Below are 57,671 nucleotides of genomic sequence, written 5' to 3' on the forward strand. Positions count from 1 at the left end.
CTGCTTGAAGTTGCTCAATGCCTCTGCCGCCCTGCCACGAACATTTGAGTCAACCTTTTCATCTTTGAGGATGTTGGCAACTTTCTGTGCTATGTCCTCCGGTTTCTTAATCACGGTTTTCAAGTCTTTTAGCTCATATGTAGCTAATTGGTCAAAAGCATATCCCTTCACTTTGGGGTAGCTGTCGTCAAGGGCTGCTACTATACCGTTAATCTGCCAATCTTGCGGTTTGGGTTTGGGGGTTTCTTTGGCGTTTACCCAAGGTAGACAAAAAAGAAAAGAAAGGATAAAGGCTAAAGCATAAAGGATAAAGCGAGAAGGCTTGCTGCGGTGGTGGAGAGTTGTAACCATGTTTGGAGCAAGGTGGCAGATTAGACCCGATTATGAGTATAATAACAACCTTGCAATCCGTAATTCCTGATTGAGAATGCAATTTGGTATCAACAAGTAGTAGACGATCTGCATTTACAAGTATAAAAGACTCGCTCACGAGTATAAAAGACTCGCCCGCGAGTATAAAAGACTCGCCCGCGAGTATCAAACACTCGTCCACGAGTATAAAAGACTCTCCCGCGAGTATAAAAGACTCGCTCACGTGTATCAAAGACTCGTCCACGAGTATCGAACACTCTCGCACGAGTATAAAAGACTCGTCCACGAGTATCGAACACTCTCGCACGAGTATCAAACACTCGCTCACGAGTATCAAAGACTCTCCCGCGAGTATTAAAGAACTTTCAAATAAAAAAGGACTCAAATAATTCTTGTAGGGTGGGCGTCTCGCCCGCCCATAGCTAAAGGCGGGCAAGATGCCCGCCCCACAAGATTGAATAATTTATTGGTTGGAAATCCCTAAAGACTCTCCCGCGAGGTTTAAAGCCTATGAACCAGAAGCAGCTTTAGCAGGTTTACTTTTAATAGCTTTAAAACGATCGCCTAACTGTTCGGCAAGACTTTTTAACCCTGGAGTTTTCTTAGCAGCAGTCTTGACGTAATCATAAACTGTCAAACTACTGCCCATTGCTTCGCTGCCGACTGCCATTAAGGTATCATCTACTTGTTCTGTCAGTTGTCGCAATCCAATCAAAAGCTCAGTAAGTGTGATTGCTAATTGATAATCCCGCACAAATTCATCGACATCAAAGCTGGCTGGGAGAATATCTCGGTTAGACTGGGCCGCAGTCAGGCTGGTATTGACGAAAGCTAGGCTTTTATCGCCCATCTTAAATAACTTGCGTCGTTCTTCCACACTCAGGGTTACGAGAAAAGGCATCTTCGCTTGGATAGTCGCAAACGCTGCTTTAATTTCTTGAATATCTGCTGGGGAAAGGGAGCCTGTAATATTTTGGTAAGCCATTGGTTATTTACTGTGGTAAATCTGTTTGTTATGATTCCCACTGGTAAATGCGATCGCACAGTATTTAAGGAATGGGGAGTGGGGAAAATAACCTCTCTGGTTTACACACAAGTCGAATTACCCCCCTTAATCCCCCCTTGTAAAGGTGGGAAACAAGAAAAATCCGGTTCCCTCCCCTTTGCAAGGGGAGGGTTAGGGAGGGGTAAAACTTACGCTTCAAGTCAGTTTACCGAATAATTTCTTTAACAACGCCAACAAAGCGTTCCATGTCGGCTTGGGTAATAGCTCCCATTGTCGAGACTCGAAAGATTGATTGAGCTAAATTCCCCTGTCCAGAATAAATTATATAATCTCGTGCTTTCAGTTGGTCGTGAAATTCTTCATAGCTGAAACCGTCTGGTAAGTAGTAGGCATTCAAGACAACGGATGAACTGCCAAGAGGAAGTAAGGGTTTAATTCCGAGTGAGGCTAACCCGTCTCTAACTAAGCTGGCAAGTTGGTTGTAATGGTTGTGTCTGGCACGCCAACCTCCTGCTTCTGCCATTTCTTGCAAAGCTTCTGTTAAAGCATAAAATGTCTGTACTGATTGCGTAAAAGGTGTGCCGCCTCGTTCTTGCTGCTGGTAATAAGTTCCTAAATCTAAATATAAGGTGCGGGGGATTGTGTCTACTGAAGGCAGTGCATCCCGTTGCAGGATGACAAAGGACGTTCCGGGAACGCCATGCAGACATTTATTCGCTGTCGCAGCGCAAGCAGTGATTCCCCAATCTGCAAAATTTAATTCCTCAGCACCAAAGCTGCTGACTGCATCTACTAATAGTTTGATACGGCGTTCTTGGCAAATTGGGGCAAGTTCTGCCAAATTATTTAAGCGGCCGGTAGTAGTTTCGTGATAGACAACAGCAAGGTGGGTGATGTCGGTGTTTTCATCTAGGAGTTTGACTAAAGCTTTGATATCGATTTCGGCATCCCAAGGATGGGAAAGTGTGATGTAATCAATGCCGTGAATTTTGGCGATTTTGGATAGTCGTTCGCCATATACACCGTTTTCAATGACTAGTAATTTTCCGTTTGTGGGTACTAAACTACTAATCATTGCTTCCATCGCGGCGGTTCCAGAACCGGTCAGGAGAACTGCTGCCCAGCGATCTTTTCCAAGCCCATAAACTTGAAGTAGCTGTTCGCGGATTCTGCTTTGAAGTTGAGAAAATTCTACTTCACGGTGGCATAAATCGGGACGTAATAAGGCGTTTCGGACGCGATCGCTCAAATTAACGGGGCCGGGATTTAGTAAAATCATTTTGTCATTTGTCATTTGTCATTGGTCATTGGTCATTTGTCATTGGTCATTAATAAATAAAGAGTTTGTACTTTGAATTTATTAATTACGAATTACGAATTACGAATTACGAATTACCAATGTGTTTCATGAAGCGTTGTAAAACTGCTTCTGGGGTGATGTTGGGTCTGGGTAGTTTTTCTAAAGTTCCGGGACGGATTTTTAAATGAGCGAATTTAGGTCTGGTGTTAGCATCTGCGGTAAATAAAGTATCTAAAAGGGCGGGGTCATCTCCGGCTAATGTCACGCCGTAACCGCACGCTTCGGCAATTTTGGCAAAGGAAATACCCGCCGAAACAGTGGCTTGTGCGCCTGTGGAATCGTGGACTTCATTATCTAACAGAATATGGGTCAAGTTAGCACCGCCATAAGTGCCGATGGTCGCAAAATTACCCATTCGCATTAATGCTGCCCCATCACCATCAATTACTATTACCTTCAGGTCTTTCCGCGCTAAGGATAATCCCAATCCCATTGAGGAAGCGCAGCCCATCGAGCCGACCATATAAAGATGATTGGCACTGTCTTTACTAGCAAAGAGTTCGCGTCCCGTGTATCCGGTGGTGGCAATTATTACAGTGTTTTCTGGATCGGTAAGTTCCACAATCCGAGCTAATGCTTCACTGCGAGATATGCGTTGTTCTTTGTTATCCCGAAAAAAGCTTTGCTGAATATGAGCGCTACTAGTATTTTCTCGTTCGGGGATAGAAGAACGGGTGAGGGCATGGGGGGCGATCGCTCCTTTACGCATAATTAAAGCATAAGGACAGCGTTCTTGTTGCATATAGGCTGTGGCTCTTTGCAGAACTGGTTCTATTTCTGCTGCATCTGTAGGAAAATATTCCCAAGGTATAGTCATTGTTTGCAGCAATTTCTCTGTGATTTGCCCCATTAATTGATGTTGCGGTTCATCTTGCAACACGCGATCGCCTCTTAAAGTACAAATCAGCAGCAGTGGAATCCGAAAGATATAAGTTAGGGAGGTTAGCGGGTTAACTGCATTTCCCAAACCAGAGTTTTGCATCATTACTACAGCTGGTTTTCCAGCAATTGCGGCTCCAGCTGCGATCGCTACTGCATCTCCCTCATTGGCTGCGGAGATATATTTAAGTTGAACGTCATTGATGACGTAGTTAATAAAAGGCGTGAGAAAAGAACAGGGTACGCCTGTGTACCAGCCAAAGCCAAGATTACGCGCAGCTTCTACAAATTCTTCTGCCTGAATCATAATTATAAATTTACAGCTATTTTCAGGTATTTAAACGATTGAAATGGGGAGTGGGAAGTTGGGAGTGGGGAGGAAAGATTATTAGTTCGACCTCTGAACTCGGAACTTCAGCCTTTGAACTCGGAACCTCGACCTCTGAACTCGGAACCTCGACCTCTGAACTCGAAACTCCGACTTCTGAACTCGGAACTTCGACCTCTGAACTTGGAACTTCGACCTCTGAACTCGAAACTCCGACTTCTGAACTCGAAACTCCGACTTCTGAACTCGAAACTTCGACCTTTGAAGTCGGAACTTCAGCCTTTGAACTCGAAACTTCAGCCTTTGCACTCAAAACTCCGACCTCACAATGCCCAATGCCCCATGCCCCATGCCCCATTTCTATTGTTTCAATTGAAAAGCAAGGTCAAGATCGTCTAAAGAATTAACATCTAACCAGTTACCGCGAATATAAAGCACCTTGATCGGTTTGCCTTGCTCGATTAAATAATTGCATAATTCTGGCAAACCCAGACTATTGAATTCCGGTCGTTTTTGCAACTCATTGAGTGCTTCACTAACCCATTGTCTACCTTGACTCCGCAAGCGCAACATCCCAATCCAGCGACCGCTAGACTTTCCTAATTGCGTTTGTGTCGTTTTAGAAACGTTCAACAGGTTGACATCCTGTCCAAACAGAGAAAGATCGTCTGGAATTGAGCAATAGGCGTAGTCAGGTGAACCGCTAACAGACTTGCTGTTGGCTACAGAATCAACTACAGCCACAATTTCTCCGGGACATTCTAATAAATCTCGCAAGATGTAGCTTCTAAATAGTAAATCGCCGTAAAGCACCAGCATTTCTTCGCCAAAACTAGCTTGAGCTACGGCTAAGGATGCTAATTCTCCCGTTGTTTCATAATCTGGGTTGCGGATGACTTTAGTCCCCGGAACATTGATGGTTTCTGCTTTGTAACCGGCGACAACGGTAATATCATTGATGGCAAGTTTCTTGAATTTGTCTACTAACAACCTGAGTAGAGGTTTACCTCCAAGAGGTAACATTACTTTTGGTTTATCTTGCGTCAATCCTGCTAATTCTTGGCCTCTGCTAGCAGCCAAAACGATCGCTTGGGTATTTTGTCGTCCGTTGTTAAAGTAGCGTTTTTCAGCTTCTTGGAGTTCATCTGCCCCTTGTAGCCGGAAGATTTCTTTTACGGGAGCAATATCATCTTCAATGTTGATTAAAGTTTCGCTGGCTTTCACTTCGCGGGCGATCGCTTGCATACTAGCAACAGCAGCTCGAATCAGATGGTTTGCCCAAATGACCAAATTCACTTCCGCTTTGCGAAAAACATCAGTAGGTGTGCTGTAATATTTAGTCGGTATAAACACTAACGGAGAACGACCCGCCCATTCTTTAGCAAAGGCTAGCACTTGATCGGGGCGCGATGATTTACTGTGAATCAAAATCGCGTTTGCTCCTGCGGCGTGGTAAGCTTCACCTCGGCGCAGCGCCTCCGAAAGATCCCAGCCGGCAATCAAAGCTTCGAGTCGGGCGACGATGCAAAAATCTGCATCTGTCTGACTATCTTTACCCGCCTTAATTTTGCCGCAGAATTCATCAATATCAGCTAAAGCTTGGCGACTACCATTGATAAAGCTGTTGGTTTTGGGAAAAAGCTTATCTTCAATACAGACTCCAGCAATTCCTCGCTGTTCTAACTTTTTGACCAGGCGACGCATATTATTAAAGTTGCCATAACCTGTATCGCCGTCTAATAAAATCGGGATGCTGGTGACATCAGACATAAACTCAAGCATTTCTACAACTTGAGTCCAACTGGCTTCATTATTATCTCGAACGCCATACTGAGCCGAAAGGGCTAGTCCACTCGCCCAAATTCCTTTAAATCCAGCCTCTTCCACAATCCGGGCGCTAATCCCATTGTGAGCTTCCATAATGAAGTCGAGTTGAGGCGATTCTAGTAATAACCGTAATTGGGCACATTTATTTAATTTTGCAGCGGTGTCAATGGGTGCAAATATTTGATGCATTTATTCTGCTTTTCTCAACCTATATAATATGGCTAGCGATTTTCAATTGCATGGAATACAGACCTAACCCCCAGCCCCTTCCCTTGTAGGGAAGGGGGTAAGAATTCAAAGCCTCTCTCCTTTTAGGAGAGAGGTTTGGAGAGAGGTCAAACTGTAATGCATCCAAACCAAAACCGCTATAAATGAAGATATTTTCAGACATGTTCTGCGACTTCTATCTGAGGTAAAATCTCGTTTTGGGCGCGTTGAATATCTTGGGGAAAATCGATTTCGAGCCAAGGTAAACCAGTAATGTCTTCGTAGCCAAATGTTTCTGGAGTTTCTAAGAGCAGATCCCGAATTACTTCTTCATAAGGTTCATTATCCCGTCCGTCTGCAACATATTGTTCTGTGCGAATCGCAAGACGGCGAGCAACAGCACTTTCAAAATGAAAGAATCCTACTGACTCACCCGCAAAATCATAAGCTAAACCAGGAGCTAGTTGTTTACGAAACTCCACGAGATAATTATCTCTAACACAAAGCTTTACGGGTTCATCTCCCGGTTCAAAATCCCGATCTAATAAAAAGCTGTTGAGGATATTTGTCTTTACCAATCGTTCGATGATGCGGCGATCGCACAATACATCTGCATCCATTAATAATATGTCATCGCCAGCAACTAAATGCTGACGTACAGTCCAAAGGCTGATCGTACTGCCTTTGGTGTAGTCAGGATTATAAACTGTACTGACCCAACTTTCGGCTCCTAATGCTTTGATTTCATCCTGAATTCTTTCTGCTTGATAACCCACAGCAATCACTACTTCATCAATTTGGTAATGACGGAGATTGTTAAAATGGCGCTCTAGTAAAGATTTGCCATTAAAATTCAGTAAGCATTTGGGTTGGATTTGCCCATCTTTACCTAAGCGTCGTCCAACGCCAGCAGCTAAGATAATTGCCTTCATCGTCAAATCACCAACAGTAGCTTAGACACCAGTAAATCTGGAAATTTTCCCAGTATTTTATAATGACTGTTTTTTGCTCAAGACAATATTTGTTAATTAATTCTTAACATAGAGCAGGCAGGAGGCAGGTGGTCACTGAGCGTAGTCGAAGTGAGGCAGAAGGGAAAATGGTAGTGCTAAGAGCGAAACACTTGGCGAAAACCAAAATAGGCGATCGCATCTTTCATATTTGAGACAAAACGTTTTAGCATACCCATGCGGGTGTCGGTAACGTATTCCAAAGTCAAAACAATGCGCTTTTCGTTGTCACCCAAAGGGGTAACTCTGTGGTAAAGTTTGTCACCATTGAATAATACTAGAGTACCAGGGGTTAAAGAGAGCGATCGCCTTTGTGTCTCCCCTTCTGGAATATCTTTGTAGAGTTGATATTCCAGCTTACTGGATGAATTATCAACCAAACCAAGCAACACTGTATAGCGTTTTCCGCGATAGTAAGAAGTATCGTAATGATACTGGATATGGTCTCCAGGCTCAGTGTAATAGTACAGCGCGTAAGTATGGGGATCGGTATCAGGACAGGGAAGGAGCTTTTCTGCCGTAATTTTGTTCAGGAACTCGAAAAAGGCACTGAGTTGATAAAACTCTCCGAAAATCGGAGCAAGGCTATCTAAGCTATAGCGGCTGATACTACCGCCCTTTTTATGATTGGGAATATAGTTGCGGTTAATAGCAGGTTGCAAAGACGGCAACAGTGCCAAAAACTGCTCAATAATGGAGTTAGGGACAAAGTTTTCAACCACCAAAAATTCATTTTGAGCTTGAAACTCAGCTTGAAGTTTCTGGTAATCAACGGCTGCTATAGCTTTATCAATTTCAGTTTGAAGCTCCATTGATAATTATTTATTCTCTCACTGCTTCCTTATCTAGTTTGATTCCGGCTGCGGGAGTGTCCAAAATTGCCAAATTACCCATACTGCAAAGGTTGGCGCGCCAATTGTCGCTGCCATTAATAACGGCTCTAGTCCATTCAGTAAGGGAACTATGGGAAACAAATATAGCACGTCTTCAATGTCAAAGCCGGCGAAATTTGGTTGACGGCTGGCATCTTTACCTAAACGTTGTTCCATTTGGTTTCGCAAATGAAAGATGCAAGCAACAGACACGCCAGATATTATCCCCATCACCAACGCCCACCAACCAAATTTTCCCTCCCTAAGACCATATCCCATACACACAAACAATAGAATATGGATGATAGCGTCACTAGTAAGGTCATATTGATGTCCCCATTTGCTACTTTTCCCACTCAAACGAGCTAATTCACCGTCTGTATGATCGAGAAAGTTAGATAAAGCAAATAACCATGCTCCAACATTAACCCAAATGGTATTACCAACTGCGAGGGCGACAGCCGCCGCCAACCCTGTCAAAAGTCGCACTGTAGTAAGATGATTGGGATTTACCCAACTGTCTTTTAGAGGTTTAATTAGCCAGTAAGCAAGTTGAGCATCCCAAGGCTTTGCGATCATAGATGAACTTAAATTTGATCTAGTCTTGGAATATATATATAGCGGTTCTCATTTGGATGCAACATCCATTAGAGTAAGTAAGTGGGTGGGAAATAAAGATTTCCAACTTCTGAATACTTAATATCTGGAACATTTGTCATTAAAAATAGTCTTACAAAATTCAATTCTGAATTTTGACCGGAGGCGGAGCGTCTCCGGCTCCGCTCCTGAGTTCTAAATTCTTCTTATCTACATTAGGCATTCCCATGCTCTGCATGGGAACGAGAAAAAAGCACATCACAGTGATTTAAAATTCACAATCCGAGCGAAACTCTCAGGTTCTAGACTTGCTCCTCCCACGAGGACACCATCAATTTCTGGTTGAGCCATAATCTCATCAATATTATTCGGCTTGACTGAGCCGCCATATTGAATTGATACATTCGGATTAGTCAACTGGCTACGAATTAAGCCAATTATTCGATTAGCTTCCTCTACTTCACAAGTGTCGCCAGTGCCAATCGCCCAAATCGGTTCGTAAGCAATCACCAAATTATCTTGATCGATATCTACCAAGGCTTTGTCGAGTTGGAGAGCAATCAGTGATTCAGTTTCTCCCGCATCTCGTTGTTGTTTACTTTCGCCAACACAAAGAATTGGAGTCAAACCAAACCTTTGAGCAGTTCGGAGGCGCAGATTAACGGTGGCGTCCGTTTCTCCAAAATATTGCCGTCGTTCGCTATGACCGACAATCACAAAGCGCACACCACTTTCTGCCAGCATTGGGCCAGAAATCTCACCCGTATAGGCTCCATATTCTTCCCAATGGATATTTTGTGCCCCCAGTTGGATGAGGCTACCGTGCAAAGTCTTGGACAAAACGTTTAAATCAGTGAAAGGAGGACACAATATCACTTCTCGCCCTTGGGGGGTTTCCTCTAAATGAGGCAGAAATCCTTGTAAAAACTCTTGGGTTTCTGCCTGGGTTTTGAACATTTTCCAGTTGCCGGCAATAACGATTTTCCGCACAGGTAATTTAGTCAAGATCCTAACGCGTTATATTAGATGCATTTTTCAGTTTATGACGTTTTGTTAGCCATTGGTCATTAGTCATTAGTCATTAGTCATTGGGCATTGGGCATTGGGCATTGGTCATTGGGCATTGGGCATTGGGCATATTTATTCCCCTTGCCCCTTGTCTCCTTTGTCTGCATCGTCTCGCCAAACGCCTCATAAAAATAACTAGGATAGTAAATGAACTGTATCTAAAATTTAAAATCTAAAATTTAAAATCTAAAATCTAAAATCTAAAATCTAAAATTAATATGACTTCGACATTGCCCGTGCCTGAACCTCATCAAAGCGATTCCGCTAACACTGACGCAAATTCTCTCAGCTGGGAGGAAGAATTGGATAGTGCTATTTTCAGTTTTGAAGACATTCAGACGGAACTGAACTATAAACAAGCACAAACAGCGTTGCGAAACTTGGTAGCCAATCTCGATCTTACTCCCCAGGAAAAAACCGGATTGGAGGCAGAAATTGCTGATTTGGAAATTATGCTAGGGAAGTTAGACCGCATGGTGGTGCAGATTGCGGCTTTTGGCATGGTGGGACGTGGTAAGTCTTCGCTACTAAATGCTTTGGTTGGGCAAACGGTATTTGAAACTGGGCCGCTGCACGGTGTCACCCGTACTGCACAAACAGTTAATTGGAGTATTAGCGAGGAGATGATTGGGGAAACTGAACGTGCTTTGCGTGTGACTCTTCCTGGTGTAGGTCAATCCCAGGTGGAATTAATTGATACTCCTGGGTTAGATGAAGTAGATGGTGCAACTCGTGCCGCCTTAGCTGAACAGATTGCAAAACAAGCAGATTTGATTCTGTTTGTGATCTCTGGCGATATGACAAAACTGGAATACATAGCCCTTTCTCAGTTGCGGGAAGCAGGTAAACCGATTGTTTTGGTGTTTAACAAAGTAGACCAGTATCCAGAAGCAGACCGGATGGCAATTTATCACAAAATCCGGGATGAAAGGGTGCGGGAATTACTCACACCTTTGGAAATTGTTATGGCTGCGGCATCGCCATTGGTGAAGACGGCGATTCGTCGCCCTGATGGTACGAGGGGCATACAGTTGCGTACAGGGAATGCCCAAGTCGAGGAACTGAAGCTGAAAATATTGGAAATTCTGCATCGTGAAGGTAAAGCCTTGGTTGCCCTTAATACCATGCTTTATGCCGACATTGTAAATGAGCAATTGGTTGAACGAAAACTGATGATTCGGGAACAGAATGCCAATCAGTTGATTTGGAAAGCTGTGATGACTAAGGCATTAGCGATCGCACTCAATCCTCTAACTGTGGTAGATATTCTCAGTAGTGTGGTAATTGATATTGCTCTGATTTTGGGTTTATCTAAACTCTATGGCTTCTCTATGACCGAAGCTGGGGCTGTACAGTTGCTACAAAAAATCGCCCTGAGTATGGGCGGTATCGGTGCTAGTGAATTGTTAGCAAATTTAGGCTTGAGTGGATTAAAAACTTTACTGGGAATTTCTGCAACAGCTACGGGTGGCATTGCACTAGGCCCTTATATATCGGTGGCGATTACCCAAGGAGGAGTAGCTGGTGTTTCTTCTTACGGTATTGGACAAGTTACCAAAGTTTATTTAGCCAATGGCGCAACTTGGGGGCCTGATGGCCCGAAAGCAGTGATTAATCGAATTTTGACAAATTTGGATGAGACTTCAATTCTTAACCGGATTAAAGATGAATTACTCCAGAAAGTAAAACTCAAAAAGTGATGTATAAATTAGGTTTGGTCAGCTATATTTATCCTTGCACTTACTTATTCCAGAAGGCAAAAATTATACTTTCGGATACTTTTAAAATATCCTCTTAAAATCAGCTATATATAATTGCTTAGTTATTATTACTTTGTCAAGCTTTCTGGAAACTAAATTTTAAATATCCCCTCTAGCAGTCAGCACTCTCTAGGATACTTGCAACAAATAGGTCATACAATGCCCCATCAAAAAGTAAACTACTAACATGGCAGCAGCAGCAAGAGCAACCAAGGTACCAGCTAGCATTAGAGAAAATTCTTTACTCTCGTAGGCTTTTTCCATTAAGTGCAGCGACCACGCTACCAGGGCGACATCAAAAAGTAAAATAGGAAGCAACATATTTCTTAATATTTGTTAATACTTGTAAAATAATATTAACACCCTTTTCAGGAAGTGTGTCTAACCTTAGATAGATGTCATTAAATGAGTAATGGTGGATCAACAGAATGTTCTGACTGGCACGTTGCGATCGCGCAAGTAACTTTTAATTTCTGCTACGCTTAATTGTCCGTAATGTAACAGTGACGCGAGTAATGCGGCTTCAGCCTTGCCTTCAGTAAGGGCAGTGTAGATATGTTCACAATTACCTGCACCACCAGAAGCAATAACTGGAATTTCTACAGCATTGGCAATCGCCCGTGTAATCTCAATGTCATACCCAGCTTGGGTTCCATCAGCATCCATACTTGTGACTAGCAGTTCTCCGGCCCCCCGTTTTTCAACTTCCTGTGCCCACAATAGGGCATCTAAGCCTGTATTTTCTCTGCCACCCCGCACATACACATCCCAACCTGGATTCTCCGGGTTATTTCTGCGTCTGGCATCAATAGCAACAACTATGCACTGATTACCAAAGCGATCGCTTGCCCGATTAATCAAGTCTGGTTCCCGCACTGCCGCAGAATTAATACTAACCTTATCTGCGCCCGCCCGTAACAAAGCTTTAACATTTTCTAAGGATTGAATGCCACCACCTACAGTCAATGGAATAAAGACCTGTTCAGCAGTGCGGTAGACCACATCTAAAATTGTAGCTCGGTCTTCATGAGTAGCTGTAATATCCAGAAATACTAACTCATCAGCACCGGCTTCGTTGTAAACCTTGGCCAGCTCTACCGGATCGCCTGCATCTTGGAGATTAACAAAGTTAACTCCTTTTACAACCCGTCCCGCCTTCACATCTAAGCACGGTAAGATTCTTTTAGATAACATAATAACTTTTGTACTTCTGGGTAATTAGCCGGAATTTAAATTTTAAATTGGCGCGGGTATTCTCAAACGAAAATTTTCACAAGTATGAGGAATGAGGCATTGGAATTAGGAAAGAGGTGACAGGTGACAGGTTATAGATGAATAATCTGTACCCTATAACCTGTAACCTATTCCCTTCCCCAGTCCCCAGTTCCCAGTCCCCAGTCCCCAGTCCCCAGTCCCCAGTCCCTTAAACATAGATAGCTGAATTATGGCGATAATCTCATCGAAAAAACAGCCTCCAGAACCCAACGGCGAACCAAAGCAGCGTCGAGAGTCCGCGAAAGCAACATCCACAGAAAATATTTTGCAGCCTGAAGCTGCTATTGATGAGCAAGAACAGCAAGAAGAAGGTATTCGACCACACCGCTTTGCTGATTACATTGGGCAAAAAGATTTAAAGGATGTGCTAGATATTGCCATTAAAGCAGCTAAGTCTCGTGGTGAGGTGTTGGATCACTTGCTGCTGTATGGGCCGCCGGGATTGGGCAAAACCACAATGGCAATGATTTTAGCATCGGAAATGGGGGTAAATTACAAAATTACTAGTGCGCCAGCCCTAGAACGTCCACGAGATATTGTTGGGCTACTGGTGAACCTCAAGCCTGGAGATATTTTATTTGTAGATGAAATTCATCGTCTCTCGCGGATGACAGAGGAAATTCTCTATCCAGCGATGGAAGATTATCGCTTAGATATTACTATTGGTAAGGGTTCCAGCGCTCGGATCAGAAGTTTGCCGCTATCAAAGTTTACTCTAGTAGGGGCTACAACCCGTGTTGGTGCTTTAACTTCACCACTGCGCGATCGCTTCGGTTTGATTCAAAAACTCCGATTTTACGAAGTTGACGAACTGACTCAAATTGTACTGCGAACCGCTCAATTACTCAAAACCCCTATTACAGAAGATGGTGCCACAGAAATTGCCCGTCGTTCACGCGGAACACCACGTATTGCTAATAGATTACTAAAGCGTGTGCGTGATTATGCGGAAGTAAAAGAATCTGGGGATATTGATGAAAACATTGCATCTGAAGCATTGCAACTATTCCAAGTAGATCCTTGCGGTTTAGATTGGACAGACCGCCAAATGCTGAGTGTAATAATTGAACAATTTAATGGCGGGCCAGTGGGGTTAGAAACAATGGCAGCAGCCACGGGTGAAGATACCCAAACAATTGAAGAGGTGTACGAACCTTACCTGATGCAAATTGGGTATTTAACTCGGACTCATCGCGGCAGAATGGCGACAAAGGCAGCATATAAGCATTTGGGATTTACGCCGCCTAATGAACAGTTGTCATTATTGTAATTATGGGAAATTGGGCATTGGGCATTGGGCAATGGGAATAGGGGATGAGTCTTTGATACTCGTGAATGAGTCTTTGATACTCGGCGACGAGTCTTTGATACTTGTGAATGAGTTTTTGATACTCGGCGACGAGTCTTTAATACTCGTGAATGAGTCTTTGATACTCGGCGACGAGTCTTTAATACTCGTGAATGAGTCTTTGATACTCGACGACGAGTCTTTGATACTCGTGAATGAGTCTTTGATACTCGTGAATGAGTCTTTGAACTCCATTCCCCACTCCCCACTCCCCATCTTCAAGATAAACAGGTAAACCTAGATGATTAAGTTGATTAGTATTTTTCTCAGTTTGTTAATTCTGTTTGGCTGGGGTGCGCCAGTCATGGCACAATCTCAAGCGCCTATTACTGAAGAACAGTTAAAACAAGGCGATGAGTGGGCCAATCAAGCGTTTATAGCAACGAATCAAGGTGATTTTGCTACAGCTGAAACTTACTGGACAAAGATTATTGAGCAATTTCCCACTAATGCAGGGGCGTGGAGTAACCGGGGAAATTCGCGGGTGAGTCAGAATAAATTGCAAGAGGCGCTGGCAGATTATAACAAAGCGATAGAACTAGCGCCAAATGTTACCGATCCATATTTAAATCGGGGCGCGGCGTTGGAAGGGATGGGAAAATGGGAAGATGCGATCGCAGATTATAATCATGTCTTAGAACTCGATCCTAATGATGCGATGGCGTATAACAATCGCGGAAATGCCAAAACAGGTTTAGGAAAATGGGATTCGGCGATCGCAGACTATAAAAAATCTAATGAGATAGCCCCAAATTTTGCCTTCGCCCGTGCTAACTACGCCTTGGCTTTGTATGAAATCGGTCAAAAAGAGCAAGCAATCCGTGAAATGCGAAATATCGCCCGTAAATACTCCAAATTTGCTGATGTGCGTGCCGCCCTCACAGCTGCATATTGGGTAAATGGAGAACAAGGTGAAGCCGAAAGCAACTGGGTAGCAGCTTATGGACTTGATAGCCGCTACAAGGATATCGACTGGGTAAAAAATATCCGCCGTTGGCCTCCCAGCCTAGTTACTGCTTTGGATAAGTTCTTGAAAATCCAGTAATTAGCAGGTAAATAACAGGGGAAGCGAAACGATCGCTCCTACCTAATTGTGCAAGTTTTTACACTGAGTTAGTCTCAAGAACTCGCTGATTTTGCTGACGCTTTCCAGTTACCACCATTGGTACACCACCGCCTGGTGCTAACAGGAAGCTTTTCCGAACTGGCAGTACTGGCTTTGTATCAGCTAGTTTCATTTGCCAATCAGATAGTATAGTTGCCAATACCAGTTTCATTTCAAACAGGGCAAATGCCATGCCAATACAGCGACGATTCCCGCCACCAAAGGGCAAAAATTCAGCTGGAGTAAATTGTCTTTCTAGAAAACGATCTGGCCTAAACTGCTTGGAATTGGGGTATAAATCTTCTCGATGATGGCTCAAATAAATACAAGGAACTAATATAGTCCCAGAGTCAAATTTGTAGCCTGCAATTTCTAGAGGCGATTTAACCAATCGATTTAATCCCAACATCGCCACCGGATACAGGCGCATTGTTTCCGAACAAACTGCATTCAAATAGGGTAATCGGAAAATGGCGTTCGGGTCTTTTTTCTCACCCAGGCTATCCAATTCTTGCACCAGTTTTTCACGGACTTCAGGTTGATGATGAATCCAATACAGTGCCCATGCTAAGGAACTAGCGGTAGTTTCATGACCTGCAATCAACAAAGTCATCAATTCATCACGTAATTCTATGTCTGTCATCGGCTCACCTGCTTCATCACGAGCCGCCATCATTAAAGACAGAATATCACTTCGAGACTGGTCAGCAAGCGATCGCCTTTCTTGAATTTCAGCATAGATGAGATCGTCCATTTCCTGCCGCAAACGTAGATAACTTCCCCAAGGACTGCGAGGCCCGAAATCTTGTCGTAATAATGGGAAAAACAGCATTATTGCCCGTACAACAGGTCTTTTTGGATTCAGGATAGCAATCAGTGTTTCTTTGAGTTTTTCATAACGAAGTCCGTCCTTTAGACCAAATACAGCCTTCAAAATCACCTGAAAGGAGATTTCTTGCATGGATGACAAGACTGTAAAGGTTTCCCCGACTGGCCAGTGGCTAGTTACTTGCTTGGTGATTTCACAGATTAAATCACCATAAGCCTGCATTCTTTCCCCATGTAGAGGAGGTGTCAGCAGTTTACGCTGGCGCTGGTGAGGTTTTCCTTCTAAGGATAGTAGAGAATTTGGCCCCAATAAAGGCGTTCCTGAACCTGCTGCTGCACCAGAATCTAACTGTTTGGGATCTGTCGTAAAAATCTGCTGAATCGCTTGAGGATTGCTAATGAATACTTGAGGCGTAAAAACTGGGCCAATTCGGAGAGTGAAGATATCACCATAGCTTTTAGCACAGTCTTCCATGTATTCTAAGGGATTAGTCAGCCACTGATACGTTTGTACCCAAGGGTGAGTTTGAGGGCCGTTAGGAAGTTTAAGTGCAGACATTTTTATTAATCTCCCAATGATTAAAGCAAGATTGTTATCAGCCAGTTATTCATGCACCCCTAGCTTGATTAATCTTAGACCACAGATCAAGCAGATGAACTCACCAATTCTTGAATCTGCCTTGGAGTCAATTCTTGGACATTACGCAAAACTACTGCTGCTCCTGCTGCTATTAGTGTCTCACCATAAGCATGACTACGCGCTGCTGTTTCCTGTACGTGGGGAGGTAAAACTCCTACACCAATCCAAGTATGAGAAGAATCTAGACCCCGCGCTTTCTCGACGGTATACATATCTGCTACCGTATCTCCCACATACACGATCGCTAATTTTTGCTCAATTCCATTATCTAATTCACGAACTGTAGCGAAAAGCCCCGTAGGGTCTGGTTTACCTGGTGCATCTTCCATCGCAATCAACACCGGAGATTCCAAACCCAGGCGTTTTTCTAATACATAGTTCGCAGAAGCACGAGTTGCACCGCTAAAAAATCCCCAAGCAATCCCAGCTTGAGTAAGTTGTTCTAAATAGCTAGGTTGTAATAATAAAGGTTCATTACAGATATACCCTGTAAAATTGTTTGGATCTAGGCCGCGGTAACGCGATTGAAAAAAAGCAACGATCGCACTGTAATCTGATTGCAGTTGTTCGCGGCTCTGTCCTTGGCTTTCAAAATAACGGTAAATTAATTCCTGCGATGCTTCCCAATCGTTATTCCACACGCCTTCAGACTTCAGTTGGTCAATATCTAGCGGGGTTGGACGATATGCTTGGGTGGTAAAATATTCTACGGTATCTGCGATCGCACGACGATAGGAACCGCTAACATCGCGTACAACGCCATCAATATCGAAAATAGCGATCGCCTTTGTAGAAGTTTGTGGAGTCATGGGGTAGGAAGCAAAAGAGTTTTAAATCATCATAAAACGTGAGATCATAACTCAGGTAAAAAATTGGGGTCGAGGGCTTGCTCTGGCGTGAAAGGAGATTGTTCGGGGAAGATAGCGATCGCTAATCCAGTTTCAATCACAGCCAGTCGTCTAGCGGTTTGATAGCTTTCATCGAAAACTTGCTCAAAGTAAGGTTTCAAACTCGGACTTTCCTGAAGTGCTTTTTGGACTCGCCTGCGGTGTTCCAGAATTGTGTACTGCCAACTTTTTGACCGTCTTTCAGTTTGAATTTGATATTTGAGCAGATGCATCAGCAAGACTTCCAGATTGCTCTCCAATGACCGCTTTTCATTTCTGCCCATCGTTTCAATTTCTTCAATTAAATTCTCTAAATCCAGTTCTGTGAGCCGACCTTGTTTGAGCAGTTCTGCTGTGGTTTGAATCCACAGGTAAAAGTCTTGCTCATATAAATCTGAACCAGATGTTGTTTGAGATTGGGGCAATTGGGCAGTCACGTCGCTTCGCTCCGAATTCAAAATTAACAGCAAAATTTTCTAAATCAGGGTGTGATTATGGCTCAGGTAAAAAATCGGGGTTAAGGGCTTGCTCTGGCGTGAAGGGAGAGTGTTCCGGGAAGGTAGCCAAATGCAATTCCGTTTCATCAGCAGCCAAGAGTCTAGCATCGTCATAACACAGCCCGAAAACTTCATCAAAATAGGGTTTAAGGCTAGGACTTTCTTCTAGAGCTTGTCTGAGGCGTTTGCGATGCTCACGAATTGTTGCTCGCCAACTACCAGAGCGCTTCTCGGCTTGATATTTGTACTTCAATAGATGCATCAGCACCACTTCCAAATTGCTTCTGAGTGCTTTCTTTTCACTCCTGCCCATCGTTTCAATTTCATCAATCAAATTCTCCAAATCCAGTTCTGTGAGCCGACCTTGTTTGAGCAGTTCTGCCGTGGTTTGAATCCACAGGTAAAAGTCTTGCTCATACAAATCTGAACCAGATGTTGTTTGAGATTGGGGCAGTTGGGCAGTCATAAGCCTCTTTAGTTAGCGCCGACTATACCTTATGCTAGCCCAATCTAATTACAGTTTGGTCATTTGATAGGGTATTGCGTTAAAATAAGCGATCGCTATCCTAGTTAAATAATGCCCGGAAATTCCCGGAGGTGTGATTGACCAAGTTTATTTTGAAAATTTTGTGGTTAGACGAGAACGTTGCTCTCGCAGTCGACCAAGTTGTAGGCAAAGGCACCAGTCCCTTGACTAAGTACTTTTTTTGGCCCAGAAATGATGCCTGGGAAGAGTTAAAAAAGGAATTAGAGTCCAAACATTGGATTACCGATCTGGATCGTGTTGAGTTGCTTAACAAAGCAACAGAAGTGATTAACTACTGGCAAGAGGAAGGCAGAAACCGTCCAATGGCAGAAGCTCAGTTGAAATTTCCAGAAGTTGCCTTTACAGGTAGCGCTTGATATTACAAAATTAGCTATTGTCCTGTTCTACAAGCTGCCACAGTTTGATAGTCTTGTCCCGGCTGCCGCTTGCAATTAATTGTGTAACTTTGCTCACAGCAACAGCAGATACTGAGTCTACATGACCAGAGAGAGTAACAATCTCTTCTGCTGTGCTTACCCTCCAAAGTTTAACTGTTTTGTCGCAACTTGCACTTAGGAGCGTTTCGCCATCGCCAGTAAAAGCCACAGCCACCACAGACCAAGAATGGCCTACAAGTGTGCAAATTAGCCGACCAGTGTTTACCTCCCACAACTTAATAGTGTTATCATCACTACCCGTCGCTAAAATTTGACCATCAGGACTAAAAGCGACTGTCAAAACCGCCCATGCATGACCTGAAAGGGTGCCTAACAAGCTATAGCATGGGCGGTTTTCAAATTTTTCCTCAAAGCCTCCAAATGCTCTCAATTGCCACAGGCGAATCGTTCTGTCATAACTAGCGCTGGCTAAAAGCTGTCCTTGGGGACTAAATGCTACTGAATTTATCTTTAATTGGTGTCCAGCTATGGTGCAAATTTCTCTGCCAGTATTGACATCCCAGAGTTTGATTGTCTTATCCCAGCTACCACTAGCGAGAATCTGCCCATCTGGACTGAAAGCAACTGATTTTACAGCCTGTGCGTGTCCCAAGAGAGTGCAGATTTCCTCTAATGTTTCAACCTGCCACAATTTGATAGTTTTATCATTGCTAGCAGTTGCCAGAATTTTCCCATTTGGACTGAAGGTAACTGATTTTACAGCTTGGGAATGTCCTGACAAGCTAGCTAGGACTTTTTTAGTATTTAAATCCCACAATTTGATGTTTTTGTCATCACTAGTGCTGGCTAAAGTGTAACCGTCAGGACTAATGGCAAGGGCATTCACACTACTAAATGTCCCAGAATGCTCAGTTAAGGTATGTAAGCATCGCCAAGGAGGATTTGGTAATTTAAAATTTTGAGTTTTACATTCCATACCCATTGCTTGCATAACTTCATCAGCTGATTGAAAGCGACGGTTAACAGCATTTTGCAGCAGCTTGTCGAGGATTTGCGCCAAGCGTAGACTCTTTGAGTCTTGTCGCCAGATATCGCTAACTTTGGTCGTAAGATATTGTTGCCAAACCCAACAATCATTAGCAATATCAAATAAATCAAAGGGAGGAATCTGGGTAAGTAAGTAAATACAAGTTACACCCAAGCTATATAAATCACTAGCAAAAACCGCTTTTCCTTTTGTCTGCTCTGGTGCAGCGTATTCTGCACTGCCAATACTGGTTTCAGATGTTAGCCGATCGATTTCTGTGACGATTTTCGCAGTGGTAAAATCGACTATGACGAAATCTCCCTTCTTGGTAATTGAGGATCTACGGATGATATTTTGGGGTTTAATATCGCGGTGGATGATGTGGCGATCGCTAATAAACTGCAAAACTGGCAACAAATCTTCTAACAGTTGCCAAATCTGAGTTTCATTAAAAGCACCTTCTTCTTTAACCACCTCAGCTAAATTAGTGCCTGCAATAAACTCTTGCACTAAATAAAAATGCCTGTTCTGCTGAAAATAAGCCAATAAAGCGGGAATTTGCGGATGCTTTCCTAATTCATCTAGCTTTTGCGCCATTTGCTGAAAATTTTTAGATATTTCGTATTCCAGCGATAATTCTTGAACGACGCAAGGAACTGGCGGAAACTTACCTTCGTCTATTGCGAGGAAGGTTTTACAGAATCCACCTTTATCAATCTGCTTGAGTAAACGATAACGTTCTTGTAAAAGCAAAATTTATTTGCCTACACAGCATCCACAATAAAATATAGCTGTTTTTAGTTACTTATAACTCGGAACTGCTTACGATCGAGTATAAAAATTTCTAAAAAATACTAGTAAAAATAGCTTGTTATCAAGATGCAGAAATTCTTAGGTCTAACCGTTTGCTTATCTATTGTTATCTCATTTGTGCCTACAGTAGCCTTTAGCCTTCCGCTCTCAGGACAAACATTAAACAATTTAGCTGAAAAAGCTAAGTTAGAGGTTTCTAAGACTATAGGTATCGCGGCTGAACACCTCACTGTAGTTAACAAAGCAACTCTAGCTGATACTGGAATCATGCAGTTTAAGCTAAGAGATACCCAAGGCAATATCTATGGTGTATCCCTTGATGCTGCTGGCAATCAAATTAGTCAGGAAGTGTTAGAGCAGGCTATTCAAGCAATCAACAATAAGGGCTTCGTTGGCAAATTGGAAACCGAATTAGTTAATCGCATTGCTCAAGGCGGTAATACCCCTATCAAGGTCATTTTTCATCTAAAAGGAGAAACAGTTCAGCCTTATCAAGGATCGAACCGTACTGAGCATCAAAATCACTTAAATACTCTTAAATCTCACTATCAGGTAATTCAGCAACCTCTTGTAAACCAACTTAAAGAAAGTAACCAACGGGTCATTTATCAATCTCTTTATACACCAATTGTGGTGGCGGAAGTTACCCCTTTGTTAATCCAAACGATCGCTGCTCGTTCTGATGTAGAGCGAATCTATCTTTCGCGACGGACAATTAGAAGGTAAAACGATTGAATTTTAGTTTGCCAGAAGAGGCTGAACGTATCTCGTTGTAACTATTTCCTGCCCTGCCTCCCCTGCTTATCCAAACCGTATTGGGGGCGCACATATCTACGCCCCTACCAGATGTTGCTAATGTTACTTATCTACAGGAAAATTCACAACTATCGGTGGATGACCGTTTTCTGGGGTTGGTTGTGCTTTGGTTACTGGTTGTGGATGCAAAGGTGTTGGTGTCAATTCACCTTTACCAGTTTGATTCCATAAAATCATGGATAGTAGCCCATCCACTAAGCCGTTATTGCTGCCATTACTGCCAACTAAGACATCTGGAATCAAGCGGACATTGCGATCGCCGATAATCTGCATTAGTTGCATTGCTGTATAACCTTGTGAACCCAAGGCTTCCACACCAGCGCGGTAGGTTTCAGCTTTGGCGTTACCTGTGGCCCGTATACCTTCAGCCTCAGCAATTGCCCGGAGTTTTGTCCCCTCAGCTTCACCGTTCGCCTCTTTGATTTGGGCTTGGGCTTTTAATTCAGCAATATGCACGCTCTGCTCTGATTTCACCATTTCTTGCTGGATATTAGCCAGTGCCGTTTCTCGGACAAGCTGCTGCCGTTGGGTTTGTGCCATCTGCTGGACTTCATAAGTCTTGCGTTCTTCTTCAGCAATTTTCCGGTCTGTCTGCGTCTGCATTAACGACGCTGGTGGCTGAATATCACCAATCAGGGTGTCGATCGCTTGCACGTCATAAGCCCGCAATGCTGTTTTAATATACTCAGCAGCCTCAGATTGTCGTTCGCTGCGAGCGGTAAGAAAGTCTAGTACAGTATAGTCTTGGGCTGAGTTGCGGAAATAATTACCGATAGTTGGTTCTAATACATGGTCTACCAAATTTTGCATTGCACCAACGCGAGAAATTACCTTGGGAGCATCTAAAGCACCCACATGGATAATTTGCGCTACTTCCAAATCAAAAGCAAACCCATCTCGCGATCGCACTGTCAAGGAAGCCAGTTGAGCATCATAGCTGTGGCGTTCGGTGCGATCTGACCAATTTAATACAATGTTGGTCGTTGGCACCAGTTCCATCTTCATGATCCGGGAATTAATCGGGTGCTTGCCAGGATATAGCGGTTCGACCCACACGCCCTTATGTCCAGGATTCACCAAGTTACCGTGGGTGAAAGCTGCACCACTGACATCTTGATGTGCCTTACCCACAAAAGAAATTACCACACCCACATACCCAATGGGAATTTCCGTCATCGGCACTTGTTCAACCTGGACAAACCAAGGGTTTAAGTTCCAAGAACCAGAAAGCAAGGTTTGCTCTTGTAAGCCCCGCCGCCCACCGCCATTAATAAATTTCTGACCATTTTGGAAGTTGTCGTGTCCCTCAATTATGGGGCCTGCAAGTTCGCCGGCAGAAATTGGCACACCATCTAAGGTAGTAACGATGCCAACTTTGTCCGATGCCAGACTGTACACTCGCAACTGTTCTGGAGCCATGCCATGAGCGCTGGCATTTGCTGCCACGATCGCTTTAAACAGAGCGGTATTGATCCGGTACGTACCTGCGGTGAGAAAACCCATTTGCCGCCCTTTTTCACCGCCTTCGGTGAGGAATTTTCGAGCATCTTGGAAGTTGTCGCAACTGACAATTTTACCCAAAATCCGCTCTGGTGGGTTGGGTTGACCATCTGCTGCCACAATCAAAGCGATTTCTCCTTGGGGGACGACAACCACTGGCTCTTTTTTTACAGAATACTGCCAAGGCCAATAACCCCAATGCCAACCAGGAGCTAAAGTATCTGCCTGCAAGCCAGCTTCGCCGTTGAGGGCAATCAAACTGCCGGCAGGGAGTCCGCGCCCGGAAAGGGTAAATTTTCTAACTACAATACCGACTTCACGTTCGCCAATTACTACAAGTCCGCCAAAGAATAAGGGTACAAATATAACTAAACCGCCCACAAGTAGAATTGGAACCACTACAACAGGATTAATTCCAGCAGCTTGATATTGAGTCCTGCTAATTTGTAACTGAGCAATATTTGGTTTGGTCTGATTTAGCTGGACTGATGCAGTAGTTGTTTTTACAGGCGTGGCATTGGCAGAGTGAATACTTTCAGCGATCGTCAAAGACGTTGGCGAAGCCATCGCTAAGGTTGCTACGATCGATGCTGCAAAACGAGCTACCTTATTTTGTTTACGAGTACCAAGCAAAGATGAAAGGCTTTTCATAATCTGTGCCCATCTGGGCAACTAATTAGCTAAGTTAACACTTCACTAAGGCTTGCCTCGATTTCTTAAACTTGACGTAATTTTTTTAAAATTTAATAAACAAGGATTCAGAATTCAGAATTCAGGATTCAGAATACTCCATCCATTTACGGAGAAAGTTTTAGCACCCATACAGAATTAATACTGATTTCTGACTCCTGACTCCTGAGTTATTCATAAATAATTTGTAGGTTGGACATTACCCAACCTACAAAGTTGAAATAGAAAGTTAAATTAGACCGAACCGCCAGCCGCTTGAAACCGAGCGCGGGCGCGTTTGAAGGCTTGATTTGCCTGGATTTGGGCTTGGCGATCGTCTGCTGACACTTGACTTAGACGAGCTTCTGCTTGGTTGTAAGCAGTACGAGCTTCATCAAGGTTAATTTTGTCGCCACGTTCAGCGCCGTTAACCAGAATTGTCACTTCATTTTCTTCGACTTCGGCAAAGCCACCCAAAAGGGCGATCGCTTCCCAATTCTGATTTTTAGCAGCGCGAACTCGCATTACACCAGTATCCAGGGCGGTCAAAAGCGGTGCGTGTCCAGTGAGGATACCTAGTTGACCAGTGGTGCTAGGCAAAACTACTTCTTCAGCCGGGGCATCCCAGACTGTTTTATCTGGGGAAATTACACGAACGGTTAATGTCATTTGTCTTTTGTCCTTTGTCCTTTGTCTTTTGTCCTTTGTCTTTTGTCTTTTGTCCTCTCTTACAAAGTTCTGATGCTTACGGCGGGCTGCGCCAACGCCGGAAGCCGGCGCTCAGACTTTGCGCTTTGTCATTTGTAATTGCCATTAGTCATTAGCCTTGAACTAATGACTAATGACCAATGACTAATGACCAGTGACCAATGACCAATGACCAATGACTAATGACTAACCTTTGATTTTGTCAGCTTTGGCGATCGCTTCGTTAATATCGCCAACCAAGTAGAAAGCCTGTTCTGGCAGAGCATCTAACTCACCAGACAGAATTTTTTGGAACCCTTTGATGGTATCTTCCAACTTCACATACTTACCAGGAGAACCGGTGAATACTTCTGCTACAAAGAACGGCTGAGACAAGAAACGCTCAACTTTCCGCGCCCGCGCTACGATCAGACGGTCTTCTTCAGACAATTCATCTAGACCGAGAATGGCGATAATGTCTTGGAGTTCTTTATAACGTTGCAGAGTTGATTGCACCGCCCGCGCCGTATTGTAGTGTTCGTCACCGACAATATTTGGTTGAAGCATGGTGGAAGTTGAGCCAAGGGGGTCAACTGCGGGGTAAATTCCCTTAGCAGCCAAACCGCGAGACAGTACTGTAGTTCCGTCCAAGTGGGCGAAGGTGGTAGCAGGTGCGGGGTCGGTGAGGTCATCCGCTGGTACGTACACTGCTTGAATGGAGGTAATCGAACCCTCGGTAGTCGAGGTAATCCGCTCTTGCAGTTCACCTACGTCGGTTCCCAATGTGGGCTGATATCCCACCGCTGACGGCATCCGACCTAGTAACGCCGATACTTCAGAACCTGCTTGTACAAACCGGAAAATGTTGTCAATAAACAACAGCACATCCTGCTTGTTCACATCGCGGAAGTATTCTGCTACTGTCAATCCTGAAAGACCAACCCGCATTCTAGCTCCGGGTGGCTCGTTCATTTGACCGTAAACTAGAGCAATTTTGGATTCGTTGAGGTTGTCTTTGTTGATAACCCCAGATTCAATCATTTCATTGTAGAGGTCATTACCTTCACGGGTGCGTTCACCCACCCCAGCAAAAACGGATACTCCACCATGCTGAGTAGCGATGTTGTTGATCAACTCCATCATGATCACGGTTTTACCAACACCAGCACCGCCGAATAGACCAATCTTACCGCCGCGTCGATAGGGAGTCAGAAGGTCAACAACTTTAATCCCAGTCTCAAACACGGAAGGCTTTGTTTCCAGGTCAGTGAATTTGGGAGCAGAGCGGTGGATGGGTAAACTTGCCTCAGCATTTACAGGGCCTCTGTTGTCCACAGGTTCGCCAAGGACGTTGAAAATCCGACCCAAAGTGGCTTTCCCAACTGGTACGTTGATGGGAGCGCCTGTATCGGACACCTCAAAACCGCGCACTAAGCCTTCGGTGGAACTCATCGCAACAGTCCGCACCTGGTTGTCGCCCAGCAGTTGCTGTACTTCAACGGTGATGTTGATTTCCTGTCCAGCTTCGTTGGTGCCAACGATTTTCAAGGCGTTGTAGATTTGTGGCAATTTCCCGCCGGGAAATTTAACGTCTACAACTGGGCCAATGATTTGGGTAATGTAACCAATGTTTGTTTTTTCTGCGGTTGTTACCATGCTGCGCCTAATGAGTGAAGCTAGATTTCAGATAAGGTCGGAGAAGACATAAGAATAAGAAATGTCACCTTTCACTCTAGCATCGGACGGGGACATAACTCTCTTAGTAATTCCTTAAAAAGGAGTTTGGTGGTTGGGGTTGTAGTCCCGATCCTGACCAGATTGACAGAATACGCTCAAGTTTATCTTAATTTCATTTTTCAAATGCGATCGCCCTAATTTTCCTATACTGTATCAAAACATACTATTATTCTAACTTCCCTAAATATTTACACTTGCAGGCAAAAAGCAGATATTTTGATATCTAAACTTTGGTCTTAAAATAATGCATATTTGTATTACGTCATATATTTTGCGTGGTTACAGCCCATAAAATACATCACCAAGGCAGCATTTACTAAAAGTTAGTTAGTAATAGATATATAAAGCTATCCATAAACTACATTTCCAAAACTTCTGAATATCCATAAGATAAAGAAAGATAGATACAAAAACAGTTTTTAGCCAAGCCGCGATGCTTGAATTGGGCGTACCTGCGGCTTCATCCTCACACTTACACCGAGCAATAGCCTATGAACTTCTCGTCAGCACGACAATATTTTTACCAGGAGATTCAGCAGTCTGACGAGCAAATTGACCTAGCAAAGGCAGCTTTGTACATTGCACAAGAAGAATATCCCAAGTTAGACCCAGAGGAATATCTCAACGCCCTTGATACAATGGCATGGGAGCTTCAAGAACGCCTGCCTGATTCACGTTATCCTTTGCGAATAGTTCAAACTATTAATCAGTATCTCTACGATGGTTTAAAATTTTCTGGTAATAAAATTAACTATTACGATCCCCGTAACAGCTTTATCAATGATGTAATCGATCGCCGATTAGGGATTCCCATTACCTTAGCGCTGGTTTACCTGGAAGTTGCTCGACGTATTGATTTTCCGATGGTCGGTATAGGTATGCCAGGACATTTTCTGATCCGCCCAGATATTCCTGATATAGAGATTTTTGTGGATGCTTTCGATGGTGGTGAAATAATATTTACCCAAGATTGCGAAGAACGCCTATCTCAACTTTATCAGCAACCTGTGACGCTACAACCAGAATTTTTGGCTGTAGTTAGTAATCGGCAATTTTTGGCCCGGATGTTGACAAATTTAAAATTTATTTACCTCAAACAGCAAGAGTTAGAAAAAACGCTGGCAGCAGTCGAACGAATTTTGTTGTTGTTTCCTGGTTTAACCTTAGAATTGCGCGATCGCGGTTTGATCTACTATCAACTCGGTTACTACCCCCAAGCCATAGACGACTTACAAAATTATTTAGCAAAAGTTCCCGACGCCGAGGATGCATCTGTGATTCGGCGGCTACTTACCGAATTGGGTAAAAACAAGTAGGGAATAAAGACTAGGAACTGGGAAAATTTTAGTAAGCCAATAACCAATGACAAATGACTAATGACCAATGACAAATGACTAATGACTAATTTTGTTCTTCTGCAACTCGTTTGAGGCGGCGGAGTTGGGCTTGCATATCTTGTTTTGTCCAAGATGCAGCAAAAGTGTTGAAGCCCCAACTAATTAAAGGGTTAGGGATATCGTACTCAAAGCGGTTGAGTAAAAGCGTTCCCTTTTCTGTTGGCTGACATTCCCAGCGATCGCGCCCTTGAAAAAACCCCTGAAATTCCCAGACTACCAAACCCGGTTGTCGTTCTACAACTACGCTATTCAAGGTGGGTTTTAGTAGAGGAATTTGAATAATAAAACGACTTTTACTGCCGACATCGGTACTCCAAGCTTCGCCCACAGGTTCGCAACGGAGAACGGGGTTGAGCCAGCGGTGCATGAGAGCTAAATCGGTAATACAGCGCTCCACCACTGTAGCTGTAGCATTAATTTGAATCGATTGTTCCAAAACTTGGGACATTCCACATCTTTAGTGCTGTTGCTGCAATTAGAGTAACGCAAAATTCAGCAAAGTGGAAGATGAGGAGCAGAGGAGCAGGGGAGCAGGGGAGGAGAGGAGAAGTTGCAGTAAGTCTTTCTCCAATGCCCAATGCCCAATGCCCAATGCTCGTATATTAAATCAAATATGAGTAAATATGTATGTTTTTACTGGTAAATTGATAGGCAAAACACTGACTCAGTGTTTGCGGCGAATACTTAAGCATAATTCCCGAAAACCATGAACACAACTTGGCAAGAAATAACCCAGGTGATGTCTACGACGGGCTACGCCTATGGAGTTGGTTTATCCACAAAGGTGCAGCAATTTTTGGCACAATCATCGCCCAGCCTGCAACCAATACAACCAGCAGTGAATCAAGGAATCGCTGATGTGCAAGGTATTGTTCAACAGTTGATTCTATTTACGCCTCGTCTTTTAGGGGCGGTAGCAATCTTACTCGTAGGTTGGCTGATTGCAGCGATCGCAGCAGCAGTGACGCGAGGAATCCTCAAGCGCACAAACATAGATAACCGCATTGCTGCTGGGATAACGGGTCGTCAAGATGTTCCCCAAGTGGAGAAATTAATCTCCAGTTTAGTTTTTTGGAGCATTATCCTGTTGACGGCGGTTGCTGTTTTACAGACATTGGATCTGGAGATAGCCTCTCGACCCCTGAATAATTTTCTCAATCAACTTATTGGCTTTTTGCCAAAGTTGGTTGGTGCAGGAATCATTTTGGTAGCAGCCTGGTTTTTGGCGACGATTGTGAAGATTATCACTGTGCGCTCATTACAGGCATTTAACCTGGATGAGCGTTTGAATCCAGAACCAGAAGACAGAGCACCCAGCCTCAATCAGCTGTCTCTAAGTGAGACGATTGGCAACGCTCTGTATTGGTTTATATTTTTACTGTTTCTCGCTCCAATTTTGGATACTCTCGGACTACAGCAGGCTCTACAACCAGTACAAGCTCTAATTACAGAAGTTCTGCTAATTCTGCCGAACATTTTAGCGGCGATCTTGATTGCTGTAGTTGGCTGGTTCATCGCTAATGTAGTACGGCGGATTGTGACAAACTTGCTGGCGACAACTGGTCTTGACCATTTAGGTAGTCGCTTGGGATTATCTACAAGTGCAGGGGTACAACCTCTATCGAGTATTATCGGCACAATTGTCTATGTTTTGATTTTGATTCCTGTAGCGATCGCAGCGCTGAATGCCTTGCGAATTGATGCGATATCTGTCCCGGCGATCGCTATGCTGCAACAGATTCTCAACGCCTTACCTGCCATCTTTACAGCCGCAGCAATTTTGATTGTTGCTTATTTCATTGGGCGGTTTATCGCGGACTTGGTTACAAGTATCCTCACCAATTTAGGGTTTAATAACATTTTCACTATTTTGGGTCTGACTACACCCGGCCGACGAATCGTCATTTCCACAGAATCAGCAACCCCACCGATTCCAACCCGCACTCCATCGGAAGTTGTAGGCATTGTTGCCTTAGTGGGGATCATGCTGTTTGCTACAGTGGCGGCGGTGAATATCTTGAATATTCCAGCCTTGACAGCATTAGTGTCTGGGATTGTGATTATATTCGGGCGGATTTTGGCCGGATTGGTAATCTTTGCCATTGGCTTATTCCTGGCAAATTTGGCTTTTAACATCATTACCAGTTCAGGCGATCGCCAAGCCCAGATTTTAGGACAAGTGGCACGGATTGCCATTATTGCCTTAGTTTCTGCAATGGCACTGCAACAGATTGGAGTTGCCAGTGATATTGTGAATTTAGCCTTTGGACTTTTACTAGGTGCGATCGCAGTTGCTATTGCCCTAGCCTTTGGTCTTGGGGGACGCGATATTGCAAGAGAGCAAGTTCAAGAATGGTTAAACTCTTTCAAAGGTAGAAACTAAAAATTGATCGAGGCGCAATTTCATCTGTAAATCTGGAAAAGTGCAGCCGTAAGCATCAATAGTGCAGAAAATCTATCGGCAATTTTGCTTAAGAGGTTGAAAGTTATAGCTTAGAAACTCGGAGTTTGAGTAGAGAACTCGTAATCTCAAGTTCTAAAGCTCAAGTTCCGAGTTTGGAAGCTCAATTTAATCGTATTTTCCGAGTCACCTTTTTTAGCGGCGTAAGTGACAAATTCCTTAGTATTAAGGAAAGCTGGGGATAAAGGAAGGACGCGTAGGCGCAGCCTGTTGTAGACATCGCAAGAAGGCGGGGTGTAGTCCATCACAGTAACAATCAATTTTCTCAAAATTACCGAAAGCCTTGCTGATGTGGGTTATTGAAATGATAAGTGCCGTTTTGTTGGGAAATATTGAGTCAAGATTTGATTTGGCAGCTTTTGTGTTACAAAAACCACTTTTATGGGAAAACTTAAAACAAGACCTTGTGTTGAAGATATTGGCTGTAATTCGTCAGCCAAACGCTAAAAATTACAACAGCCTGTGCATGAGTTGAAAGAATAACTTGACATTTTAAATAAAAATTATTAAACAGTAACACTTATGGATTTACTTATCAACATTCTTAAACGTTTTTGGATAATTAATTGTTTCGGGATATTTGTTTTATCGGCTTGCACACCTGCATCATCCCAAGAAAAACTTTTAACATCTAAAGAAGGAAATTTTAGTATCTTAATGCCAGGGACTATTTTAGAAGAAGCTAGTTCTCCAACAAAAGGGATTAATAACCGAAATTGGGCAACTATTAAGAGTGAATCTATATATTCAGTGACCCATTCAACTCTTCCCAAAGAAATAGCCCCGCAGAGAATTCCAAAAGTTTTACAGCTTCTAGTTAAAACTGCTAATCAAACAAATTTTATTCAGGGTAAACAAATATCTCAGTCTTCCATTAATCAAAGTGGATATAACTGTCAAGACTTTACTTTAATGGGCAAACCCAGTACTTCCTTGCAAGAAGAAATTAAGAAAAAAGGATTGAATATAAATAATAAATTATTATATCAGAGAAGTCTGCTTTGTATAAAGAAAAATTATGCTGTTGAAGCTGTAATAATAACCCCATCATCTGAAGAACTAAAAACAAATGGTGCATCTTTTATTAAATCGCTAAACCTCAAACCATGAGGCTATTTTTTAGTAATTGGTATGACCATTACTGTTAGTATACTTGTAACTTTATGGCTGAGACTGCATGGCATCATCTGCTGTACATAATCGGACAGTGAAGTTTTTAAAAGTAACATACACAAACAATATAAAATGATTACTATATCTTTAAAATTTTTGGAAGCAAATTCGTCATGAATGCTGAGGTGCTTCTTAGTTTGAGAAAGAGAAACTGGAGCAAACACTCCACGGCATAAAACATGGATTTTATCAACGAAGCACAAAAGTTGGCAGATACGGTTAGAGATAAAGCTCAAGAAGCAGCCAACAATGTAGTAAACGGGATGAATGAGGTAGTTGATGGAATCAAGAACGCTACTAGCGAGATGACTACTTCAAGTGTCCATGCAGTCAATGATTTACAAAGTTTGTCAACTATCGCAACACAATCAGGTTTTCAAACTGTTCAAAATGTTAGTCAAACATTTCAACAAACTGCTGTTGGAGTTGCCGCATCTAGCATGGTTATGACTGATGCTTTGCAAAATTTACCAAAGACAGCTGCCGAATTAGCCCAAGAGATGCCCAAGATTGCAAATCGGCTGAGATATCGTGCTGGTGTTCGGGTGGGAGACTTACCTCGCTCTGATGCAGATGTCATGAAGCTTTTTGAGAAAATTCCTGGCACATCAAAGCTTGGAGGTAAAGAATATACAATTCGTCAATTTCTTAGAGATAAGCATGGTAGCCACATCAATCCACGTTCCCAAGGTGGCTCGAATGCTGCTGATAATATTCTTTGGGAAGTAGGTGTTGACAATCTCCGCCGAGGAGCCAAAGTAATGACCGTTGGCGAACAGTTTTATATTCGAGTTTATAATGCGGTAGATTCTATTGTCAGCAATTCTGGGGCGATCGCGAAACTTGGGATTACTGCAACGGGAACAGCTATTCTTACTCAGGTTGTAGTCACGGCGATTTCTTACTCTTTGGATCTTTATCGAGGTGACATCACTGTTGAAGAGTATAAAAATCTAATTTTTGAAGCAGCAAAGGCAGCAGGTATTGCGACACCAATTGTTTTTTTAGTCTTAGTGGCTGTGTTAGCTTTATTTCCAGAATTTACAGTTATTTTGTCAGCACCAGTTGTTGTTGCAGGCTTCAATGCTTTATTTGGTATTAGTATTGCTACACCCATTATTCAATCGCTAGTTCGTCATATCGAAGCTGGAGGTTTTGGCATAGAAACTACATCGGCAGAGTAATAATAAATTTTGTCCCCTCACCAGGTGTTGATAAGCATTTGATTTGTCCGTTGTGTTTGTCAACAATAATTTGGTAGCTGATCGCTAATCCTAGCCCGGTTCCCTTGCCCACAGCCTTGGTTGTGAAAGATTGCTCAAAAATTCGAGATTGCACCTCAGTAAGCATACCGGGCCCGTTATCTTGGATACAAATTGTGACGGTTTTTTGTTGGGGATCGACCGATGTGGTAATGGCGATCGTGTTCGGGCAAACAGCAATATCTCGATCGCAATTGTTTTGATGAACTTCATCAAATGCATCAATGGCATTAGCGATGATATTCATAAATACCTGGTTCAGTTGTCCGGGATAGCAACTGATTGGAGGTAACTCACCGTATTGTGTGACAACCTGGATTTTAGGGCGATCGCCATTGCCTTTGAGTCGATGTTTCAACAGCATTAAGGTGCTATCGATTCCTTCGTGAATCTGAAACTCCACCTGAGATGAAATATCTGCGCGAGTAAAAGTTCTCAAAGAAAGACTGATATCTTTCAGACGGGTAATTCCCTGGTGCATTGATGCCAGTAGTTTTGGCAGATCCTCTGTCAGATACTCCAAGTCGATTTCTTCAACAAGCTCTTGAATTTCCGAGTCTGGCTGCGTTAGCTTCTGCTGTTGCAGGCTTACTAAGCGAAGTAGATTATTTACATATTCCTCAATATAAGATAAATTTCCGCCAACAAAACCAACCGGATTATTAATCTCATGACCAATACCTGCAACCAACTGCCCTAATGTGGACATTTTCTCACTCTGGATCATTTGTAGTTGGGTTTGCCGTAATTGCTGTAGAGATTGAGTTAATTCTCTGGTGCGTTCTTGCACGCGTTCTTCTAGTGTGCGGGTGAGATGAGAAATCTTGAGGTGTAACTTTAAACGGGCAATAACTTCTTCGTGTTGGAAGGGTTTGGTAATGTAGTCAACTGCACCTATTTCCAGTCCGGCCACCTTGTCTGTAGAATCAGATAGGGCAGTCATGAAAATTACTGGAATATTCTGGGTGATCGGATTGGTTTTCAGTCTGCGACAAGTTTCAAATCCATCAATACCTGCCATCATCACATCCAAAAGAATCAGATCGGGATGAGCATATTCTGTTTGTTCGATCGCTGACTCTCCATCTGTTGCCATCAGAGCTTTCCAGCCACACTTCTGAATCGCTTCAGATAGCACCTTGAGATTGTTTGGATTGTCATCCACTAATAAAATATGTATGGGTTTCGAGATCGGAACAGCGATCATGGATGTAACTCCGTTGTGACAAATGATTTGAGTAACTTACGGATTTTTCCGGTTTGGAAATTGGCAGTGAGTTTGCTTAACTCTGCTGCGAAGGGAGCTAGTTGAGTGTTTTCTTCAATTAGTTCTCTTAACATTCCCTCAATCGCCGAGATATCTCCCATCATTGCCAGATGATAGAGTTGTTGCAAAACATCTTGAGATGGTAGAACCCATTCACTACTAGTTATCTGCTCATCTTTGGGAGGCGAAGATTCAGCATATATCCACTCCACTCCTAATAGCGATCGCAGTCTATTGAGTAGTTCGTCAATCTGGAGAGGTTTGGGTAGGAATGCTGTTGCCCCTGCCTCTAAACTCCGCTGACGATTTGACTCAAAAACGCTGGCACTAGAGACGATAATCGGAATAGAACAGGTTTGTGGATTCGCTTGCAGGTGAACCATTAGCTCAAAACCATCCATATTAGGCATCGCTAAATCGAGTAGAATCACATCTGGATTGTGTTCAATTGCTACTTGTAGCCCATGTTTGCCATCGGTTGCTTCCAAGGTTCGACAGCCAATTTCTTGCAGCAAATTGGTCAACATAGAACAGTGGTTGCGATCGTCATCGACAATCAGAATTTGAGGCGCACTACCCTGAATCCCAGTAATTTTCTGGGGAGTTGGCGTGTAATCCGTCACAGACATCGTTCCTCCACGCCAGTCATGAGCGAGTGGTACCGATACTGTCAAATCCAGCCAAAATAGACTTCCTTCACCCAAGTGACTCTGCACCTGAATTTGGCTTTCCATCAATGCCGCAATTCTTTGGCTAATCGCCAATCCCAAGCCAGTACCTTCAGATCGTTGCCCTGCTTCACCCACTTGCTCAAAGGGTAAAAAGATTTTCTCCAGTTGGTCTGGTGACATCCCAATACCCGTATCTTCAATCTGAAAACGAATCTTTTGATGTGTCATTTGTCCATTGTCATTGGCCGTTTTAGACTCTTGACCAATGACCAATACTTCTCTATGAGAGGCTGCGCCAACGGCTTCGCTCAGTACAAGTGACGAATCACTAATGGCTTCCACTGTGAAGGTTACGCTACCGCTATCTGTAAATTTGATCGCGTTGCCCAGTAAGTTAATTAACACTTGTCGCAGTCGTTTTTCATCAGTTTCAATGGCAAGTGGTAGGCGATCGCTAATTAAGATATTAAATCCAATTCCTTTCTGTTCAGCCCGGATACCACAAATTTCAGTCACACCATGTAAGAAACTGGGCAGATGCACGCTAGTAAGAACCAAATCCAATTTCCTTGCTTCTATCTTCGAGAGATCGAGAATGTCATTAATCAGCATCAAAAGATGCGAGCCGCATTGGTAGATAATGCTGACTCCTTCTAGGTTTTTAGCTGTCATATTTGGCGATCCTTCTAGTACCTGGGCAAAACCAAGGATGCCATTGAGAGGTGTGCGTAGTTCGTGGCTCATGTTGGCGAGAAACTCACTCTTGGCCTGATTGGCAGCATCGGCAGCTTGCTTTGCCTCCACTAATTCATGAGTGCGTTCTTCGACTTTTGTCTCTAGGGTTTTGGAATAATCCAATAGTTGACTGTTGGCAATTTCTAGTTGGCGATTGGTTTCTTCTAACTTCCGCTGTTTGTAGGCATTAGTTGTTGCAATCACACTACCGATAAACGCAGTTAAGGTGGGTGTTACCGGAATTAAAACACCAGACAAAAACATCCCATAGCCACCCCATATATAGGCTCCACTGATGCCTACAGTTGCCCAAAGAATTTTGCCGCCAGGAATCCGCAGCTTGCTACTGGATAACAACCAACTGCCTGTAGAACCAATGACAGACGACAAAACAATCCAGAGTGATAAATAAATGCCAGAAACACCGTGCAGACTGGCATTTCCTGTTTTTGCTCCTCGTACTAGTTGATGAGCAATATTGGCATGAACAACCACACCTGGAGTCGGTTTTTGAGCAGATACCCAAGAAGAGAAGGGTGTGCTGAAGAAATCATTGGTACTGGAAGCAATCGATCCAATAAATACCATGCGATCGCGCATCAAATCTGCCGGAATTTTCCCTGCTAACACATCGCGCATCGCAACTGTCCGAAATGCGGCTTCTGTTCCATGCCAATTCAGTAGAATTTGATAGCCTCCTAAATCGGCATCGGTATAACCTGCTTCTTGATTTTGCAGTGGTAAGTAAATTTCTTTGCCCAACTGAAACTTTTGCTGTTGAGGGTCAATGCTTTCTAAGCTAATTTTTTCAGCTTCGAGGTATTTTAGGGCTACAAGGGTTGCTAGTCCGGCTTTAATGGTGTTTTTCTCTTTGGCATCTTCAGCTGTCAAGAGGGCGCGACGTACAAAGCGATCGCCATCCAAGACTAAATCTGCTAATCCTACCCGATCCTGTTTTTTCAATTCCGGTGGGGGATTGACGCGTTCGCCAGTAATTTTCTCAACTCCGATTAAATTGGGAGTGTTGCGAAAGACTTGAACGAGTTGCTCGTGTCCGCTTCCTTCCGGTAAATCTCGATAGAGATCCAAGCCAATGGCTCTTGGCTGCTGCGCCCGGATTTTTTCTAGTAATCGTGCCAGCGCCCAGTCTGGAACTGGCCATTTACGCACCGATTGGATATCGCGCTCATCGATTGTAACAATCACAATCTCATCTGCGATCGCCTGTGAAGATCGCTGACGAACCCATTCGTCGCGAATTTTCCATTCCGGTAAATTGAAAAGTCCCAACGATTGCCCAACCATAACCGTCAAGGCAACGCTAGGAGTAATAATCAAAACGCTGCGAGTACGTTGGATAAAAGCCTGGAATCTGCGCCACATATTTGTGTTATGCAATGGGGATTGGGGAAGGTAGGGTCCCTCTGGGGATAAGAGGTAATGGGGACTGGGTGGAAGCAAGAAGAGAGGAACAAAGAGAATAATTACTTTTAACCCAATGCCCAATGCCCAAACTGGTATTAGTTAGTAGATGCTAATAAGTTCGCTGTTACAATCTCCTTCAAACTCACTGAGGATAGAAGTTCTTCCCATTGTTTGCGGAGAGTTGCATTGTTAGGTTGAGTGGTGTATACCGATGCAAGTGTTGCCACACAGTCATACCAAACACCGTTTTTACCCAAAATAGTAGCCCGCTTCAGAGCATCTTGCTCTTGGATTGCTGTTGCCAACTCAGCACTGGGCTGGATACGCTGAACCCAACCATCGACGTAAGGCGTACTTGGACTGAGTTGCCCATCTACTTTCAGTGCTAAGAACCATTGATAGTTTTTACCAACGGCTAAAGCGGGTGCATTAGCTGGTAATTCGATCGCGATTACTCCGGTTTTTCCTGCAACTGAAATGTTCATCTGATGTTGCATATTGCCAGCTTCATCTTTGAGGCTGAACACTGCTTCTTCGGCATTGGAAGCTGGGAGATACACCAAGATTGTGGGACGTTCAGATACTGTTGTGCCATAGAAATTTTGGGGCAAGAGGGCGATTAGCGCTGCTGGTTGCGTTGTACTTGTAGTCGATGGATTCAAGTAGTAAGTACCAACACGAGAAGCTCCCGCACTTGCTTGTTGGGGAGCGCCTTTGCCAGGAGCAGGTGTAAAGAGCTTGCCGCGAGAAGCTCCTCCAGTTGCTTGTCTGGGCGCACCTTTGCCAGGAGCAGGTGTAAAGAGGTTGCCACGAGAAGCTCCTCCAGTTGCTTGTCTGGGCGCACCTTTGCCGACAGCAGGGGTAAACATACTACCGCGAGAAGCTCCCCCAGTTGATTGTCTAGGAGAGCTACTGTTGGGGGGTGGGGTAAATGTAACAGCATGGGCAGTAGTCCATGTACTGCTAGCGATCAGAGCGATGACGCTCAATGTACTAGCTAAATATCGACGTTTCACGATCTTTTTCCTTATGTTGTTGAAATATGATACAAACAAAATACGTTTCTTTCGACTATGTTCAGAAGTTCAGATAATCAGTCTAAGTAAGAGTAAAATCAAGGAACTTCTACTAGCAGTATAGGCGATATGGAAAGTAACTGTTGTAAAAAATAGTCTAATTTATTTACAATAAACTGCGTTTTATTACTTAGCTAAATCCAGTTGCCGATCAAAACAAAGCCAGACCAAAAGAACGGTTCGTGGAAATCAGTTTGGCGAATTAGGCTAATTTGTGCTTGTCTTAGTGCTTCGGCTTTAGTGATTTTGGGTTGTCGGAGTTGGTCATAGAAGCGAGTCATGAGCATCGCGGCTGCCCGATCTTTGACGGGCCATAGGGTGGCGATAGTTGAGCGAGCGCCGGATTTGACAGTCAACCCCGCCAGTCCCAGGACGGCGCGATCGTCGCCTGTGGCAGTATCGCAGGCACTTAGTACCAGCAACTCGATGGCTTTTGATGGATCGCTACCCCGATTTTTCAGGAGTTCAGATAATTCTTTAACATTGACTTGTCCATCCCAAGTGAGCAAGAAGGTGTCTTCGAGGCGGGAACTAAACTGTCCGTGGGTTGCTAGGTGGACAATACCTGCACTACTAGATTTCACACGTTCAGCAAGGGCTTGACTGGTGAATTCCTGATTCAGTAACACCCTAGAAGATACCGCCTTGGAGATTTGTTTCACTTCTGATTCCACGGCGGGCAAAGCACTAAAGCCAGCGCGAGATTGGCTAATGCCACCAACGATCGCACTGATGTGGTTTTGATGAAGCGATCGCGTCGCCATTAGTTGCAATCCTGGTGAGAGTGCCACAGCATACTTCTCGATCAGATATTGCTTACCGTCAAAAAGAGCTGCTATGGGAATGTTCCGCAATCGACCATCCAAAACAAACACCAATGTCTTGGTATCAATAAATGCTTGCTCTGCTGACTCTGGACGAATCAACCAACCATAAATTTGTTGAGATAATCGATCTCGGTTTTTAGAATCCGAAACAGGGTTAAGAGCAACCAAAAAATTGTCTAGAGTCTGCTCAATTTCAGCTTGAGATTTGTGAGTGACATAGGAACGCAGTGGTTGCCCTGCTTTGGAGAGAATTACTGTTAAACGATCTGGCAGGATAATCGGATAAATGACCGTTGCAGTCGGATCGACTCGATCGATCTGTTGAGTTCTATCTAAACAAGCTTCCCGAAAAAAGTTATCGAGTTCCGCAATTTGGAGTGCCTCAATCAATTCACGAGCTTGTATTAGTTCTGCTTGACTAGGTTGATTCTCTAGAAGTAAATCAACCAGTTCTCGGTAGACAGGCTCTACACTGGTGCGAAAAGAGAACTGGACATCAGGGTTGATAGCCACCAAATCTCCCCGCAGTGCCTTTAAAGCGTTGACTGCTTCTGTATAGGCGGTAATCGCTTTTGAGCGATCGCCTTGTTGTTTATACAACTGTCCCACCTGCCAAGCAGATTGAGCAATGATATCGTTAGCTTGGAGTTGGCGGGCAATGTTAAGGGATTTCTGAGTTAACTCCTGTGCTTGGGATAACTGCTGTGTACGCTGATAGAGTTTTCCCCACTGATTGAGTGCATGAGCTTCGGCTTGAGTATCCTGGATTTGCTGTGCAGACTGGACTGTGACTGCCATCAGTTGTGCCAAATCTTTCAGAGGTAGAATTTGCTCAGAATTTGACTGGTGGTTGAGAGTGGCAACAAAATTGATCGCTGCGTAGAGTGAGGTGTGACTGGGGGACAGTTCCCGGAGTTGTTGGAGTAGTTGAGGTGCGAGTGGGTTAACAAACTCCAGTTTGTCGTAATTGAGGAAAAGTTTGAACTGAGCTAAACGGGCTTGTAATCGATCGCTTGGGTTAGTTGTTAAGAGTTGAGCCTGTTCAAAGTAATCTAATGCGGCTTCTGGATCTTGCAAGTCAACGGCAGTTTGGCCCAGGGCGATCAGAATAGAACTTAACTGAGGTTGGGCTGAAATTTGGCGAGCGATCGCTAAACTTTGTTCTAAAACCTGTTGACTTTTACTATCGCCAATTATTTGCAGAGCCAAACCAAGCGATCGCAGTCCACTGACTTTGACTTCATTATCCGGCATCCTTTGGAGTTTTTGAGTCAGTGCCTCTAACTGCTGTTTAGAACGGCGGTAAAATCCTAAAGTTTGTAAAGCTTGTGCCTGGTTGATTTGACTACCTAAGCTTCCCATTGTGTCGCCTGCTTGCTCATAATATTTTTGAGCTTGTTGCCAAGTGTCGAGGGCAGTTTCGGCTTTGCCAGTGTGCAATTGCAAATTTGCTTGCGTATTAAGTGCTTGTGCCCAGAGAATTGCATCAGCAGAGGGAATGGAGGTTTGCAACAGTTTCAGACTTTGCTCAATAGACTGTTGGGCTGCTTGCCATTGATTAAGTTCCTGTTGTGCCAGTGAGAGGTAACTTAAACTTAGAGCTTCATTCAAGCGATCGCCTTGGGTATGATACTGTTGTGCTGCTGTTTGCCAAATCGTCACTGCTTCAGCAAAGCGTCCAGAATGGTAGAGTTTTCGTCCCTGTTCTAGCCAATTGCTAGGCTGGGAAGTTGATACTGATACATTCAGGGTAGAAGTTGTTGGTATTTGCAGAGATGCTCTAGCAGGTGTGATGGTTACTATCAAACACAAGCTCAAAATACTCAGACTAATATATAGCCAACGACGTTGTTTAATTGGGAAAATCATCAGTAGTTCTCAGTATACATATTTAGGAGTTTCCATATTCTGTTACTTTCATCTTGATAGGATTGCTTAGAGAATTCCTGGGCAATTTAACTTTTTGGAACAGATGCACAAGTTAACTGCGGCTGTTTATTTGCAGTAGATTGGGTGGCAATTTTAATATTCCCTAAATGAGAAACAATGTCCCACAAGAATTTAAATGTTTCTGAACTGCGTAGGCTTTGCCCGCCGTTGGCGTTCGCGTTAGCGTCTCTGAAAGAGAAGCCTCTGGTAGAGAAGGCATCGCCGATCACCCAAGCTAAGATACCCTCATGAAAATGATTTATCGCCGTCCACAACCAAACTTTATTTTTTTGAACCGATGAATGTTTCTAGTTCATCTAAGTTCTCCAACTTCTGGCACGTCGTCACTAGGCGGTACGTCAGGTAGTTTAGAGCCTATTTGTTTTAACCAATAAATTACGGTTATATGGTGAACTCTCAAGACTGATTAATTTGGCGTTGCAGCACAGGTTAAAGATGGTTGTATATACGCTGGTTGAACTGCAATTAACTCAATTTTACCGTCAGCGTTGCGCTGCCAAGTTGTAGCTTCAACGAGAACCTTTGAGGATGCTGGAATCTGGGCATTTAGCTCACCCGTTTTGCGGTAAGCAGATAAATCTCGTATATCATCCCAAGTTCGTAGGCGTAGCCCATCGTAGACATCACTCGTCACCTGATTAGGATTTTGCGGCACACCACCTCGTCCCGTTGCCACAAAGCGGCTGCCTTCACTGCCTGCGCAGCCTGTAGCAATTTGCTGGGATGGATCGGTGACATTTGCAGGCAGTTCGACTAAACCAGAATTTGGATCGATACCGATAGTATTAACTTGAACCGTGCCACTTACCCCAAATTGGGAACTGGCGGTGATGTCACTATCAGAAGTGAGTTGGTTGCCAAAGTTCAGCCCAAAGATGCCTTGAGTAGTGATTTGGATATTACCACCTCTGCCTTGCACTGCATTGGCAATAATGTCGCTGTTTTTTAAGCCGACGATGATGGGTGCATTGATGTTTATATTACCTCCATTCCCCAATCCGCCAGCTGTTGAGGTTATCTGGCTATTGTCTTGCAGAAGTAACAGGTTTGTGGTGGATAATTTAATATTGCCACCATTACCGGATTCTGTTTGTGCTTGAATAAACCCTTGATTCTTTAATTGGATGCTGGCTGCATTGATGTTAATATTGCCACTATTTCCACTGCCTTGACTGGTGACACTGACTGTCCCGCCATTCGTCAGCGTTAAGTTCGGTGTGGTAATGCTCACAGTGCCGGCATTTGCTGTTAATATATCTGGCAGACCAAATCGTTTCCGCAATAATGAATTGGGTCGGATGGTGGAGGCGTTAATGCTACTATTAGTTGCCCGACCTTGACCACTGATGACGATCGCTTCAGCAGCATTAATGCTCAAATCTCCCCCATTACCTGCAAAAAATGCGGTAGTGGCAACTGCTCCGCCATCCAAAATTTGCAATTTCGCAGTATCCAGGGTCAAGGTTTTGGCACTTCCAGTTGCAAATGTAGTTGAGCTAATGTTGCTGTAAAGTCCAGAGGGACTTTCTCCCATCACCGTGGTATTGTTGTTGCGAATCGTCACTTTACCGCTAGAACCACTGCCAAAGGTAGCCGAAGATAGTGAGGCACCGCTTGAAACTAGTAGACTATTACTATTGACGAAAACATCACCAGCATTTCCAGTGCTTAGTGTAGTAGTGTTGAGTGTGGTGACGTCAGCAGGATTATTGGGTGAAAAGCCAGACAGTTCAATGGCGGTTGCATCAATGTAAATATTGCCACTCGGAGCTGTTCCATAAGTTGTGCTATTCAACCCCGCTCCCGACTTGATAGTGAGGTTGGGAGTAATAACGCTGATATTCCCACTAGCTCCGCTACCCAAAGCATCACTACGCACTCCGCTCCGAGTACCATCAGCTGTTTTGGCAATCAGATTAATGGACTCTGTAGCCTGAAGGCGAATATCACCACCGGGGAGATTGCCAAAATTTTGCGCCAGTACCAGAGAGCCATCGGTGAATTGAATTTGCCTACCCTGAATTTGAACGGAACCTGCATTCACACCGCTAATATCTAATAGCGATCGCTGTGCCAATTGAATATCGCCAAAGCTTTGTACATCGCCATATCCCAGTGTATAACCCTGTGCGGTTGGTATCAGGTTTACCAATGCTGTACCGTTTACACTACCCAATTCAACTCGCCCTCTTTCAGCGATCAGGTTTGCCCCATTTAGATTTATGTCGCCACCCACTAAGGCTAGAGTGTTTCCTGGCTGTACCCGCAGTTTTGTAGAACTGGGAGTCTGAATCGGGGGAAGCAGAGCCAGTCCACTGACATTCCTCAAAGTATGTCCTGTACCTTGAACATTGATGGGTGCGGGATTGTTACCCAGTTGCAACCCAATGGGAACATTGATAGTCAACAACGGGGTAGCTTGGGAATTAATTGCGCTAAACTCAGCACCATCGGCAAATTTAATACTGCTGGCAGTTGTACCAATAAACGAACCCCCAATGTTTAGTTGGGCATTGGCTCCAAAGATGATTCCACTAGGGTTGATCAAGAAGAGACTAACGGGGTTGTTGCCGTTAATCGTCTGAATCAAGCCATCAATGCTAGAGATATTACCGCCAGTAACACGGCTGAAGATGGTAGAAATGTTGGGCGTGTTCGTTAAATCAAAAGTAGCCGAACCGCCAGTGGGAACCGAAAACTGCTGGAAACTGTGAAATAAGTTACTGTTGGCGGCACTACCATTAGTAATGGTGAAGTTATTACCGCTTTGGGAGACAGTAGTATTCAAGCTGCCATCAGGAGTTACCTGGGCGTTGGCAAAGCTGCACCAAAGTGGTATTACCATCAACGGCACTATTCTACTGCATAGACCCAAGCGAATGGAGGTCGTTGTCATTGCCAAGCCTTTATTTATACCTTGTATTTTAGGTTGCCCAAAATGGTATGATTTTGAACCCTTAACAAGGCGATCGCTTTCCTCAAAACGCTGAATAACTCACTGAAAAATACAGTCCATTTTCCTGAAGCGATCGCTTTTCACCGTCTACCGATATCAGGGGAATGTCCCAATCTGCCAAAACTCAATTGCGATCGCGCCGCAAATACATAGTGGTTGCTTTGCTGAGTATATTCTTGAAAAAAGCGCAAAGCCAGATATCAAGAAGGGTATTCTGCGCGAAAAAATGGATAAATTACTGCTTAAAGACAGCCACAAAACTTTAAATTTGGTGGTTTACAAAACACTTGCAGACTCGCTATTGCTACAAGTAAGCAAGCCAGTAAGAACATCTTGATGCTGAATTCTACCTTTTATTCAATTAATTTGATATTTTTAATTATGCAAGTGTATCAAAATGATTGCACGATATCCAAAGCAAAAGTCAGAGCGAAGATTTCCTCGGCTCTGAACTTTGTAAGAGAGTATTCTTATTTAAATTCCCTAACTTTACTTATAGGGATTCACTGTTAGCTGATAACTGTTAAGCAGCATATTTCACTGACAAATTAAAATGTACTTATTCTGTTTCACTTTTTTGCAGTTTAATTCATGAGCTTTCAGAGGCTTTTTCATCTTTAGGATAAAGAGAGCGAATTAACTCCCGAATTACATCAGTTGCTGGTCTGCCTGTCGTTGAACAGTATTGTTCAAGCTTCTGTGCCTCGCCTGATGTGAGATTGATTGTAAGTCGTTTAACAGCCCATTTTTTATTCATGTACTAGATAAGGTATGTTTTTGAAATTACTTCTCTAATATCAATCATCTAAACTGCTCTTACAATGGTATAAGTAATGACATTTAGTTCAAGTAATCATGAAGTTAAATAGGATATTTTTCCCAGCAATAGCGAAAATATGAAGTATATTCTAGATTATAAAGTTAAGCTACTTTCTAGGCAGTAATTATAAATAGGATGTAAAAATAATATTAAATATATGAATACAAAATAAGTATTCTCACAGAACGTTTAAACGCAGAGGGACACAGAGTATAGCGCAAAGGAGCGCAAAGTAAGTTTTGAGTCTATTCGCTACGAACTCAGGGTTAGCTGTGCTTAGTTGGTTTTAATTGTTAACATTGATTCTGACGCCTTGGCGGAGCGTCTCCGGCTTTGCTCCTAAATTATGACTTCTGAATTCTTCTTCAATAAGTCATGTGTTGATAATGTATCGGCAGCAGATTTAATTACATCAAATGGCATTGCCGACTTTTCTGCAATATCTAATAGAGTATGCTGACCGTCAGATAAATTTAAAACCCACAGGATTGCCATTTCATTTAGTCCGCTATCTTTGTTACCACCAACTGCTCGATATATTCCTCTTTTACCTAACTGTGGCTCACATTTAGGATTTTTGTTGTAGTAGATTTCGTTATTGTTGAGGATATGCAACATTGAATGACATTGAAAGAATGACTCGGCTAGATATTGGGGTTGAACGAAATTTAAATCGTCTGCTGAGGTATGGTATTCAGGAAAACTACCATGAGGCGATCGCATGAAGCAACCTACAGCTAAATTAAATCCTGGCGAGCAATATTGTCGCTCATCATAGCCATAGGGGAAGAAATCTATAATTTTGTGATCTTGTTTTGAGTTTTTGAGTACATAAGCAGCAACTTTATCGATTTCAGTGTCACCTCGACGGCTTTTTTTGTAGGTAAAGTTGCCTGCATCTCCTAAACAAGTTAATACCAAGCCATGTTTAATGTTATTGACTTGAGCTTCATTAAGAGCCAACCATGTAATTGAGCCAATGGTTCCGGGAATCCAGAGAAATCTGTAGGAATATCTTGATGTCGTTTGACTTAAATATCTAGCCAGAAAAGTAGCGATCGCAATTCCCGAAAGATTATCATTACACAGTGAAGGATGACAGGCATGGCAAGAAATCAAGACTTCATCAGTACTGTCCCCTGGAATATAATACTCACCATAAGTCAAATAACCTGGTTGCAGAGAAGAATCAATACATACTTCATATTCTTCATCTTTTAGTTGCAAATACTGATTGTGAGTCAGGCAAAAACCCCAACTTTCCTTGTAATATGAAGTTCGGTAAGGAATCCAATTAGGATAATCGGCAAGTGTAAATAAATGCGATTTAAGTTCTTGAAGAGATATTTTTTGATGTATAGGAATACTATAGTTAACAACGTGCAAATTTGAATTAGTAAAATCTACAATCTTTTCACCTTGAGAGTTTTTAATATAGGCATCTTTAATATTCCACTCATTAGGAACTGTCCAATCAAATACCTCTGTTCCTGTTGGCACTTCATGAACTGACAAAGGAATATACTGCTGGAGACTTTTTAAAGTTTCTCTAAAACCGTTACCTGTAATACTACGGCAAATGGGATATAAATCAGAAATTAGTTGGTAAATTTCTAGACTGATATCCTTTAAGTTCAAAGAATTTTTTAAATCGACTAAATTAATATTCTGAATATCTGCAACCATAAATAGAATCCTTGTGAACTTGTGTATCTAATCTTTTATCCTGAAATCAAGGGGTATCTTTACGTCTACACGTAGTATCAATTGAGTTGGGGTTTAAATTCCCAACTTCAACTGTCTTTAATTTTGAATTTTGAATTTTGAATTGTTAATGATGTTTTGTATACCAATTTACAGTCAATTCTAAGCCCTTCTTTAGAGGAATTGAAGGTTGCCAACCCAGTTTATCGTATGTATAAGCCGTATCAGCTACTCTTATTCTTTCCATCGGCCGCTCAGGTAAAGCACCAAATAGAGGCTGGATTTGAGGGTTAACCAGATTAACAACCTGGGACACAACTGCATGAATGGGTACTAGTTCTCCCGAACCTAAGTCAAATGTACAACCCTCTACATTAGGAACTTGTGTTACAGCCAGAAGTCCTGCAATCACGTCATCGATATAAATCCAATCAACTTGACGCTTTCCACTACTAAGTTTTGGAGCTTGCCCTTGCAACAAGGAAAGAATAACAGAAGGAACGATCTTATACACATTTTGCCCTGGCCCATAGGTCATAAAGGGTCTAACAAGAACTACAGGTGTCTGATAGAGTCGATGGAACATCCGACCATAAGTACTACTAGCAAATTTAGCAATAGCGTAAGGAGAAGAAGGAACTACTTCAGGACGATCTTGTTCTGGTTCTTCTAAAGAAGCTATTAACACAATGCGACTACAGCCAATTTCGGCAGCTACCGTCAACAAGTTAATAGTACTAGTCAGTAAACTGTGAAAGGTAGGCAATATGAACTCTAGATTAGGAACTGCTGTCACAAGACCGGATAAATGGAAGATTAGGTCAGGTTTAATGCTGTGGAAAAGGTTTTGAACAAACTTAATGTCTTCCATGTCACCGTGCCACCATCGCAAGCAGCTGATATCAGAAGTATGAAAACTGCGAGAAACAGCATGTACTTCTGCACCATTCTGGCATAAATGACGGACTAAATGAGATCCTAGAAATCCGCTAGCACCTGTAATTAGTATTGTTTGTCCAGACAATTTTTCAACAGAGTTCACCATTTATACAGACTGGAGTTGGGAAAACAAAAGTTATTCTACAAGAGATTGTTTGTTGTAGACAACAACAATGTGTCAGTAATCGGATAGAAGTCAGTGCCTCGTAAGAAGTCGCCTAAAGAAGTTCCTGTACAAGCTGAATCAATATTTGGCGCACCCTTTTGAGCTATGACATCATCAAAATGTACAGTTCTAAAGTCAATACTAAAACGGGTATAGCCTGATGTGTTGGGAATAGTGGAGTGCATCTGCGCTCCTGAAAAGAGAATCATGCCACCGACTTGTGTAATTAACCGCAATTGCGGCTCCATTTCTAAAGTTTCTTCTGCATGGGGTTGCTTGCGCGTATCTGTTTTAATATGCTGTGCCGCATTTTTGCGACTTTCTTTAGTCCACTGAGCGTAGTCATAATCCCTTGAGGTATTCTTAACTGGTTGACTCCAGTAGCGGGGATGGAATGCCATCGCATTCTCTGGGGTAATATCGTAGACGGGAATCCACCAGTTGATCTGGCACTGAGGAGCAGAGTACCAGGTGTCACGATGAGGATGGAAAGCGTAAGCAATGCCAGCAGTCAGATAGCGATCGCTGGTTGCTGTTCTCAGGCGAGGTACATCGAAATAGGTTTTGTTTAAGTCACATCCACTTTCTTTCAAGATGCCTTGAATGAGTTGTTTAGATTCAGGGTGATGGATAAAAGCTGGCTTGAGTTGTGCTAAAATATCAACGTATTTCTCTACAGGCAAGCTATGTTGTGCTTCTCTTGGATCTAAAGGGGCAAATGCTTCTTCAACCATGCCACGAGCAAAATTGCATAGAGCGATCGCACTGGCGCAAGGAGAAAAGACAAACACTTGTCCATCATAAAGATGCTTGCGTCTGATTTCATCACTAAAAATCGAATCAAAATAAATTGTACTCACTTCGCCCTCATTTGCTGTAACAAAGTTTGAACACAGTATTAAGTATGAAAATCAAAATTTAATTTTTCAAATTTTGATTTTCTCTGTCTGTGCGCTTCTGTGCGTTCCTAATCCTATATTCACTCAGCAACTATATATTTTTAAATTGCTCTTAAAAGTCTTACATTACCGTAGGCGTTACAATTTTGTCCGATTCAAATAAACTCCAAGCTCGATCTTTATCCGAAATTTCAGTCACAGATAGAGGCCATTCAATACCAAAAGCTGGGTCATCATAGCGATACCCGCCAGCATATTCTGGTGCATAAAAGTCACCCATTTGATACATCACCTCCGTCTCATTGCTGAGAGTTTGAAAACCGTGAGCACACCTATCTGGGATATAGAGACCAAGGCGATTTTCAGCAGTCAACTCTATACCAATATGAGATAAATAGCTAGGAGATTCTGGACGCAAATCGATAATTACATCATAAATAGCCCCCTTGATACAACGCACCAATTTTGTTTCCTGAGAAGGAGGTATTTGATAATGCATACCCCGCAATGTTCCTTTTTTATAGTTAAAAGATAAATTGCATTGGGCAATAGTAGGTTTTAAGCCACGATCTTGAAATTCCTGAATACAGAAACTCCGAGCAAAAAAGCCCCGACTATCTCGGTGCAACTCTAAATCAACAATAAATGCTTCTTTTATTTTAGTTTCAGTAAAGATCATAAATTTGCAAATTAGCGAGAAAATTAAAACTCTAATTTTTTAGAAAAACATTTTTCGACAGTAAAATGCTTCAGCATATTTACTCGGTGAATTTGATTCAATCCCACGAATTCTGAGAATTGCACGAAAAGTCTCTTCTGTAAACCACTGCTTATTATTTTGGGTAGCAAACGCATCCAAAATATATTGAATTTTTCGATGGCAGAGTGTTTCATTTAAATGAACAAAGAAATTAGGAATACCCAAATCACCGTCATATTTGGGTATTTCATATTCTAAAATTAAATGATTTCTAAAGGTATTCCAAGTCAAGTCAGAAATTAAGCGGTGATCTTGATGGCGATCGTCTCGATGATGAGTAAAGACTATATCTGGTGAAAATTCCTGCTTTAACTGTTCAAAGCACTCCTTTACCTTTATCCCTTCAAAAGGCAGAAAGCCATCTCGAAAATTTTTAATGATAATTTTCTTGACTGGGATTTCTTTTAAGAATAGATTAGCACTTATGGTTGCTTCCTGCGCTCTTTGCTCGTTGGAACTAAAGACAACCCAATAGATAACAACATCTTGGTAATTTTCTATTAGCTTTAAGATTGTGCCTCCACAACCAATCTCGATATCATCGCAATGAGAACCTAGACAAAGAATTTTGTACTCAGATTCTTCTGTCTTGTTCAAGGTAAGTTGGATCATAGATGGCTAACTTCTAGTTGTTCATCTCCCCATACTTCCCAAGGTCTTTCGCCTTGAGCATACATATCATCTAACTGTTGCTTCTCTTTAAACGTATCCATTACCCCGAAAAAGCCAGTGTATCGATACGCAAAAAGTTCTTTTTTGGCAATCAGTCTTTGAAAAGGTTCAAGAACAAGTTCTTCGCCACGATTAATATAGTTAAAAATCTCTTTTTTAAAGATAAAATATCCTCCATTAATCCAAATATCACGTTGCTTGACCTCATTGATATCCTTTACCAAACCATCCTCATCCATATCAACTAGGTGAAAACTTTGGCTAGGTCTAACACACAAAAAACTACCAATTTTATCACGCTCATAAAAATGATTAATATACGTTGGCAGATGCAAGTCTGTCAAACCGTCACTATAGTTAGCTAAAAATACTTCTTCTCCTTCTAGATACTTTTCTACTGCCTTGAATCTTTGTCCAATATTGGCAGTTAACCCTGTATCTACAAATGTGATATTCCAGTCTTGAATATCCCGATTAAACAACTGAATGTTGCTGCCATTGGAAAGGCTAAAGTTATTAGAAAGCCATTCATTGTAATTCAAAAAATAGCTTTTAATTAGGTCAGCTTTGTAACCAAGACATAAGATAAAATCTTTGTGTCCATAGTGAGCATAGTATTTCATTACGTGCCATAATATTGGTCTATAACCAATATTCACCATTGGCTTAGGAATACTTTCTGAATACTCTCTCATTCTAGTTCCTAAACCACCGCAAAATAAAACTACTTTCATGTTACTTACCTCTTTTTGATAAAAAAATATCAAATACTCAAGAGTAGATATTCACTTCAGGAATTGGTACAACAAATTGACCTCCCCAATCCCGAATATAAGCCATTTGTGCCATAATTTCATTTTTCAGATTCCAGGGCAAAATTAGTAGATAGTCAGGCTTTGTTTCGGTAATTTTGTCTGGATGAAAAATCGGAATATGAGTTCCTGGTAAAAATTGACCCTGTTTGTAAGGGTTACGGTCTACTGTATAGTCAAGAAAATCTGTGCGGATACCACAATAGTTTAAAAGAGTATTTCCCTTACCTGGAGCACCGTAACCAACAATCGATTTTCCCTCCCGCTTAACTTCGATCAAAAAATCTAATAACTTGCGTTTAGTTTCTTTAACCTGTTCTCCAAAGGAAAAATAGTATTCTAATTGCGTAAAACCAGCCGCTTCTTCTCTAGATTTCAGTTCTGATACTTGATGACTAACGGGTTTAGAAGAATCTTCATTGTGGCGGGCATAAATTCTCAAAGAACCACCATGAGTAGTTAATTCTTCTACATCAAAAATTGTCAAACCGTGAGCTGCAAAAATCTTTTCTACGGTAAGAAAGGAAAAATAAGAGAAATGCTCGTGGTAAATAGTATCAAACTGATTTTCCTCGATTAACCGCATCAAGTGGGGAAATTCCATAGTAATTGCACCATACGGTTTGAGGATAATTTTCATCCCTTTGACAAAATCATTGAGATATGGTGTGTGAGCAAGGACATTATTTCCGAGTAATAAATCTGCCTGTTTGCCTTGAGCAACCTGTTCTTGGGCTGTCTTCTGTCCAAAAAACTTGACAACTGTAGGAATACCTTTTTTAATTGCTACTTCAGCAACATTTGCAGCTGGTTCTATTCCCAGCGCTGGGATATTTTTGGCAACAAAGTATTGCAGCAAGTAACCATCATTGCTAGCAATTTCTATTACTTGACTCTCCTGGTTTAATTGTAAACGTTCTACTACCAAATCAACGTATTTTTTAGCGTGTTGCAACCAGCTATCAGAGTAGGAAGAGAAATAAGCGTAGTCACTAAAAATATTTTCCGGGCTAATGTATTCTTGGAGTTGAACTAAAAAACATTCCTCACAAACATAGACATGCAGAGGATAAAATGGCTCCACTTCATTCAGTTGTTTGAGACTGCGATAGCTTTCGCAGGGAGGAGACATCCCTAAATCTACGAAGGTATGGCGCAACCCTGTTCCACAGAACAGACAGTTACCAGTTATTAGTTGATTATTTGTTGATTTTGATAAATTCATAATTTATATTTTAAACAGTCTGCCAGAAGAAATCTCGATCGATTTGCTGGGTGCGAATGAGGTATTCCAGTTGTTTTAGGCGAGTAAAACCTCTAGACTCAAATGTTCCTTTATCCATATCAATTTGCTGGAAGACATTATATAGTTGTTGAGCACCGCGTTGGGCATCCCATTCACATTTGAATCCTGGTAAATTTTGGTTAATTTTATCAAATGAAACTCGATAGCTGCGGTTGTCAGGATCGTGTTTACCAAAGCTCAATTGACAATCTGTAAAAACTTCTGCAACTATTTGAGCAATTTGTTTGACTTGATAGTTGCTATTTGTATCGCCGACATTGAAAATTTGGTTGTGAATTAGATCGCGCGGAGCTTCTAAGGTACAGATAATTGCTTTGCAGATATCCAACAGATGCACTAGGGGACGCCAAGGTGTACCGTCACTGTTCATCTTGATTTCTTTAATTGTCCATGCCCAACCGGCTAGATTGTTTAAGACAATATCAAAGCGCATTCTCGGAGAGGCTCCATAGGCTGTGGCATTTCGGAGAAAGGTAGGAGAAAAGCTATCATCAGCAAGGAGTTTCACATCTTGTTCGACAAGTGCTTTGCATTTGGCATAAGCTGTTTGGGGATTGATGGTAGACTCTTCGCTAACGTAGTCTTCAGTGGCAAAACCATAGACACTGCATGATGATGTATAGACAAAGCGTTGGATTCCTGCTGCTTTCGCCAGTTTCGCTATATGTACTGAGCCTTTGTGGTTGATATCGTAGGTGATATCAGGAGCTAACTGACCTAAAGGGTCGTTAGAGAGTTCTGCCATGTGAACTATTGCTTCTACGCCTTGTAGGTCTTCTATTGTAATGTGGCGGATGTCTTTGTTGAGGGTTTTGGCAGTTAATTTGGTGCCGTTATATAGCCAACCTACTTTATAAAAGCCAGTATCCAAACCAATAACTTCATGACCTTGTTGGATCAACAGGGGAGCTAATAATGAGCCGATATAGCCTTCAGTTCCAGTTACAAGTATTTTCATATCCTATAGTGCGATCGCAGTTTGTGGGGGTTTTAATTCAGTAGGAATATTGTCTATAGGTGCTAATAGCAACTTAGCAATGATTTCTTCGCGTAGGGGAGCGGCTTCATCTTGAGTCAACAAAGCGAATAACTTTGCTACTGCTTGTGGAGAGCGATCTATTTTGAGGGACTCTTGCAGTATAGACAAAGCTCCGGCGATATTGCCCACCTGGAGAGGAATTGCTGCTCGTGTCAGACAATAGTTGAAATTTTGGCTGCGAGCTTCTCTGGTAATCTTGGCGCGCTGCTCAATAGGAAAATAGGTATCAGAAATTTCAATCGCATGGCGGATAGCTTTTGGCATCTTTCCAGAAAGCCAATTTGCAGATGTCAATTTTTGGGTATGTTCGCGATAACGTGCCAAAATGCCTGGTTCGTACCACCAATCGTAATTAGCAGCATAGCGTTTAAATATTTCCCAGTCAGAAATTTCAGTTAAGTTCGGGTAATGTCCTCCTAACTGTTCGTAAGCGGTTCGACGAATGACTATTGCAGGTATGGTTACTAGACCACAGACACCTATGTTGGACAGCCAATTTGTCATGATGCCCCTGTGTTCTCCATACACCGAAACTACTTCTCCAGTGTTGATCGTTTCTCCTTTTTCGTTAATATATTCAAAACCCGTACAACCAACTCCAACTGTATCTGGACAAGTTGCCAGACTTTGCTGAAGGCGTTCATAAAAACCTGGAAGTACACAGTCATCATCATGGAGAACATGCACCCACTGACCGCGACTCAGGGCAATCCCGGCGTTATAATTTCTCGCTCCACCAATATTTTCTTGATTGCGGTAGTAGCGGATTACTCCTCCCCCAATACTGTTTACTAGATCGAACAACGGTGTTGTACTGGCATTATCCATTACCAGAATTTCCATCTGCTCTGCCCCAGGCCATTGCACTAAGACGCTAGCCAGACATTCCAGGAGATAATCGGTGCGGTTATATACCGGAATCACTACAGTCCAAAATGGTCGAGGTTTCTCTGGCTCTATTACAGGTGGAATCGCTGGAAACTGATAGTCGCCAATAGTAACTTCAGCTTGAGGAATGGGGGGAGTAACGAGCATTTCTGGAGTGATGGCAGCATCAAAGTAAGCAGATACGGCTTTGGCATAGTGAGGATTGAGTAAAGTTAATGCCTGACGATACACAGAAATCGCCTCTGCTCTCTTGTTTTGAGCTTGGTAAACCTGACTCAAACGGACGTAGATTTTCCAGTTTAAGGGATTGAGTTTTAGGGCTTGGCGATATGAGGCGATCGCTTCTTCCGATAAACCTTCTTCTTGCAGGATGTTGCCTAAGCTATAATATGTCTCTGGCGAATTTGGGTCAAGAGCGATCGCTTGACGATAATAATTAATTGCTTTCTTAAAATCCCCTGCGATCGTGCAAGAATGTGCAAATTTCTGATTCAAATCCGCGTAGTCTGCTTGTTGAGCTTTTGATAGTTTACCTTGCGCGTTCAGGGTGTTGCCTAAGTTAACTTTTGCTTCGGCAAAGTTAGGCTGGAGTTCTAAGGCTTTTTGATAACAAGTAACTGCTTCATCAAACTTACCTTGTTGTTCCAAAGTATAACCCAAATTATTATGTCTTGCTACTAGCTTTGACTCTAGGGCTATTACATCAGGCAAAGAAGCAAAATCGAAATACAAGAGAAACTTTTGGTAAGGAATATTTTGAAAGTTTTTATTTTCTTGCTTAAATTTTGGAGATAGTAAAATTAATTCCTTATCTCTATTCCTTTTCTCCATATCGTTCAGTTTTTCTAAAAGCTCACCATCTAATTCTCTGCCGCCATTTCTCGAAAATGCGTTCTTCTTTAACCAATGTGTATGCCAGAAAATAAAGCCTAAATAATAAGCTGTGATGCCTTCAAATTGAATTGCTTCACAAAATGGAATTTTGGCATTTTTATCAAAAATATTTTGCGGTGAAACTGTCCAATATGCCACATCTCCATCACCAGAAGCAACACATTTTAAATTTGTGTAGTAGTTGGGATCGTTTGGACGTTGATATAAATTTACTCCTGAAAAAAATAAGGCTGTATTTTGCAGATGATTTTGCTTCAAATAATTATAAATAATTTTTAATTTATCAGGAATACCTATGGAATCGCCGTCGATATAAACGCAAATTTTATACTGCGTCTGACTAAGACCAAAATTAGAATAAAAAACGAAAGAATGAATGTTGTTTACATCCAATTCAACTTGTTCTTTTGTACTAAACGAATAGACGTGAGGTAAGTAATGAAAAGCCCGTATTTTCTGAGGATATTTTTGTGCAAATGCCTCTATTATTTGAGGAGTTTTGTCTGTACACTGATGAAACACTATTACCAATTCATCAACATAATCAATCCAAGATTCAATTGTTGGTGCCAAAAACTCTTCTTCATTACGAACTCGCATCAGACCGCTGATCCCATCTTGTCGATTTTGTGGCTCAAAAGATGAAGCATTTATAGTAGGATGCTCTACTTGACTAATTGACATAGTTTTTTAGTCCAAAACTAGAAAATTTTTGCTTTTTCCTAAACAAGTCTTTACAAAGGAAGTGAGATAAATCTTGAGGCAATTTCTTCACGCAGAGGAGCTGCTTTTTCTTGTGTTAACCACCGGAATAACTTTGCCACTGCTTCCGGGCTACGATCTATTTTTAAAGCTTCTTCTAACCCTTGCCAAACTCCAGCCAGATTCCCAGCCTGTAGGGGAATTATCAGCGATTCTAGACAATAAAGAAAATAATGACTCTGGGATTGGACGGTAATTTGTGCCGAGTATTCAATAGGAAAATAACTCTTTGAAATTTCAATTGCACGGCGGATGGATATCATCTGTTTCCCAGAGAGTAACAGTTGGCTGGTGACATTGTTAGCATGTTCGCGGTAACGAGCTAAAATTTCTGGTTCATACCACCAATCATAAACAGAGGCAATGCGTTTATAAACTTCCCAATCGCTTGTATAGGTCAGTTCAGGATGATATACGCCCAATTGTTCGTGTGCTTCTCGACGAATCACTACCGCAGGCATATTCAATGAGTTACTAACTCCGATAATTTGCAACCAATTTTGGGCAATTCCTCGCTGCTCTCCATAGACTTGTTGGCTGAAAATTACTTCTCCTTTCTCGTTAATATTTTCATAACCTGTAAAAGCGGCTCCTATAGAATCTGAAGACCCTTCTAGACTTTCTTGTAGCCGAGAATAAAAACCTGGGAGAATATAATCATCGTCGTGCAGTAAATGAATCCAATGACCGCGAGTTAGAGCAACTCCGGCATTCCAATTTCCTGGCAAACCGAGATTTTGCGGATTGCGATAGTAGTTGATTATTCCTTGTCCGATACTATTCACCAGTTCAAATACTGGCGTTGTACTGGCATCGTCCATGACGATGATTTCCATCTGCTCTTCTCCTTGCCATTGGGTCAATACACTAACAAGGCATTCGAGTAGATAATCTATGCGGTTGTATACAGTTACCACCACACTCCAGAAAGGACGCTTACCTGTATTTGCTACGGTTGGAATAGTCGGAAAGCTGTATTCCCCTACAATTACCTCTCTTTGGGGAATTGAGGGCGTGACTGGTACTTGTTGAGGAATTTCGGCATCCTCACTAAATACTAATGCTTTGGCATAGTGAGGATTAATTAGCTTTAACCCTTGTCGATAGGCAGAAACAGCTTTCTGATATTGGTTGAGTTGTTGATAAATTTTGCCTAAATTGAGGTATACTTCTCCATCGTTGGGATGAAGTTCTAAGAGTTTTTGGTAGGATGCGATCGCCTCTTCTAATTCTCCTTGTTCTTGCAGCGCCAAAGCCAAGTTATAATGGGCTTCTAACAAATTTGGTTGTAGTGCGATCGCTTGCTTGTAACAAGTAACAGCATTTTTCAGATCGAGAGCTTTTTTCCGAGCAACACCCAATTGATTATTTAATTGTGCATAGTATATTTTTTGATTGATCGAGAGCTTACCTTGAGCGTGTAACGCATTACCCAAATTAGTCTCTGCTTCGATAAAGTCTGGCTTTAGCTCTAGAGCTTTTTGATAATAGTTAATTGCTTCTTCAAATAATCCTTGTTGTTGCAGAGTATAGCCCAAGTTGTTGTAAATTGGTAATGAATTAGGTAATAAAACTAAAGCTTGCCGATAAGCTTTCTCTGCTTCGGAAAACTGTTCTTGAACTAAATGCAAATTACCTAAACTGAACCAAGTTTTTACAGAATTTTGTTGAACTTGTGAAGCCGCACTTAGCCACTGTTCAGCAGTTTGGAGTTGCCCCATCTGTTGCGCTAACATCCCTAAACCATATAAAGCTTCATGGTTATCGGGTTGTTTTTCCAGAACTTGACTATACAGCAGTTCTGCCTCCAATAAACTATTGTCTTGTTGCTGTTGAACTGCTAGTTCAAGGATTTCAGCTACTTCTGTTTGATTTAGCGATTCAGCTTCATCCTTGTCACCTGACTGATGCTTTTGTATCGCAATTTGAATAAAAGATTTAACTCTAGATGCTGAAATATTTGTAGCATTCATAACTCTGTAGTATCTATAACTATATTTGAATTTGATATTATATTGTTATAGATTACTATAATTTCAGAACATAAGTGATAACTACTAATAAAATATTTTCCCTATTTTTGCCTGTTAATCAAGCAAGGCTATTTAATTAAAATAAGGGAGAGATTTTGTCAACAGTATGGACGAGAAATAAGCCTGAAGCTAGCGATCGAACATTACCAAGTCAAGTAATTTCAGTGCGTACACCATAGGGTTTGCTGTTGGCAAAACCTCTCCCAGAAAAGGTATCGAAATTTTATTGTACAATCAGATTTTTTTACTTACCCGATTGTTTTGACTGAGATGCTTGTAAATCAGAGTCTGTTAGGAAATGAAACGAGCAATTAGCCTTAAGCAAATTATATTACCGAGCTGATATCACTTGCACTCACGTTTGAAAATAGTATGCTTTGTTGAGGATTATTACCGAGAGACAAAGTATTACCGAGAGACAAAGTATTACCCAGAGACAAAGTATTTAAGGTGAGAAGAGCGCCATCGCTGGTATCTGTGATGTTACCTCGACTTCCCCAGCCATCTAATACAAGCTTGTCAACACCAACCTGAAAATCTTGAATGACATCAAAATCTTTTTTCAACAAGGAATCGCTACGTTTGAAAGTAAATGTGTCATTACCTTCGCCACCAATTAAGACATCATTACCACTACCACCATAGAGTGTATCATTGCCTTTACCGCCATAGAGTGTATCATCGCCTTCGGCACCATCTAGCGAATCATTACCTTGGCCGGCGTCGAGGTTATCATTA

Annotated in this window: 47 protein-coding genes and 2 pseudogenes (1 of these 49 running past the window's edge); 10 read left to right on the top strand and 39 right to left on the bottom strand. The window is 42.4% G+C overall.

All coding sequences use genetic code 11. From position 1 onward, the window contains the following. The 10 genes and pseudogenes from RMZ95_RS11440 to tpiA all read right to left on the bottom strand — a co-directional run. Window positions 1-351 (bottom strand): annotated as a pseudogene (locus RMZ95_RS11440) (PBS lyase); the annotation flags it as partial. A gap of 529 nt (window positions 352-880) precedes the next feature. Continuing rightward, window positions 881-1,357, bottom strand: a complete 477-nt coding sequence (locus RMZ95_RS11445; protein ID WP_322639115.1) for a hypothetical protein — start codon at window positions 1,355-1,357, stop codon at window positions 881-883. Window positions 1,358-1,583: 226 nt separating this feature from the next. Beyond that, on the bottom strand, window positions 1,584-2,672 hold the full coding sequence (locus RMZ95_RS11450) for a 2-aminoethylphosphonate aminotransferase (protein WP_322682379.1): 1,089 nt from the start codon (window positions 2,670-2,672) through the stop codon (window positions 1,584-1,586). Window positions 2,673-2,763: 91 nt separating this feature from the next. Next, window positions 2,764-3,924 carry a phosphonopyruvate decarboxylase gene (gene aepY, locus RMZ95_RS11455; protein WP_322682380.1) on the bottom strand — a complete coding sequence of 387 codons (1,161 nt, stop codon included), beginning with the start codon at window positions 3,922-3,924 and terminating at the stop codon, window positions 2,764-2,766. Window positions 3,925-3,946: 22 nt separating this feature from the next. After that, window positions 3,947-4,303, bottom strand: coding sequence for a hypothetical protein (locus tag RMZ95_RS11460; protein ID WP_409882451.1), 357 nt, complete (start codon window positions 4,301-4,303; stop codon window positions 3,947-3,949). Between the two features lie 2 nt (window positions 4,304-4,305). After that, the gene (gene aepX / locus RMZ95_RS11465) at window positions 4,306-5,961 is read right to left on the bottom strand and encodes a phosphoenolpyruvate mutase (protein ID WP_322682381.1); all 1,656 of its coding nucleotides are present in this window, start codon (window positions 5,959-5,961) and stop codon (window positions 4,306-4,308) included. A 194-nt stretch (window positions 5,962-6,155) separates the two neighbouring features. Then, on the bottom strand, window positions 6,156-6,911 hold the full coding sequence (locus RMZ95_RS11470) for a phosphocholine cytidylyltransferase family protein (protein ID WP_322682382.1): 756 nt from the start codon (window positions 6,909-6,911) through the stop codon (window positions 6,156-6,158). A 176-nt stretch (window positions 6,912-7,087) separates the two neighbouring features. Next, window positions 7,088-7,801 (bottom strand): 2OG-Fe(II) oxygenase, encoded by a 714-nt coding sequence (locus RMZ95_RS11475; RefSeq protein WP_322682383.1) that lies wholly within the window; start codon window positions 7,799-7,801, stop codon window positions 7,088-7,090. 33 nt (window positions 7,802-7,834) lie between these two features. Then, window positions 7,835-8,440 (bottom strand): CDP-alcohol phosphatidyltransferase family protein, encoded by a 606-nt coding sequence (locus tag RMZ95_RS11480; protein WP_322682384.1) that lies wholly within the window; start codon window positions 8,438-8,440, stop codon window positions 7,835-7,837. A gap of 276 nt (window positions 8,441-8,716) precedes the next feature. Beyond that, window positions 8,717-9,448, bottom strand: a complete 732-nt coding sequence (tpiA, locus tag RMZ95_RS11485; RefSeq protein ID WP_322682473.1) for a triose-phosphate isomerase — start codon at window positions 9,446-9,448, stop codon at window positions 8,717-8,719. Between the two features lie 296 nt (window positions 9,449-9,744). On the opposite strand from tpiA, the gene RMZ95_RS11490 reads away from it, so the two are divergent. After that, complete coding sequence (locus tag RMZ95_RS11490) at window positions 9,745-11,226, top strand: GTP-binding protein (protein ID WP_322682385.1); 1,482 nt, start codon at window positions 9,745-9,747, stop codon at window positions 11,224-11,226. A 189-nt stretch (window positions 11,227-11,415) separates the two neighbouring features. Here the strand turns inward: RMZ95_RS11490 and RMZ95_RS11495 are convergent, their stop codons facing one another. Beyond that, the gene (locus RMZ95_RS11495; RefSeq protein WP_094348875.1) at window positions 11,416-11,607 is read right to left on the bottom strand and encodes a hypothetical protein; all 192 of its coding nucleotides are present in this window, start codon (window positions 11,605-11,607) and stop codon (window positions 11,416-11,418) included. A 99-nt stretch (window positions 11,608-11,706) separates the two neighbouring features. Further along, complete coding sequence (gene hisF, locus RMZ95_RS11500; RefSeq protein ID WP_322675124.1) at window positions 11,707-12,480, bottom strand: imidazole glycerol phosphate synthase subunit HisF; 774 nt, start codon at window positions 12,478-12,480, stop codon at window positions 11,707-11,709. Window positions 12,481-12,730: 250 nt separating this feature from the next. On the opposite strand from hisF, the gene ruvB reads away from it, so the two are divergent. Beyond that, complete coding sequence (ruvB, locus tag RMZ95_RS11505) at window positions 12,731-13,831, top strand: Holliday junction branch migration DNA helicase RuvB (RefSeq protein WP_322682386.1); 1,101 nt, start codon at window positions 12,731-12,733, stop codon at window positions 13,829-13,831. 319 nt (window positions 13,832-14,150) lie between these two features. After that, a complete protein-coding gene (locus RMZ95_RS11510; protein WP_322682387.1) occupies window positions 14,151-14,954 on the top strand; it encodes a tetratricopeptide repeat protein in 804 nt (267 codons plus the stop codon). A 58-nt stretch (window positions 14,955-15,012) separates the two neighbouring features. Here the strand turns inward: RMZ95_RS11510 and RMZ95_RS11515 are convergent, their stop codons facing one another. The 4 genes from RMZ95_RS11515 to RMZ95_RS11530 all read right to left on the bottom strand — a co-directional run bounded on the left by RMZ95_RS11515 (window position 15,013) and on the right by RMZ95_RS11530 (window position 18,332). Further along, the gene (locus RMZ95_RS11515) at window positions 15,013-16,401 is read right to left on the bottom strand and encodes a cytochrome P450 (RefSeq protein WP_322682388.1); all 1,389 of its coding nucleotides are present in this window, start codon (window positions 16,399-16,401) and stop codon (window positions 15,013-15,015) included. An 86-nt stretch (window positions 16,402-16,487) separates the two neighbouring features. Further along, window positions 16,488-17,291: a TIGR01548 family HAD-type hydrolase gene (locus RMZ95_RS11520; protein ID WP_322682389.1), complete on the bottom strand. Its 804-nt coding sequence runs from the start codon at window positions 17,289-17,291 to the stop codon at window positions 16,488-16,490. A gap of 44 nt (window positions 17,292-17,335) precedes the next feature. Next, on the bottom strand, window positions 17,336-17,806 hold the full coding sequence (locus RMZ95_RS11525; protein ID WP_322682390.1) for a DUF29 domain-containing protein: 471 nt from the start codon (window positions 17,804-17,806) through the stop codon (window positions 17,336-17,338). Between the two features lie 55 nt (window positions 17,807-17,861). Further along, window positions 17,862-18,332, bottom strand: a complete 471-nt coding sequence (locus tag RMZ95_RS11530; protein ID WP_322670035.1) for a DUF29 domain-containing protein — start codon at window positions 18,330-18,332, stop codon at window positions 17,862-17,864. 137 nt (window positions 18,333-18,469) lie between these two features. Here RMZ95_RS11530 and RMZ95_RS11535 point away from each other — a divergent pair, with 137 nt between their 5' ends. Beyond that, window positions 18,470-18,769, top strand: coding sequence for a 30S ribosomal protein PSRP-3 (locus RMZ95_RS11535; RefSeq protein WP_094333099.1), 300 nt, complete (start codon window positions 18,470-18,472; stop codon window positions 18,767-18,769). Window positions 18,770-18,779: 10 nt separating this feature from the next. On the opposite strand, the gene RMZ95_RS11540 is transcribed toward RMZ95_RS11535, so the two are convergent. Next, entirely contained in the window at window positions 18,780-20,570 is a 1,791-nt protein-coding gene (locus RMZ95_RS11540) for a serine/threonine-protein kinase (RefSeq protein WP_322682391.1), read from the bottom strand. A 126-nt stretch (window positions 20,571-20,696) separates the two neighbouring features. Between RMZ95_RS11540 and RMZ95_RS11545 the strand changes: the two genes are divergently transcribed. Then, window positions 20,697-21,356 (top strand): hypothetical protein, encoded by a 660-nt coding sequence (locus tag RMZ95_RS11545; RefSeq protein ID WP_322682392.1) that lies wholly within the window; start codon window positions 20,697-20,699, stop codon window positions 21,354-21,356. Window positions 21,357-21,488: 132 nt separating this feature from the next. Here RMZ95_RS11545 and RMZ95_RS11550 read toward each other — a convergent pair whose 3' ends face one another. The 3 genes from RMZ95_RS11550 to atpD form a co-directional block, all read right to left on the bottom strand. Further along, window positions 21,489-23,597 carry a flotillin family protein gene (locus RMZ95_RS11550; RefSeq protein WP_322682393.1) on the bottom strand — a complete coding sequence of 703 codons (2,109 nt, stop codon included), beginning with the start codon at window positions 23,595-23,597 and terminating at the stop codon, window positions 21,489-21,491. A gap of 273 nt (window positions 23,598-23,870) precedes the next feature. After that, window positions 23,871-24,284 carry an ATP synthase F1 subunit epsilon gene (gene atpC / locus RMZ95_RS11555; protein WP_322670031.1) on the bottom strand — a complete coding sequence of 138 codons (414 nt, stop codon included), beginning with the start codon at window positions 24,282-24,284 and terminating at the stop codon, window positions 23,871-23,873. 225 nt (window positions 24,285-24,509) lie between these two features. Beyond that, window positions 24,510-25,958 carry a F0F1 ATP synthase subunit beta gene (gene atpD, locus RMZ95_RS11560; protein WP_322682394.1) on the bottom strand — a complete coding sequence of 483 codons (1,449 nt, stop codon included), beginning with the start codon at window positions 25,956-25,958 and terminating at the stop codon, window positions 24,510-24,512. A 572-nt stretch (window positions 25,959-26,530) separates the two neighbouring features. On the opposite strand from atpD, the gene RMZ95_RS11565 reads away from it, so the two are divergent. Further along, window positions 26,531-27,355 carry a SirB1 family protein gene (locus RMZ95_RS11565; RefSeq protein ID WP_322682395.1) on the top strand — a complete coding sequence of 275 codons (825 nt, stop codon included), beginning with the start codon at window positions 26,531-26,533 and terminating at the stop codon, window positions 27,353-27,355. A gap of 85 nt (window positions 27,356-27,440) precedes the next feature. Here the strand turns inward: RMZ95_RS11565 and RMZ95_RS11570 are convergent, their stop codons facing one another. After that, window positions 27,441-27,884, bottom strand: a complete 444-nt coding sequence (locus tag RMZ95_RS11570; RefSeq protein WP_322682396.1) for an SRPBCC family protein — start codon at window positions 27,882-27,884, stop codon at window positions 27,441-27,443. Between the two features lie 258 nt (window positions 27,885-28,142). On the opposite strand from RMZ95_RS11570, the gene RMZ95_RS11575 reads away from it, so the two are divergent. From RMZ95_RS11575 to RMZ95_RS11590, 4 genes are all read left to right on the top strand, one after another. After that, a complete protein-coding gene (locus tag RMZ95_RS11575) occupies window positions 28,143-29,819 on the top strand; it encodes a mechanosensitive ion channel (protein ID WP_322670027.1) in 1,677 nt (558 codons plus the stop codon). 382 nt (window positions 29,820-30,201) lie between these two features. Then, window positions 30,202-30,372 (top strand): hypothetical protein, encoded by a 171-nt coding sequence (locus RMZ95_RS11580; RefSeq protein ID WP_322682397.1) that lies wholly within the window; start codon window positions 30,202-30,204, stop codon window positions 30,370-30,372. A gap of 47 nt (window positions 30,373-30,419) precedes the next feature. Then, window positions 30,420-31,007: a hypothetical protein gene (locus RMZ95_RS11585; protein WP_322682398.1), complete on the top strand. Its 588-nt coding sequence runs from the start codon at window positions 30,420-30,422 to the stop codon at window positions 31,005-31,007. A 242-nt stretch (window positions 31,008-31,249) separates the two neighbouring features. Further along, complete coding sequence (locus tag RMZ95_RS11590) at window positions 31,250-32,254, top strand: HNH endonuclease (protein ID WP_322682399.1); 1,005 nt, start codon at window positions 31,250-31,252, stop codon at window positions 32,252-32,254. On the opposite strand, the gene RMZ95_RS11595 is transcribed toward RMZ95_RS11590, so the two are convergent. The 18 genes and pseudogenes from RMZ95_RS11595 to RMZ95_RS11680 all read right to left on the bottom strand — a co-directional run. Further along, a complete protein-coding gene (locus RMZ95_RS11595; RefSeq protein WP_322682400.1) occupies window positions 32,238-33,539 on the bottom strand; it encodes a response regulator in 1,302 nt (433 codons plus the stop codon). The two genes, RMZ95_RS11590 and RMZ95_RS11595, sit on opposite strands and share 17 nt — an antisense overlap. Then, window positions 33,536-36,388 (bottom strand): CHASE2 domain-containing protein, encoded by a 2,853-nt coding sequence (locus RMZ95_RS11600; RefSeq protein WP_322682401.1) that lies wholly within the window; start codon window positions 36,386-36,388, stop codon window positions 33,536-33,538. The genes RMZ95_RS11595 and RMZ95_RS11600 overlap by 4 nt, the downstream gene beginning before the upstream one ends. 137 nt (window positions 36,389-36,525) lie before the next feature. Then, the gene (locus RMZ95_RS11605; protein ID WP_322682402.1) at window positions 36,526-37,446 is read right to left on the bottom strand and encodes a DUF928 domain-containing protein; all 921 of its coding nucleotides are present in this window, start codon (window positions 37,444-37,446) and stop codon (window positions 36,526-36,528) included. A gap of 194 nt (window positions 37,447-37,640) precedes the next feature. Beyond that, complete coding sequence (locus RMZ95_RS11610; RefSeq protein WP_322682403.1) at window positions 37,641-40,202, bottom strand: CHAT domain-containing protein; 2,562 nt, start codon at window positions 40,200-40,202, stop codon at window positions 37,641-37,643. A 278-nt stretch (window positions 40,203-40,480) separates the two neighbouring features. Continuing rightward, window positions 40,481-40,677, bottom strand: a pseudogene (locus RMZ95_RS11615) (IS1 family transposase); the annotation flags it as partial. Between the two features lie 12 nt (window positions 40,678-40,689). Continuing rightward, window positions 40,690-43,179, bottom strand: a complete 2,490-nt coding sequence (locus RMZ95_RS11620) for an S-layer family protein (RefSeq protein WP_322682404.1) — start codon at window positions 43,177-43,179, stop codon at window positions 40,690-40,692. 649 nt (window positions 43,180-43,828) lie between these two features. Next, complete coding sequence (locus RMZ95_RS11625) at window positions 43,829-43,996, bottom strand: CopG family transcriptional regulator (protein ID WP_322662451.1); 168 nt, start codon at window positions 43,994-43,996, stop codon at window positions 43,829-43,831. 402 nt (window positions 43,997-44,398) lie between these two features. Continuing rightward, the gene (locus RMZ95_RS11630) at window positions 44,399-45,745 is read right to left on the bottom strand and encodes a DUF4910 domain-containing protein (protein ID WP_322682405.1); all 1,347 of its coding nucleotides are present in this window, start codon (window positions 45,743-45,745) and stop codon (window positions 44,399-44,401) included. A 145-nt stretch (window positions 45,746-45,890) separates the two neighbouring features. Then, entirely contained in the window at window positions 45,891-46,808 is a 918-nt protein-coding gene (locus RMZ95_RS11635) for an NAD(P)-dependent oxidoreductase (RefSeq protein WP_322682406.1), read from the bottom strand. Between the two features lie 35 nt (window positions 46,809-46,843). Continuing rightward, window positions 46,844-47,728: a hypothetical protein gene (locus tag RMZ95_RS11640; protein ID WP_322682407.1), complete on the bottom strand. Its 885-nt coding sequence runs from the start codon at window positions 47,726-47,728 to the stop codon at window positions 46,844-46,846. Window positions 47,729-47,888: 160 nt separating this feature from the next. Further along, window positions 47,889-48,446, bottom strand: coding sequence for a dTDP-4-dehydrorhamnose 3,5-epimerase (rfbC, locus tag RMZ95_RS11645; protein WP_322682408.1), 558 nt, complete (start codon window positions 48,444-48,446; stop codon window positions 47,889-47,891). 39 nt (window positions 48,447-48,485) lie between these two features. After that, window positions 48,486-49,139: a PIG-L deacetylase family protein gene (locus RMZ95_RS11650; protein ID WP_322670014.1), complete on the bottom strand. Its 654-nt coding sequence runs from the start codon at window positions 49,137-49,139 to the stop codon at window positions 48,486-48,488. Continuing rightward, window positions 49,136-49,933: a sugar phosphate nucleotidyltransferase gene (locus RMZ95_RS11655; RefSeq protein WP_322670013.1), complete on the bottom strand. Its 798-nt coding sequence runs from the start codon at window positions 49,931-49,933 to the stop codon at window positions 49,136-49,138. The genes RMZ95_RS11650 and RMZ95_RS11655 overlap by 4 nt, the downstream gene beginning before the upstream one ends. Before the next feature lie 37 nt (window positions 49,934-49,970). Further along, the gene (locus RMZ95_RS11660) at window positions 49,971-51,236 is read right to left on the bottom strand and encodes a class I SAM-dependent methyltransferase (RefSeq protein ID WP_322682409.1); all 1,266 of its coding nucleotides are present in this window, start codon (window positions 51,234-51,236) and stop codon (window positions 49,971-49,973) included. A 10-nt stretch (window positions 51,237-51,246) separates the two neighbouring features. Beyond that, entirely contained in the window at window positions 51,247-52,275 is a 1,029-nt protein-coding gene (locus RMZ95_RS11665) for an SDR family oxidoreductase (protein WP_322682410.1), read from the bottom strand. A gap of 3 nt (window positions 52,276-52,278) precedes the next feature. Beyond that, the gene (locus tag RMZ95_RS11670; RefSeq protein ID WP_322682411.1) at window positions 52,279-54,822 is read right to left on the bottom strand and encodes a glycosyltransferase; all 2,544 of its coding nucleotides are present in this window, start codon (window positions 54,820-54,822) and stop codon (window positions 52,279-52,281) included. Window positions 54,823-54,872: 50 nt separating this feature from the next. Continuing rightward, window positions 54,873-56,873, bottom strand: a complete 2,001-nt coding sequence (locus RMZ95_RS11675; RefSeq protein WP_322682412.1) for a tetratricopeptide repeat protein — start codon at window positions 56,871-56,873, stop codon at window positions 54,873-54,875. Between the two features lie 386 nt (window positions 56,874-57,259). Further along, on the bottom strand, window positions 57,260-57,671 hold the 3' end of the coding sequence (locus RMZ95_RS11680; RefSeq protein ID WP_322682413.1) for a calcium-binding protein. The gene runs 869 nt beyond the window's last position; the window shows 412 of its 1,281 coding nt (coding positions 870-1,281); the start codon falls outside the window, past its right edge; the stop codon is at window positions 57,260-57,262.

Origin of the sequence: Nostoc sp. DedQUE07 (assembly GCF_034530975.2) — a bacterium.
Lineage (GTDB): Bacteria > Cyanobacteriota > Cyanobacteriia > Cyanobacteriales > Nostocaceae > Nostoc.

Bases quoted from the DNA above. Each gene is read 5' to 3' on its own strand.
- RMZ95_RS11445 (WP_322639115.1), bottom strand. From the start codon at position 1,357: ATGGCTTACCAAAATATTACAGGCTCCCTTTCCCCAGCAGATATTCAA.
- RMZ95_RS11450 (WP_322682379.1), bottom strand. From the start codon at position 2,672: ATGACAAATGACAAAATGATTTTACTAAATCCCGGCCCCGTTAATTTG.
- aepY (WP_322682380.1), bottom strand. From the start codon at position 3,924: ATGATTCAGGCAGAAGAATTTGTAGAAGCTGCGCGTAATCTTGGCTTT.
- RMZ95_RS11460 (WP_409882451.1), bottom strand. From the start codon at position 4,303: ATGGGGCATGGGGCATGGGGCATTGGGCATTGTGAGGTCGGAGTTTTG.
- aepX (WP_322682381.1), bottom strand. From the start codon at position 5,961: ATGCATCAAATATTTGCACCCATTGACACCGCTGCAAAATTAAATAAA.
- RMZ95_RS11470 (WP_322682382.1), bottom strand. From the start codon at position 6,911: ATGAAGGCAATTATCTTAGCTGCTGGCGTTGGACGACGCTTAGGTAAA.
- RMZ95_RS11475 (WP_322682383.1), bottom strand. From the start codon at position 7,801: ATGGAGCTTCAAACTGAAATTGATAAAGCTATAGCAGCCGTTGATTAC.
- RMZ95_RS11480 (WP_322682384.1), bottom strand. From the start codon at position 8,440: ATGATCGCAAAGCCTTGGGATGCTCAACTTGCTTACTGGCTAATTAAA.
- RMZ95_RS11490 (WP_322682385.1), top strand. From the start codon at position 9,745: ATGACTTCGACATTGCCCGTGCCTGAACCTCATCAAAGCGATTCCGCT.
- RMZ95_RS11495 (WP_094348875.1), bottom strand. From the start codon at position 11,607: ATGTTGCTTCCTATTTTACTTTTTGATGTCGCCCTGGTAGCGTGGTCG.
- hisF (WP_322675124.1), bottom strand. From the start codon at position 12,480: ATGTTATCTAAAAGAATCTTACCGTGCTTAGATGTGAAGGCGGGACGG.
- ruvB (WP_322682386.1), top strand. From the start codon at position 12,731: ATGGCGATAATCTCATCGAAAAAACAGCCTCCAGAACCCAACGGCGAA.
- RMZ95_RS11510 (WP_322682387.1), top strand. From the start codon at position 14,151: ATGATTAAGTTGATTAGTATTTTTCTCAGTTTGTTAATTCTGTTTGGC.
- RMZ95_RS11515 (WP_322682388.1), bottom strand. From the start codon at position 16,401: ATGTCTGCACTTAAACTTCCTAACGGCCCTCAAACTCACCCTTGGGTA.
- RMZ95_RS11520 (WP_322682389.1), bottom strand. From the start codon at position 17,291: ATGACTCCACAAACTTCTACAAAGGCGATCGCTATTTTCGATATTGAT.
- RMZ95_RS11530 (WP_322670035.1), bottom strand. From the start codon at position 18,332: ATGACTGCCCAACTGCCCCAATCTCAAACAACATCTGGTTCAGATTTG.
- RMZ95_RS11545 (WP_322682392.1), top strand. From the start codon at position 20,697: ATGCAGAAATTCTTAGGTCTAACCGTTTGCTTATCTATTGTTATCTCA.
- RMZ95_RS11550 (WP_322682393.1), bottom strand. From the start codon at position 23,597: ATGAAAAGCCTTTCATCTTTGCTTGGTACTCGTAAACAAAATAAGGTA.
- atpC (WP_322670031.1), bottom strand. From the start codon at position 24,284: ATGACATTAACCGTTCGTGTAATTTCCCCAGATAAAACAGTCTGGGAT.
- atpD (WP_322682394.1), bottom strand. From the start codon at position 25,958: ATGGTAACAACCGCAGAAAAAACAAACATTGGTTACATTACCCAAATC.
- RMZ95_RS11565 (WP_322682395.1), top strand. From the start codon at position 26,531: ATGAACTTCTCGTCAGCACGACAATATTTTTACCAGGAGATTCAGCAG.
- RMZ95_RS11570 (WP_322682396.1), bottom strand. From the start codon at position 27,884: ATGTCCCAAGTTTTGGAACAATCGATTCAAATTAATGCTACAGCTACA.
- RMZ95_RS11575 (WP_322670027.1), top strand. From the start codon at position 28,143: ATGAACACAACTTGGCAAGAAATAACCCAGGTGATGTCTACGACGGGC.
- RMZ95_RS11580 (WP_322682397.1), top strand. From the start codon at position 30,202: ATGATAAGTGCCGTTTTGTTGGGAAATATTGAGTCAAGATTTGATTTG.
- RMZ95_RS11585 (WP_322682398.1), top strand. From the start codon at position 30,420: ATGGATTTACTTATCAACATTCTTAAACGTTTTTGGATAATTAATTGT.
- RMZ95_RS11590 (WP_322682399.1), top strand. From the start codon at position 31,250: ATGGATTTTATCAACGAAGCACAAAAGTTGGCAGATACGGTTAGAGAT.
- RMZ95_RS11595 (WP_322682400.1), bottom strand. From the start codon at position 33,539: ATGATCGCTGTTCCGATCTCGAAACCCATACATATTTTATTAGTGGAT.
- RMZ95_RS11600 (WP_322682401.1), bottom strand. From the start codon at position 36,388: ATGTGGCGCAGATTCCAGGCTTTTATCCAACGTACTCGCAGCGTTTTG.
- RMZ95_RS11610 (WP_322682403.1), bottom strand. From the start codon at position 40,202: ATGATTTTCCCAATTAAACAACGTCGTTGGCTATATATTAGTCTGAGT.
- RMZ95_RS11620 (WP_322682404.1), bottom strand. From the start codon at position 43,179: ATGACAACGACCTCCATTCGCTTGGGTCTATGCAGTAGAATAGTGCCG.
- RMZ95_RS11625 (WP_322662451.1), bottom strand. From the start codon at position 43,996: ATGAATAAAAAATGGGCTGTTAAACGACTTACAATCAATCTCACATCA.
- RMZ95_RS11630 (WP_322682405.1), bottom strand. From the start codon at position 45,745: ATGGTTGCAGATATTCAGAATATTAATTTAGTCGATTTAAAAAATTCT.
- RMZ95_RS11635 (WP_322682406.1), bottom strand. From the start codon at position 46,808: ATGGTGAACTCTGTTGAAAAATTGTCTGGACAAACAATACTAATTACA.
- rfbC (WP_322682408.1), bottom strand. From the start codon at position 48,446: ATGATCTTTACTGAAACTAAAATAAAAGAAGCATTTATTGTTGATTTA.
- RMZ95_RS11650 (WP_322670014.1), bottom strand. From the start codon at position 49,139: ATGATCCAACTTACCTTGAACAAGACAGAAGAATCTGAGTACAAAATT.
- RMZ95_RS11655 (WP_322670013.1), bottom strand. From the start codon at position 49,933: ATGAAAGTAGTTTTATTTTGCGGTGGTTTAGGAACTAGAATGAGAGAG.
- RMZ95_RS11660 (WP_322682409.1), bottom strand. From the start codon at position 51,236: ATGAATTTATCAAAATCAACAAATAATCAACTAATAACTGGTAACTGT.
- RMZ95_RS11665 (WP_322682410.1), bottom strand. From the start codon at position 52,275: ATGAAAATACTTGTAACTGGAACTGAAGGCTATATCGGCTCATTATTA.
- RMZ95_RS11670 (WP_322682411.1), bottom strand. From the start codon at position 54,822: ATGTCAATTAGTCAAGTAGAGCATCCTACTATAAATGCTTCATCTTTT.
- RMZ95_RS11675 (WP_322682412.1), bottom strand. From the start codon at position 56,873: ATGAATGCTACAAATATTTCAGCATCTAGAGTTAAATCTTTTATTCAA.